This window comes from Streptomyces sp. NPDC001606 (assembly GCF_053596835.1).
Window position 1 is genome coordinate 1 of the sequence record NZ_JBSFHC010000022.1, and the last position, 55,977, is coordinate 55,977.

53 protein-coding genes and 1 pseudogene (1 of these 54 only partly in view) are annotated in these 55,977 nt (G+C 72.0%); 28 read left to right on the forward strand and 26 right to left on the reverse strand.

Translation table 11 applies throughout. The features are described 5' to 3' along the window. A partial coding sequence (locus ACWCV9_RS31240) for an acetyl-CoA carboxylase biotin carboxylase subunit (RefSeq protein WP_450791606.1) occupies positions 1-1,304 on the reverse strand: 1,304 nt, incomplete at its 3' end. A gap of 364 nt (positions 1,305-1,668) precedes the next feature. Here ACWCV9_RS31240 and ACWCV9_RS31245 point away from each other — a divergent pair. After that, positions 1,669-2,064 (forward strand): annotated as a pseudogene (locus ACWCV9_RS31245) (hypothetical protein); the annotation flags it as partial. A gap of 210 nt (positions 2,065-2,274) precedes the next feature. On the opposite strand, the gene ACWCV9_RS31250 reads toward ACWCV9_RS31245, so the two are convergent. The 4 genes from ACWCV9_RS31250 to ACWCV9_RS31265 all read right to left on the reverse strand — a co-directional run bounded on the left by ACWCV9_RS31250 (position 2,275) and on the right by ACWCV9_RS31265 (position 4,972). After that, positions 2,275-2,892, reverse strand: a complete 618-nt coding sequence (locus ACWCV9_RS31250; protein WP_450791608.1) for a Maf family protein — start codon at positions 2,890-2,892, stop codon at positions 2,275-2,277. A gap of 31 nt (positions 2,893-2,923) precedes the next feature. Beyond that, positions 2,924-3,052 (reverse strand): morphogenic membrane protein MmpB, encoded by a 129-nt coding sequence (mmpB, locus tag ACWCV9_RS31255; RefSeq protein ID WP_450791610.1) that lies wholly within the window; start codon positions 3,050-3,052, stop codon positions 2,924-2,926. A gap of 80 nt (positions 3,053-3,132) precedes the next feature. After that, complete coding sequence (locus ACWCV9_RS31260; protein ID WP_385847854.1) at positions 3,133-3,342, reverse strand: acyl-CoA carboxylase epsilon subunit; 210 nt, start codon at positions 3,340-3,342, stop codon at positions 3,133-3,135. 25 nt (positions 3,343-3,367) lie between these two features. After that, positions 3,368-4,972 carry an acyl-CoA carboxylase subunit beta gene (locus ACWCV9_RS31265; RefSeq protein WP_450791613.1) on the reverse strand — a complete coding sequence of 535 codons (1,605 nt, stop codon included), beginning with the start codon at positions 4,970-4,972 and terminating at the stop codon, positions 3,368-3,370. 111 nt (positions 4,973-5,083) lie between these two features. On the opposite strand from ACWCV9_RS31265, the gene ACWCV9_RS31270 reads away from it, so the two are divergent. Both ACWCV9_RS31270 and ACWCV9_RS31275 read left to right on the forward strand, forming a co-directional pair. Next, complete coding sequence (locus ACWCV9_RS31270; protein ID WP_450791615.1) at positions 5,084-5,953, forward strand: biotin--[acetyl-CoA-carboxylase] ligase; 870 nt, start codon at positions 5,084-5,086, stop codon at positions 5,951-5,953. A gap of 217 nt (positions 5,954-6,170) precedes the next feature. Beyond that, positions 6,171-7,283 carry an adenylate/guanylate cyclase domain-containing protein gene (locus ACWCV9_RS31275; protein WP_385847850.1) on the forward strand — a complete coding sequence of 371 codons (1,113 nt, stop codon included), beginning with the start codon at positions 6,171-6,173 and terminating at the stop codon, positions 7,281-7,283. Here the strand turns inward: ACWCV9_RS31275 and ACWCV9_RS31280 are convergent. Further along, positions 7,280-7,942 (reverse strand): hypothetical protein, encoded by a 663-nt coding sequence (locus ACWCV9_RS31280; protein ID WP_450791617.1) that lies wholly within the window; start codon positions 7,940-7,942, stop codon positions 7,280-7,282. The genes ACWCV9_RS31275 and ACWCV9_RS31280 overlap by 4 nt on opposite strands. A gap of 202 nt (positions 7,943-8,144) precedes the next feature. Between ACWCV9_RS31280 and ACWCV9_RS31285 the strand changes: the two genes are divergently transcribed. The 3 genes from ACWCV9_RS31285 (at position 8,145) to hutH (ending at position 11,787) form a co-directional block, all read left to right on the forward strand. Then, on the forward strand, positions 8,145-8,939 hold the full coding sequence (locus tag ACWCV9_RS31285) for an enoyl-CoA hydratase/isomerase family protein (RefSeq protein WP_450791619.1): 795 nt from the start codon (positions 8,145-8,147) through the stop codon (positions 8,937-8,939). A gap of 79 nt (positions 8,940-9,018) precedes the next feature. Next, the gene (locus ACWCV9_RS31290; protein ID WP_450791621.1) at positions 9,019-10,161 is read left to right on the forward strand and encodes a diguanylate cyclase domain-containing protein; all 1,143 of its coding nucleotides are present in this window, start codon (positions 9,019-9,021) and stop codon (positions 10,159-10,161) included. A gap of 87 nt (positions 10,162-10,248) precedes the next feature. Next, positions 10,249-11,787, forward strand: a complete 1,539-nt coding sequence (gene hutH / locus ACWCV9_RS31295; protein WP_450791789.1) for a histidine ammonia-lyase — start codon at positions 10,249-10,251, stop codon at positions 11,785-11,787. 82 nt (positions 11,788-11,869) lie between these two features. Here hutH and ACWCV9_RS31300 read toward each other — a convergent pair whose 3' ends face one another. Beyond that, positions 11,870-12,214, reverse strand: a complete 345-nt coding sequence (locus tag ACWCV9_RS31300) for a hypothetical protein (protein WP_450791623.1) — start codon at positions 12,212-12,214, stop codon at positions 11,870-11,872. A 109-nt stretch (positions 12,215-12,323) separates the two neighbouring features. Here ACWCV9_RS31300 and ACWCV9_RS31305 point away from each other — a divergent pair, with 109 nt between their 5' ends. From ACWCV9_RS31305 to ACWCV9_RS31315, 3 genes are all read left to right on the forward strand, one after another. Continuing rightward, positions 12,324-12,671, forward strand: coding sequence for a hypothetical protein (locus ACWCV9_RS31305; protein ID WP_385847845.1), 348 nt, complete (start codon positions 12,324-12,326; stop codon positions 12,669-12,671). Positions 12,672-12,861: 190 nt separating this feature from the next. Further along, the gene (locus ACWCV9_RS31310; protein ID WP_450791625.1) at positions 12,862-14,115 is read left to right on the forward strand and encodes a L,D-transpeptidase; all 1,254 of its coding nucleotides are present in this window, start codon (positions 12,862-12,864) and stop codon (positions 14,113-14,115) included. Positions 14,116-14,395: 280 nt separating this feature from the next. Further along, positions 14,396-17,704 (forward strand): S8 family peptidase, encoded by a 3,309-nt coding sequence (locus tag ACWCV9_RS31315; RefSeq protein ID WP_450791626.1) that lies wholly within the window; start codon positions 14,396-14,398, stop codon positions 17,702-17,704. Positions 17,705-17,770: 66 nt separating this feature from the next. Here ACWCV9_RS31315 and ACWCV9_RS31320 read toward each other — a convergent pair whose 3' ends face one another. Then, positions 17,771-18,394 (reverse strand): hypothetical protein, encoded by a 624-nt coding sequence (locus ACWCV9_RS31320; RefSeq protein WP_385847842.1) that lies wholly within the window; start codon positions 18,392-18,394, stop codon positions 17,771-17,773. A gap of 262 nt (positions 18,395-18,656) precedes the next feature. Here ACWCV9_RS31320 and ACWCV9_RS31325 point away from each other — a divergent pair, with 262 nt between their 5' ends. After that, positions 18,657-19,169, forward strand: a complete 513-nt coding sequence (locus ACWCV9_RS31325; protein ID WP_450791628.1) for a hypothetical protein — start codon at positions 18,657-18,659, stop codon at positions 19,167-19,169. Between the two features lie 3 nt (positions 19,170-19,172). Here ACWCV9_RS31325 and ACWCV9_RS31330 read toward each other — a convergent pair whose 3' ends face one another. Next, entirely contained in the window at positions 19,173-20,054 is an 882-nt protein-coding gene (locus ACWCV9_RS31330) for a helix-turn-helix domain-containing protein (protein WP_450791630.1), read from the reverse strand. 172 nt (positions 20,055-20,226) lie between these two features. Between ACWCV9_RS31330 and ACWCV9_RS31335 the strand changes: the two genes are divergently transcribed. Continuing rightward, a complete protein-coding gene (locus tag ACWCV9_RS31335; RefSeq protein WP_450791632.1) occupies positions 20,227-21,270 on the forward strand; it encodes an NAD(P)-dependent alcohol dehydrogenase in 1,044 nt (347 codons plus the stop codon). Between the two features lie 49 nt (positions 21,271-21,319). Here the strand turns inward: ACWCV9_RS31335 and ACWCV9_RS31340 are convergent, their stop codons facing one another. The 4 genes from ACWCV9_RS31340 to ACWCV9_RS31355 all read right to left on the reverse strand — a co-directional run bounded on the left by ACWCV9_RS31340 (position 21,320) and on the right by ACWCV9_RS31355 (position 25,124). Then, on the reverse strand, positions 21,320-22,048 hold the full coding sequence (locus ACWCV9_RS31340) for a hypothetical protein (RefSeq protein WP_450791634.1): 729 nt from the start codon (positions 22,046-22,048) through the stop codon (positions 21,320-21,322). A gap of 197 nt (positions 22,049-22,245) precedes the next feature. Next, a complete protein-coding gene (locus ACWCV9_RS31345) occupies positions 22,246-23,112 on the reverse strand; it encodes a hypothetical protein (RefSeq protein WP_450791635.1) in 867 nt (288 codons plus the stop codon). Between the two features lie 110 nt (positions 23,113-23,222). After that, the gene (msrA, locus tag ACWCV9_RS31350; protein ID WP_450791636.1) at positions 23,223-23,888 is read right to left on the reverse strand and encodes a peptide-methionine (S)-S-oxide reductase MsrA; all 666 of its coding nucleotides are present in this window, start codon (positions 23,886-23,888) and stop codon (positions 23,223-23,225) included. 117 nt (positions 23,889-24,005) lie between these two features. After that, on the reverse strand, positions 24,006-25,124 hold the full coding sequence (locus ACWCV9_RS31355; RefSeq protein ID WP_450791638.1) for a hypothetical protein: 1,119 nt from the start codon (positions 25,122-25,124) through the stop codon (positions 24,006-24,008). A gap of 215 nt (positions 25,125-25,339) precedes the next feature. Here ACWCV9_RS31355 and ACWCV9_RS31360 point away from each other — a divergent pair, with 215 nt between their 5' ends. After that, positions 25,340-26,494, forward strand: a complete 1,155-nt coding sequence (locus ACWCV9_RS31360; protein ID WP_385847828.1) for a cystathionine gamma-synthase — start codon at positions 25,340-25,342, stop codon at positions 26,492-26,494. Positions 26,495-26,545: 51 nt separating this feature from the next. Here the strand turns inward: ACWCV9_RS31360 and ACWCV9_RS31365 are convergent, their stop codons facing one another. The 3 genes from ACWCV9_RS31365 to ACWCV9_RS31375 form a co-directional block, all read right to left on the reverse strand. Beyond that, positions 26,546-26,794: a hypothetical protein gene (locus ACWCV9_RS31365; RefSeq protein ID WP_450791640.1), complete on the reverse strand. Its 249-nt coding sequence runs from the start codon at positions 26,792-26,794 to the stop codon at positions 26,546-26,548. 58 nt (positions 26,795-26,852) lie between these two features. Further along, the gene (locus ACWCV9_RS31370; protein ID WP_450791641.1) at positions 26,853-27,356 is read right to left on the reverse strand and encodes a sigma factor-like helix-turn-helix DNA-binding protein; all 504 of its coding nucleotides are present in this window, start codon (positions 27,354-27,356) and stop codon (positions 26,853-26,855) included. A 135-nt stretch (positions 27,357-27,491) separates the two neighbouring features. After that, positions 27,492-27,998 (reverse strand): MarR family winged helix-turn-helix transcriptional regulator, encoded by a 507-nt coding sequence (locus ACWCV9_RS31375; RefSeq protein ID WP_450791791.1) that lies wholly within the window; start codon positions 27,996-27,998, stop codon positions 27,492-27,494. A gap of 162 nt (positions 27,999-28,160) precedes the next feature. On the opposite strand from ACWCV9_RS31375, the gene ilvA reads away from it, so the two are divergent. Beyond that, positions 28,161-29,390 carry a threonine ammonia-lyase gene (gene ilvA, locus ACWCV9_RS31380; protein WP_450791643.1) on the forward strand — a complete coding sequence of 410 codons (1,230 nt, stop codon included), beginning with the start codon at positions 28,161-28,163 and terminating at the stop codon, positions 29,388-29,390. Positions 29,391-29,483: 93 nt separating this feature from the next. Here the strand turns inward: ilvA and greA are convergent, their stop codons facing one another. Further along, positions 29,484-29,984 carry a transcription elongation factor GreA gene (greA, locus tag ACWCV9_RS31385; protein ID WP_385847823.1) on the reverse strand — a complete coding sequence of 167 codons (501 nt, stop codon included), beginning with the start codon at positions 29,982-29,984 and terminating at the stop codon, positions 29,484-29,486. Between the two features lie 201 nt (positions 29,985-30,185). Beyond that, positions 30,186-30,584, reverse strand: a complete 399-nt coding sequence (locus ACWCV9_RS31390) for a DUF4307 domain-containing protein (RefSeq protein WP_450791644.1) — start codon at positions 30,582-30,584, stop codon at positions 30,186-30,188. A gap of 103 nt (positions 30,585-30,687) precedes the next feature. On the opposite strand from ACWCV9_RS31390, the gene mca reads away from it, so the two are divergent. Both mca and ACWCV9_RS31400 read left to right on the forward strand, forming a co-directional pair. Continuing rightward, entirely contained in the window at positions 30,688-31,569 is an 882-nt protein-coding gene (mca, locus tag ACWCV9_RS31395; protein WP_450791645.1) for a mycothiol conjugate amidase Mca, read from the forward strand. Further along, complete coding sequence (locus ACWCV9_RS31400) at positions 31,562-31,810, forward strand: hypothetical protein (RefSeq protein WP_385847819.1); 249 nt, start codon at positions 31,562-31,564, stop codon at positions 31,808-31,810. Before mca ends, ACWCV9_RS31400 begins: the two co-directional genes overlap by 8 nt. 125 nt (positions 31,811-31,935) lie before the next feature. Here the strand turns inward: ACWCV9_RS31400 and ACWCV9_RS31405 are convergent, their stop codons facing one another. Then, positions 31,936-32,325: a hypothetical protein gene (locus ACWCV9_RS31405; RefSeq protein WP_450791646.1), complete on the reverse strand. Its 390-nt coding sequence runs from the start codon at positions 32,323-32,325 to the stop codon at positions 31,936-31,938. A gap of 181 nt (positions 32,326-32,506) precedes the next feature. On the opposite strand from ACWCV9_RS31405, the gene ACWCV9_RS31410 reads away from it, so the two are divergent. The 6 genes from ACWCV9_RS31410 (at position 32,507) to ACWCV9_RS31435 (ending at position 41,845) form a co-directional block, all read left to right on the forward strand. Beyond that, positions 32,507-33,100: an ArsR/SmtB family transcription factor gene (locus tag ACWCV9_RS31410; protein ID WP_450791647.1), complete on the forward strand. Its 594-nt coding sequence runs from the start codon at positions 32,507-32,509 to the stop codon at positions 33,098-33,100. Continuing rightward, the gene (locus ACWCV9_RS31415) at positions 33,078-35,111 is read left to right on the forward strand and encodes a thioredoxin domain-containing protein (protein WP_450791648.1); all 2,034 of its coding nucleotides are present in this window, start codon (positions 33,078-33,080) and stop codon (positions 35,109-35,111) included. The genes ACWCV9_RS31410 and ACWCV9_RS31415 overlap by 23 nt, the downstream gene beginning before the upstream one ends. A 254-nt stretch (positions 35,112-35,365) precedes the next feature. Continuing rightward, positions 35,366-36,634, forward strand: coding sequence for a glycosyltransferase (locus ACWCV9_RS31420; protein ID WP_385847813.1), 1,269 nt, complete (start codon positions 35,366-35,368; stop codon positions 36,632-36,634). Beyond that, a complete protein-coding gene (locus ACWCV9_RS31425) occupies positions 36,631-38,277 on the forward strand; it encodes an ArnT family glycosyltransferase (RefSeq protein WP_450791649.1) in 1,647 nt (548 codons plus the stop codon). Before ACWCV9_RS31420 ends, ACWCV9_RS31425 begins: the two co-directional genes overlap by 4 nt. Beyond that, positions 38,274-39,452 (forward strand): glycosyltransferase, encoded by a 1,179-nt coding sequence (locus ACWCV9_RS31430; RefSeq protein ID WP_450791651.1) that lies wholly within the window; start codon positions 38,274-38,276, stop codon positions 39,450-39,452. Before ACWCV9_RS31425 ends, ACWCV9_RS31430 begins: the two co-directional genes overlap by 4 nt. Further along, positions 39,449-41,845: a galactose oxidase-like domain-containing protein gene (locus ACWCV9_RS31435; RefSeq protein WP_450791653.1), complete on the forward strand. Its 2,397-nt coding sequence runs from the start codon at positions 39,449-39,451 to the stop codon at positions 41,843-41,845. The genes ACWCV9_RS31430 and ACWCV9_RS31435 overlap by 4 nt, the downstream gene beginning before the upstream one ends. On the opposite strand, the gene ACWCV9_RS31440 is transcribed toward ACWCV9_RS31435, so the two are convergent. From ACWCV9_RS31440 to trhA, 3 genes are all read right to left on the reverse strand, one after another. After that, positions 41,842-42,564, reverse strand: a complete 723-nt coding sequence (locus ACWCV9_RS31440) for a Mut7-C RNAse domain-containing protein (RefSeq protein ID WP_450791654.1) — start codon at positions 42,562-42,564, stop codon at positions 41,842-41,844. The two genes, ACWCV9_RS31435 and ACWCV9_RS31440, sit on opposite strands and share 4 nt — an antisense overlap. 33 nt (positions 42,565-42,597) lie before the next feature. Next, entirely contained in the window at positions 42,598-43,233 is a 636-nt protein-coding gene (locus ACWCV9_RS31445; protein WP_450791656.1) for a TetR/AcrR family transcriptional regulator, read from the reverse strand. Positions 43,234-43,352: 119 nt separating this feature from the next. Continuing rightward, positions 43,353-44,066 (reverse strand): PAQR family membrane homeostasis protein TrhA, encoded by a 714-nt coding sequence (gene trhA / locus ACWCV9_RS31450; RefSeq protein ID WP_450791658.1) that lies wholly within the window; start codon positions 44,064-44,066, stop codon positions 43,353-43,355. A gap of 288 nt (positions 44,067-44,354) precedes the next feature. Between trhA and ACWCV9_RS31455 the strand changes: the two genes are divergently transcribed. Then, a complete protein-coding gene (locus ACWCV9_RS31455; protein WP_450791660.1) occupies positions 44,355-46,175 on the forward strand; it encodes a phosphoenolpyruvate carboxykinase (GTP) in 1,821 nt (606 codons plus the stop codon). 246 nt (positions 46,176-46,421) lie between these two features. On the opposite strand, the gene ACWCV9_RS31460 is transcribed toward ACWCV9_RS31455, so the two are convergent. After that, positions 46,422-46,847 carry an SCO4983 family protein gene (locus ACWCV9_RS31460; RefSeq protein WP_450791661.1) on the reverse strand — a complete coding sequence of 142 codons (426 nt, stop codon included), beginning with the start codon at positions 46,845-46,847 and terminating at the stop codon, positions 46,422-46,424. Positions 46,848-46,944: 97 nt separating this feature from the next. Further along, positions 46,945-48,156 carry a pyridoxal phosphate-dependent aminotransferase gene (locus ACWCV9_RS31465; protein WP_450791662.1) on the reverse strand — a complete coding sequence of 404 codons (1,212 nt, stop codon included), beginning with the start codon at positions 48,154-48,156 and terminating at the stop codon, positions 46,945-46,947. 258 nt (positions 48,157-48,414) lie between these two features. Here ACWCV9_RS31465 and ACWCV9_RS31470 point away from each other — a divergent pair, with 258 nt between their 5' ends. Both ACWCV9_RS31470 and ACWCV9_RS31475 read left to right on the forward strand, forming a co-directional pair. Next, complete coding sequence (locus ACWCV9_RS31470; RefSeq protein WP_450791664.1) at positions 48,415-49,221, forward strand: hypothetical protein; 807 nt, start codon at positions 48,415-48,417, stop codon at positions 49,219-49,221. A gap of 144 nt (positions 49,222-49,365) precedes the next feature. Then, positions 49,366-50,199, forward strand: a complete 834-nt coding sequence (locus ACWCV9_RS31475; protein ID WP_450791665.1) for a S1 family peptidase — start codon at positions 49,366-49,368, stop codon at positions 50,197-50,199. A gap of 14 nt (positions 50,200-50,213) precedes the next feature. Here the strand turns inward: ACWCV9_RS31475 and ACWCV9_RS31480 are convergent, their stop codons facing one another. After that, positions 50,214-51,830, reverse strand: a complete 1,617-nt coding sequence (locus ACWCV9_RS31480) for an N-acyl-D-amino-acid deacylase family protein (RefSeq protein ID WP_450791667.1) — start codon at positions 51,828-51,830, stop codon at positions 50,214-50,216. A gap of 40 nt (positions 51,831-51,870) precedes the next feature. Further along, on the reverse strand, positions 51,871-53,142 hold the full coding sequence (locus ACWCV9_RS31485) for an amino acid deaminase (RefSeq protein ID WP_450791669.1): 1,272 nt from the start codon (positions 53,140-53,142) through the stop codon (positions 51,871-51,873). A gap of 129 nt (positions 53,143-53,271) precedes the next feature. Between ACWCV9_RS31485 and ACWCV9_RS31490 the strand changes: the two genes are divergently transcribed. The 4 genes in view from ACWCV9_RS31490 to ACWCV9_RS31505 are tightly spaced (at most 60 nt apart) and all read left to right on the forward strand, a layout consistent with a single transcriptional unit that may run on beyond the window. Beyond that, complete coding sequence (locus tag ACWCV9_RS31490) at positions 53,272-54,339, forward strand: sugar kinase (protein ID WP_450791670.1); 1,068 nt, start codon at positions 53,272-53,274, stop codon at positions 54,337-54,339. Beyond that, positions 54,336-55,097 (forward strand): IclR family transcriptional regulator, encoded by a 762-nt coding sequence (locus ACWCV9_RS31495; RefSeq protein WP_450791671.1) that lies wholly within the window; start codon positions 54,336-54,338, stop codon positions 55,095-55,097. The genes ACWCV9_RS31490 and ACWCV9_RS31495 overlap by 4 nt, the downstream gene beginning before the upstream one ends. Further along, complete coding sequence (locus ACWCV9_RS31500) at positions 55,094-55,504, forward strand: RidA family protein (protein ID WP_450791672.1); 411 nt, start codon at positions 55,094-55,096, stop codon at positions 55,502-55,504. Before ACWCV9_RS31495 ends, ACWCV9_RS31500 begins: the two co-directional genes overlap by 4 nt. A gap of 60 nt (positions 55,505-55,564) precedes the next feature. Continuing rightward, positions 55,565-55,977, forward strand: partial view of a hypothetical protein gene (locus tag ACWCV9_RS31505; protein WP_450791673.1) — the 5' portion only. Its footprint extends 136 nt past the window's final position; only the first 413 of its 549 coding nucleotides appear in the window; its start codon is at positions 55,565-55,567; its stop codon lies beyond the right edge, outside the window.

The window sequence follows — 55,977 nt, forward strand, 5'->3', positions numbered from 1 at the left end:
GAGCCGGTCAGCTCGGGGGCGAAGGCGGGGTCCTTGACGACCGCGCGGTGGAAGGGGATCGCGGTGGCCATGCCCTCGACCTTGAACTCCTCCAGGGCGCGGGCGGCGCGCTGGAGGGCTTCCTTGCGGGTGCGGCCGGTGACGATCAGCTTGGCCAGCAGGGAGTCCCAGGCCGGGCCGATCACGCTGCCGGCCTCCACACCCGCGTCCAGCCGGACACCGGGCCCGGACGGTGCGTCGAAGACGGTCACGGTGCCGGGGGCGGGCAGGAAGTTACGGCCCGGGTCCTCGCCGTTGATGCGGAACTCGAAGGAATGGCCGCGCAGTTCGGGGTCGCCGTAGCCGAGTTCCTCACCGTCGGCGATGCGGAACATCTCCCGCACCAGGTCGATCCCGGCGACCTCCTCGGTGACCGGGTGCTCGACCTGGAGACGGGTGTTGACCTCCAGGAAGGAGATGGTGCCGTCCTGGCCGACGAGGAACTCGCAGGTGCCCGCGCCCTCGTAGCCGGCCTCCTTCAAGATCGCCTTCGACGCCCGGTACAGCTCGGCGACCTGGGCCTCGGACAGGAACGGCGCGGGCGCCTCCTCCACCAGCTTCTGGTGGCGGCGCTGAAGGGAGCAGTCCCGGGTGGAGACCACGACCACGTTGCCGTGCTTGTCGGCCAGGCACTGCGTCTCCACATGCCGCGGCCGGTCCAGGTAACGCTCGACGAAGCACTCGCCGCGGCCGAACGCGGCCACCGCCTCCCGCACCGCCGACTCATACAGCTCCGGCACCTCCTCCAGCGTGCGGGCCACCTTCAGACCACGCCCGCCGCCACCGAACGCGGCCTTGATCGCGATCGGCAGGCCGTGCTCCTTCGCGAAGGCGACGACCTCGTCTGCACCCGAGACCGGGTCCGGGGTACCGGCCACCAGCGGCGCACCCGCCCGCTGCGCGATATGCCGGGCTGCGACCTTGTCACCGAGGTCGCGGATGGCCTGCGGGGGCGGCCCGATCCAGATCAGACCCGCGTCCAGGACCGCCTGGGCGAACTCGGCGTTCTCCGACAAGAACCCGTACCCCGGATGGACCGCGTCCGCCCCCGACTCCCGGGCCGCGTTCAGGATCTTGTCGATGACCAGGTAACTGGTGGCCGGGGTGTCACCGCCCAGGGCGAACGCCTCATCCGCCGCGCGGACATGCACAGCATCCCGGTCCGGGTCCGCGTAGACGGCCACGCTCGCGATCCCGGCGTCCCGGCAGGCCCGGGCCACGCGGACAGCGATTTCGCCACGGTTGGCGATGAGCACCTTGCGCACGATTGAGGCTCCCTCCTTGAAACAAGCCGAGTTTAGGGACTGCCGACACGGCACTTCGACCCGTCCCCAATGGTGAGCTTGCCCACACGGAGCGTGATTCGAGGCGCGCTCGACCCGCGAAAGCCCTTGTCGCACCACGGTACGCAGGACTCCTGCGGAAAACCCTAGCTCCGTCATGTGGTCAAGGTCTCTGTGAGGGCGTGCTGCGGCCCACTCTGTTTCTTTGTCGAGTCCCTACGAATGGCCCAATGATTCTTTGCTGCCGCCCGAACCCTTGTCCCCCGGTTTACCCGTTAGTAGCGTGCGCGATGACTCGAACGTACCTCGGGTAACAGAACGCTGGCTGGAGAGTGGGTGGGGACCGGTGGTGCGCAGACCGGTGGCGTGGGTCGTGGCCGTCGTACTCCTCGCCGAGGCCTTCGGCGTGGCGGCGCTGAACTGGTTCCTCGGCATGGTCGTGGACCGGCAGAAGATGTCCCTGGCCGGGCTCGACCCCGATGTGATGGCCACGTCGTCGAAGATCGGCGGGGTGGTCTTCGGGCTCTACTTCGCGCTGTGCGCCCTGGTGGCCGTCCTGGTGGCGATACGCGACCGGGCGCCCGCGGGGTTCGGCCGCATCCTGCTGATCAGCGTGGCGGTGGTGCACGGCCTGCTGGGCGCCTTCGCCTGGGGCATGGTCGGCTGGACGGCGTTCCTGTTCATGGTGGTGGTGCTGGGGCTCGTCGTCCTGCTGCTGATGACGTACGACCGTGAGGGCGGCCCCGAGCGGGGCGCCGCCCGGCCGGCCGCCCCGGGCGCCGCTCCATCGGGTGAAGCGGTGGTCCGTACGGAGCAGCCGCAGGACGGCGACGGCCGGACGAGCGGTCCGCAGGACGGGGACAGCCGGACGAGCGGCCCCCAGGACGGGGACACCCGCAGGGAGCAGCCGCAGGACGGGGAGAGCGGGCCCCGGGGGTCCGTCTCCGCCGGGTCACTCGGCCGCTGACCACAACTCCGTGATGCCGACGCCCAGTTCCGCGAGCAGCTTGCGGACCAGGGGCAGGCTGATGCCGATCACATTGCCGTGGTCGCCGTCGATGCCCTCGATGAACGGCGCCGACCTGCCGTCCAGGGTGAACGCCCCGGCGACGTAGAGGGGTTCCCCGGAGGCCACGTACGCGGCGATCTCCTCGTCGGTGGGCTCGCCGAACCGGACGACGGTGGAGGCGGTGCCGGACACATACCGCTTGGCCTGCGTGTCCCAGATGCAGTGGCCGGTCTGGAGCACCCCGGCCCGCCCGCGCATGGCCTTCCAGCGGGCGGTGGCCTCCTCGGCGTCGGCGGGCTTGCCGAGGGCCTGCCCGTCCAGCTCCAGCACCGAGTCGCAGCCGATCACCAGGGCGCCCTGCACCTCCGGCCTGGCCGCCACCACCGACGCCTTGGCCTCGGCCAGGGCGAGGGCCAGCTCGGCCGGGGTGGGCGCGGTGACGGCGTCCTCGTCGACCCCGCTCACGATCACCTCGGGGGTGAGCCCGGCCTGCCGGAGCAGACCCAGGCGGGCGGGGGACTGGGAGGCGAGGATCAGGCGGCGGCGCGGCGTGGCAGTCATGCCGTCAGGTTAGTCAGCCGGTGCGGCCGACTCACCTCAGACCGATCACGATCATCGCCAGAACCATGGCCAGGGCCATGAGAAAGCCGAGCCGCCGGAGCATCTCATGCGCTTCGCGCATGTCCTCGGGCGGCTCGTCCTCGGGGTCTGACCACAGCATGTCACCAGCGTGCGGCCTGGGGCCGGGAGGATGCCTGAGTACCGGTACTCAATTGGCACCCCCCGGCCGCGGCCGGGCGCTCAGCTCGGCCAGTAGGTGCGGGTCCAGGACGCCGGGCCCGGCTTCGGCAGGCGGGCGGCCGCGATCCGGGACGGGTCGGACCACGCGTCGCGCAGACCGTCCGCGCCGGGCGGCGTCGTCGCTGCCGCCGCGGCGCGGGCGCGGACCACCGCCAGAGCGGCGGCCAGCTCCTCCGGGGTCGGGTTGCCCCGTACGACTTTGATCGTCACAGCGGCTCCTTGGGGGCTCGGGGGCTTAGAGCGGGATGTTGCCGTGCTTCTTCGGAGGCAGGGATTCCCGCTTCGTGCGCAGCTGACGCAGGCCGCGGACGATGTGGGCCCGGGTGTCGGACGGCATGATCACGGCGTCGATGTAGCCGCGCTCGGCCGCGACGTAGGGGTTGAGGAGGGTGTCCTCGTACTCCTGGATCAGACGGGCGCGCACGGCTTCCACGTCCTCCCCGCTCGCCTCGGCCTCGGCGAGGGTGCGGCGGTGCAGGATGTTCACCGCGCCCTGGGCGCCCATGACGGCGATCTGGGCGGTGGGCCAGGCCAGGTTGAGGTCGGCGCCCAGGTGCTTGGAGCCCATGACGTCGTAGGCGCCGCCGAAGGCCTTGCGGGTGATCACGGTGATCAGCGGGACGGTGGCCTCGGCGTAGGCGTAGATCAGCTTGGCGCCGCGCCGGATGATGCCCTCGTGCTCCTGGCCCACGCCGGGCAGGAAGCCGGGCACGTCCACGAAGGTCAGCACCGGGATGTTGAAGGCGTCGCAGGTGCGCACGAAGCGGGCGGCCTTCTCGGAGGCGGCGATGTCCAGGCAGCCGGCGAACTGCATCGGCTGGTTGGCGACGACCCCGACCGGGTGGCCCTCGACCCGGCCGAAGCCGGTGAGGATGTTCGGCGCGAACAGGGCCTGGGTCTCGAAGAACTCGCCGTCGTCCACGATGTGTTCGATCACCGTGTGCATGTCGTACGGCTGGTTCGCGCTGTCCGGGACCAGGGTGTCCAGCTCCAGGTCCTCGTCGTTGACGGCGAGGTCGGCCTCCTCGGCGAAGACCGGGGGCTCGGAGAGGTTGTTGGACGGCAGGTACGACAGCAGCTGCTTGACGTACTCGATGGCGTCCTTCTCGTCGCCGGCCATGTGGTGGGCCACGCCGGAGGCGGAGTTGTGGGTCCTGGCCCCGCCCAGCTCCTCGAAGCCGACGTCCTCGCCGGTGACGGTCTTGATGACGTCCGGGCCGGTGATGAACATGTGCGAGGTCTGGTCGACCATGACCGTGAAGTCGGTGATGGCCGGGGAGTAGACCGCGCCGCCCGCGCACGGGCCGACGACCAGGCTGATCTGCGGGATGACACCGCTCGCGTGGGTGTTGCGGCGGAAGATCTCGCCGTACGCGCCGAGGGAGGCGACGCCTTCCTGGATCCGGGCGCCGCCGGAGTCGTTGATGCCGATGACCGGGCAGCCGGTCTTCAGCGCGAAGTCCATGACCTTGACGATCTTCTGCCCGTAGACCTCGCCGAGGGCGCCGCCGAAGACGGTGAAGTCCTGGGAGAACACGGCGACCGGGCGGCCGTCGACGGTGCCGTAGCCGGTGACGACACCGTCCCCGTACGGCCTGTTCTTCTCCAGTCCGAAGTTGGTGGAGCGGTGCCGGGCGAACTCGTCCAGCTCGACGAACGAGCCGTCGTCGAGGAGCAGCTCGATCCGCTCACGGGCCGTCAACTTGCCCTTGGCGTGCTGCTTCTCCACGGCGCGTGCCGAGCCGGCGTGCGTCGCCTCGTGGACACGACGCTGGAGATCCGCGAGCTTCCCCGCGGTCGTGTGAATGTCGATCTCTTGACGCTCTTCCGGCTCCGACATCGGGATCGCGGCTCCCTGCCTGCTCAAAGGGGGGGACGGTTACTCATCCGTAGAGTAGTGGTGGGCCCCGGCGTCGGCAGTGCGGCGTTTCCCACACCTAGGGTGGCTTGCATGACGCCGCACCATGCATCAGACGCATCCGACGACAGCCGTTGGTCCGATCTGGACCGTCCGCCTTTGAACGCCGCGGCCCTGCGACGTGCGCTGGTCCGCGAGGGCAGCCTGTGGACGGAGATCGAACTGGTCCCGCGGACCGGTTCCACCAACTCCGACCTGGCGGCCCGGGCCGCGGCCGGGAAGGCGGCCGAGGGCGCGGTCCTCGTCGCCGAGGAGCAGACAGCCGGGCGGGGGCGGCTGGACCGGCGGTGGACGGCGCCGCCGCGCTCCGGGCTCTTCTTCTCCGTGCTGCTGGCGCCCACCGAGGTGCCGGTGGCCCGGTGGGGCTGGCTGCCGCTGCTCACCGGTGTCGCGGTGGCGACCGGACTGGCCCGGGCGGCGGGCGTGGACACGGCGCTGAAGTGGCCGAACGACCTGCTGGTCACCGTGGGCGGGGAGGAGCGCAAGGCCGGCGGCATCCTCGCGGAACGGGCCGGCGACGCCGGGGTGGTCATCGGCGTGGGCATCAACGTCACCCTGCGGGCGGAGGAGCTGCCGGTGCCGCAGGCGGGCTCGCTCGCGCTGGCCGGGGCGGCCGGCACGGACCGGGACCCGCTGCTGCGGGCGGTGCTGCGGTCGCTGGAGGACTGGTACGGGCGGTGGCGCGCGGCCGGCGGCGATCCGGGGCCCAGCGGGCTCCAGGAGGCCTACGCGGCGGGCTGCGCCACGCTGGGCCGTACGGTCCGGGCCGAGCTGCCCGGGGACCGGGCCGTGGTGGGCGAGGCCGTGGCCGTGGACGGGGACGGGCGGCTGGTCATCGCCACCGAGGAGGGCGTGCGCGAGCCGGTGGGCGCGGGCGACATCGTCCATCTGCGGCCGGCGTAGGGCGCGAGTCGGGCCGTCGGGGGCGCGCGGAAGCGTCCGAGGGCGCACCGTGGAGGGGTACCCGGTGACGCCGGGGTGTCCCCGGACGCACCCCGGTCCGCGCGCCCGGCAGCGGGCACACTCCTCGGCCGAGCCCGACGGAGTGAGCTGGCGCACACCTGCCGTAGAGTTGAGGCCGGTCGATACCTGACCGTGGCAGATCGGAAGGGCAGCACGCGTGACCGTCGACGACACGGGTTCCGGCGCGGACTCGAACGGCGCCGACCCCGGAAAAGCCCCGCACCCGCTGGCCGTGCGTCTCGAAGCGCTGATCCTCGGTGCCGAGCGGCGCTACACGCCCTTTCAGGCGGCCCGTACCGCCGGTGTCTCCATGGAGCTGGCCACCCGCTTCTGGCGGGCCATGGGCTTCGCCGACGTCGGGCAGGCCAAGGCATTCACCGAGGCGGACGTCCTCGCCCTGCGGCGCCTCGCCGGTCTGGTCGAGGCGGGGCTGCTCAGCGAGGCCATGGCGGTCCAGGTGGCCCGGTCCACCGGGCAGACCACCGCCCGGTTGGCCGAGTGGCAGATGGATTCCTTCCTGGAGGGCCTGACCGAGCCGCCCGAGCCAGGGATGACCCGCACCGAGGTGACGTACCCGATCGTCGAGCTGCTCCTGCCCGAGCTGGAGGAGTTCCTGGTCTACGTCTGGCGCCGCCAGCTCGCCGCCTCGGCCGGCCGGGTCGTGCAGTCGGCGGACGACGAGGAGATGGTCGACCGGCGGCTCGCCGTCGGCTTCGCCGACCTGGTCGGGTTCACCCGGCTGACGCGCCGGATGGAGGAGGAGGAACTCGGCGAACTGGTCGAGGCCTTCGAGACCACCGCCGCCGACCTGGTGGCCGCGCGCGGCGGCCGGCTCATCAAGACCCTCGGCGACGAGGTGCTGTACGCGGCCGACGACGCCGGTACGGCCGCCGACATCGCGATGCTGCTGGTCGAGACGCTGGCGAACGACGAGACGATGCCGGAGCTGCGGGTCGGCATGGCGTTCGGCACGGTCACCACCCGCATGGGTGATGTCTTCGGTACGACGGTGAACCTCGCCTCCCGGCTGACCTCGATAGCGCCGCGTGACGCCGTGCTGGTGGACAGCGCCTTCGCGGAGGAGCTGATCCGCACCGGTGAGGCGCCCGTCTCGGAGGCGGAGGCGGCCGAGGCCGCGGCGGCCGCCGAGAAGAAGGGCGAGGACCCGCCGACGTACCGCTTCGCCCTCCAGCCGATGTGGCAGCGCCCGGTCCGCGGCCTCGGCGTGGTCGAACCCTGGCTGCTGACCCGCCGCGACGGCCGGGACTAGTTCCCGCCGAGTCCGTCCACGCACAGGCCGAGCACCGGCAGGCACACTCCGCCCGGGCCGGGCTCCGGTGTGCTCTGCGGGGGGCTCGGGGCCGGGGTGTGGCTGGTGGACGGGGTGGGTGCGGTGGTCGCCGGTGCGGAGGGTGCGGGGGCCGGTGCGGTAGGTGTGCCGGGCGCGGGAGTCGCCGGGGCCGGGGCGCCGGGTGTGGGTACGGCGGTGGCCTCCGGCTTCGTCGGGTGCGCGCCGTCGTCCGGGGTGGTCCGGGCCGTGCTGGACGGGGCCGGGGTGGGCGCGAGGCTGTGGCCGCCCATGACGGAGGCCGCCGTGGGCAGGGCGGTGGGTGTGGCCGTCGACGGGGTGCCGGAGTGCGGGGCGCGTGCGGTGGTGCCGGAATCCAGCCGGGGTTCGGCCTCCGCCGTGCCCGGGGCGCCGACACCGGACTGCGGGGTCACCCGGATCAGGCTCAGCACCCCGGCGACCAGGGCCAGCCCCCCTGCGGCGAGCAGCACCTTGCGGGGCCGGGGCTTGCGATGCCGCCCTCGCCGGATCCAGCCGTCCGTGAGGGCAGCGGGCTCCTCCGGTTCCCGGTCGGTCGGAGGCTCCCGGTCGGCCGCTGTCGCTGTCTCCGTACCGGACGACTCGCCGCGTATCGGTGTCATGTGTTCTCCCCGGCTTCTCCCCGCGCCCCGGTCGCGCCGGGCGGTGCGCACGTTATGCGCTGAGGTGGGCGGAGTGGGGTGAGACGGCCGGGATGTCACTCGAACGGGTGTAGCCCCCCGGGGTTTCCGGGAGCGGGGCCGGGCTGCGATGATCGGGCCGACAGGGAGTTAACCCGCGTTAACGTTGTGCCCGGAGGGTGTCATGAGCGAGGAGCGGTTCGGGGAGTTCGTGCTGGTGCGGCGGCACGGGTATGTCGCGGAACTGGTGCTGGACCGGCCCAAGGCGATGAACGCCGTCTCGACGGAGATGGCCCGCTCGCTCGGCGGGGCGTGCGCGGCGCTGGCGGCGGACCGGGAGGCGCGGGTGGTCGTCCTGACCTCCTCGCACGAGCGGGCCTTCTGTGTGGGTGCCGACCTCAAGGAGCGGAACTCCTTCACCGACGCCGACCTCGTCCGGCAGCGGCCGGTGGCCCGGGCGGCGTACACCGGCGTGTTGGAGCTGCCGATGCCGACGATCGCGGCGGTGCACGGGTTCGCGCTGGGCGGCGGCTTCGAGCTGGCGCTGTCCTGCGATCTGATCGTGGCCGACCGTACGGCCCTGGTGGGGCTGCCGGAGGTGTCCGTGGGGGTGATCCCGGGCGGCGGCGGTACGCAGCTGCTGCCGCGGCGGGTCGGGGCGGCGCGCGCGGCCGAGCTGATCTTCTCGGCGCGGCGGGTGGAGGCCGCGGAGGCGGCCGAGTTGGGGCTGGTGGACCGGCTGGTCGAGGAGGGCCGGGACCGGGAGGAGGCGCTGGCGCTGGCCACCGCGATCGCCGGGAACTCGCCGGTGGGGCTGCGGGCGGCGAAGCGGGCGCTGCGGCTGGGGCAGGGGCTGGATCTGCGGGCCGGGCTCGAGGTGGAGGACGCGGCGTGGCGGTCGGTGGCGTTCTCCGGTGACCGGGCGGAGGGGGTCGCCGCCTTCAACGAGAAGCGCACGCCGGAGTGGCCGGGCGAGTAAGGTCCCGCAGCCGCGTCGGGCATAGCCTGTTCGCCGCAAGAATGTCCCTCTTGCCCCTTTTCCTTCCTACGCTGGGGTAATGGGTGAGGACAAGCGGCTCCGTGCCGTCGTGGCGTTGGCGCAGGGGATGGCGGCGGCGCACACCCCACGGGAGTCGTGGCATGCCGCCGCGCTCGGCGCCTGCCGTGCGCTGGACGGCACGTTCGCCGCGCTGTCGGTGTGGGAGCGGGAGCTGGGGCGGCTGCGCGTCCTCGTGAACGTGGGGGAGTGCGCCCCGGACGAGGAGGAGTTCCCGGAGTCCGAGGCGTACCCGGTGCACCAGTTCCCGGAGATCACCGAGTTCCTGCACGAGAGATGGGCGGGCGGCGGCGGGCCCAACGCGTGGGTGGAGACCGCGCAGGGGCCGGCCGCCGGCACCCCGGGCTACTTCCACCAGCGGGTCGCCGCCCTGCGCCGGCGCGGCCGCGGCTGCTGCGTCGTCGCGCCGGTCGTGCTGCACGGCCGTGCCTGGGGCGAGCTGTATGTGGCCCGGGCGGTCGGTGCGCCTCTGTTCGCACGGGATGACGCCGACTTCGCCACCGTGCTCGCCGCGGTCGTCGCCGCCGGTATCGCGCAGACCGAGCGGCTGGAGGAGGCCCGCCGGCTCGCGTACACCGACGCCCTGACCGGACTCGCCAACCGCCGGGCCGTCGACGTACGCCTGGAGGAGGCGGTGGACCGGCACCGTACGCAGGGCGTGGTGGTCAGTCTCGTGGTCTGCGATCTGAACGGGCTCAAGCGGGTCAACGACACGCTCGGGCATGCCGTCGGTGACCGTCTGCTGGAGCGGTTCGGCTCGGTGCTGTCGCTGTGCGGCGCGATGGTGCCGGGGGCGCTGGCGGCGCGGCTCGGCGGGGACGAGTTCTGTCTGCTGGCGGTCGGGCCGGCCGCGGACGAGGTCGTGAAGGCCGCCGACGAACTGTGCCGCAGGGCCGGGGAGTTGGAGCTGGGGGAGGGGGTGGCCTGCGGGGTGGCCTCGACCGAGGACCCGATCGGGGAGGTGCGGGACGCCCGGCGGCTGTTCCGGCTGGCGGACGCGGCGCAGTACCGGGCCAAGGCCATGCGCGCGGACCGGCCGGTGGTGGCCGGGCGGGAGGGGCCGGACGATCCCGTCGTACGGCTCGCCGACGAGCCCCCGCCGTCCCGGGCCGAGCGGCGCCGGTTCCGCGGCCGGCTGCCGTGAGGCGAAGGCCACAGCGCAGGTAAGGGGTGCCCCCGGCCGCCACTAGTGACATCGACGCATTCAATGCGTACGCTCCTGAATATGGATATGCACACTGTGGTGGTGGGGACGTCCGGGGTCACGGCGTCCGACGTTCTCGCCGTGGCGCGCGGCGGTGCCCGCATCGAGCTGTCGGCGGAGGCGGTGGCGGCCCTCGCGGCGGCCCGCGAGATCGTGGACGCACTGGCGGCCAAGCCGGACCCGGTCTACGGCGTCTCCACCGGCTTCGGCGCCCTGGCGACCCGGCACATCAGCCAGGAACTGCGCGCCCAGTTGCAGCGCAACATCGTCCGCTCGCACGCCGCCGGCATGGGCCCGCGGGTCGAGCGGGAGGTCGTACGGGCGCTGATGTTCCTGCGGCTGAAGACCGTCTGCTCCGGGCACACCGGCGTCCGGCCCGAGGTCGCGCAGACCATGGCCGACGTGCTGAACGCCGGGATCACCCCGGTCGTGCACGAGTACGGCTCCCTCGGCTGCTCCGGCGACCTGGCCCCGCTGTCCCACTGCGCCCTCGCGCTCATGGGAGAGGGCGACGCGGAGGGTCCCGACGGGGTCGTACGGCCCGCAGGCGAGCTGCTCGCCGAGCACGGCATCGAGCCGGTCGAGCTGCGCGAGAAGGAGGGCCTGGCCCTGCTCAACGGCACCGACGGCATGCTCGGCATGCTGATCATGGCCCTCGCCGACCTCGACACCCTCTACAAGTCCGCCGACATCACCGCCGCCCTCAGCCTGGAGGCGCTGCTCGGCACGGAGAAGGTGCTCGCCCCCGAGCTGCACGCCATCCGGCCGCACCCGGGCCAGGGCGCCTCCGCCGCCAACATGCTCGCCGTGCTCAAGGGTTCCGGCCTCACCGGGCACCACCAGGACGGCGCCCCCCGGGTCCAGGACGCCTACTCGGTGCGCTGCGCCCCGCAGGTCGCCGGCGCCGGACGCGACACCCTCGCGCACGCCCGGCTGGTCGCCGAGCGGGAGCTGGCCTCCGCCGTGGACAACCCGGTCGTGCTGCCCGACGGCCGGGTGGAGTCCAACGGCAACTTCCACGGCGCCCCGGTCGCCTATGTGCTGGACTTCCTCGCCGTCGCCGCCGCCGACCTCGGCTCCATCGCCGAGCGGCGCACCGACCGGCTGCTGGACAAGAACCGCAGCCACGGCCTGCCGCCGTTCCTCGCCGACGACGCCGGTGTCGACTCCGGGCTGATGATCGCCCAGTACACGCAGGCCGCGCTGGTGAGCGAGATGAAGCGGCTCGCCGTACCCGCCTCCGCGGACTCCATCCCGTCCTCCGCGATGCAGGAGGACCATGTGTCCATGGGCTGGTCGGCCGCGCGCAAGCTGCGCACCGCCGTCGGCAACCTCACCCGGATCATCGCCATCGAGCTGTACGCCGCCACCCGCGCCATCGAGCTGCGCGAGGGCCTGACCCCGGCGCCCGCCTCCAGGGCGGTCATCGACGCCGTGCGCAAGGCCGGAGTCCAGGGCCCCGGCCCGGACCGGTTCCTGGCGCCCGACCTGGCCGCCGCCGACGCCTTCGTGGCCGGCGGTCACCTGGTCGCGGCCGCCGAGACGGTCACCGGCCCGCTCCAGTAGGACCCGCAAGGGGAAGGTGACAGGGGGCTCCGCCGCGCGGGGCCCCCTGTCGGTGCGTCAGGAGGGCTTCCACTCCGCGGAGTCAGAAGCCCAAACGTTCGCGGCGCACCGAATACACCACGAACCCGGCGCCCACGGCGAGGAACAGCGTGCCGCCGACCACGTACGGAGTGGTGTCGATGCTGCCGGTGTCGGCGAGTCCGGCGCCCTCCGCGGTCTCGTGGGCGGTCTGCGCGGTCGCCGCCGACACCGCCCGGCCCTCCTGCGTGACCTGTTGCGTGACCTGCGTCGCCGTGGTCGTACTCGACGCTTCCGTCGCTCTGGCCGGCGAGTCCTGCGACGCGTTCGCGGACGGCACGAACCACAGGGCGCACAGCAGGGTTCCCGCGGCGGTGGCGGTCAGCAGCGGACGGCGAGCGGATGACACGGAATATCGATCCCCTTGTGACGCTGGCGAATTGGCCGTGTGGGGTGATGTTAGTGAAAATCGTGGGTCACAGGAAAGTCACGGCAGGTTTCGGCCGTACGCTCGCGCCATGAGCGATGAGGAGACATCACGTTTTGTACGGCTCCGGGTGGATCTGGTGCTGGAGGTGCAGGACGAGGACGCACTGACCCGGGCCGCGCTGCGCCGGCTCGCGGAGGACCCGGAGCTGCCCGAGGCGGAGCGCGGCCAGGCCGAGGGTGCTGTGACGGAAGACACCGCGGAGGCCCTCGCCTATCTCGTCGACCCGTTCGACCTGGTCGGCGCGGTGCCCGGGGTGGAGCTCCAGCAGGCGTCCTGGTCCAGCGAGCGGATCGACTACGACCCGGATTCGCCCGACTGGGAGCTGGGCGAGGATGATGAGGAGGACGACGAGCGGGAAGAGGGCGGCATCGGCTGAGCGTTCGGGGGCACTCATGACCCCGGGCGGCAACCGCCGTCCGGGGTCTCGTCGTACCACCCGCCCACGACGGCGGACGTGGCGTGTCCCACAGATCCCCGGGATCCGGAACGGGACGAACCGGCCGTAGCGTTGAAGGTTCGGGGGACACGCAGTTCTTGGCGGCTCGGCAGCGATGGAGAAGCTTGTGATGACGGACAGTAAGCGGCGCAGGGGCCTGATGGCCGCGTCCGCTCTGCTCGGCGGTGTGCTGGTGCTCACGGCGTGTTCCGGCGGTGACGACAAGTCCTCCGGCGGTGGCAACGGCAACGACTCCTCACAGGCGCAGGCGGACGCCGCGGCGGCGAAGAAGTCCTCGCAGGCGCAGATCACGATCACGCCCAAGGACGGCTCCGACAACGCGTCGATCAACAACTCGGGCACCGTCACGGTCAGCAAGGGCACGCTCACCGGCGTCACCATGACCACCCAGGACGGCAAGCCCGTCGCCGGGCAGCTGTCCGCCGACAAGCTGAGCTGGAAGCCCACCACCCAGCTGGCGCGCTCCACCACCTACAGGATCGCGGCGGAGGCCAAGGACTCCGAGGGCCGCATAGCCCACGAGAACGCCCAGTTCACCACGGTGTCCCCGGCCAACAGCTTCATCGGCACCTTCACCCCGGAGAACGGCGCCACGGTCGGCGTCGGCATGCCGGTCTCGATCAACTTCGACAAGGCGATCACCAACAAGGCGGCCGTGCAGAAGGGCATCACGGTCACCTCCAGCAGCGGCCAGGAGGTCGCCTGCCACTGGTTCAACGCCAACCGCATGGACTGCCGCCCGGAGCAGTACTGGAAGGAGGGCGCCACCGTCACGCTGAAGCTGGCGCTCGACGGTGTCGAGGGCGCCCCCGGCCTGCACGGCGTCCAGCAGAAGACGGTCACCTTCCACATCGGCCGCAACCAGGTCTCCTACGTCGACGCGAAGACCCACCAGATGAAGGTCACGCAGGACGGCAAGGTCGTCAAGACCATCCCGATCTCCGCGGGCGCCCCCGAGCACACCACCTACGAGGGGCAGATGGTGATCTCCGAGAAGTTCACCCAGACCCGGATGAACGGCGCGACGGTCGGCTTCAAGGACTCCGACGGCAAGGGCGAGTACGACATCAAGGACGTGCCGCACGCCATGCGCCTGACCACCTCCGGCACCTTCATCCACGGCAACTACTGGGGCGCGCCCTCGGTGTTCGGCAGCGTCAACACCAGCCATGGCTGCGTCGGCCTCCGGGACGTCAAGGGCGCCGGCGACCCGAGCACCCCGGCCGCCTGGTTCTACAACCACACGCTGATCGGTGACGTCGTGGTCATCCAGAACACCGGCGACAAGACGGTCTCGCCGGACAACGGCCTCAATGGCTGGAACATGGACTGGGCCCAGTGGAAGGCCGGTTCCGCCGTCTGACGGTCCGTTCACACCCTCGCGATGCCGCCCTCAGGGGCGGCATCGGCGTTTTGGGGCCACGGCGCCGGCGCCCGACGGCTTCTGTAACGGTCGCCCGGCTACGACGTAACAGTTTCCCGGCACTTCTTTCTTACCGTCCTCTCATCCGTTGAGCCTTCCGATCACCCCCCGGCATACTCCGTGATCCGGAGGGTCCGACGCGTATGACGCCCCCCTCCGGCCGGGTGAACGGGGAATTCGCCCGGTACACCATCTCCAGGGGGAGATCTTGCGCAGACAAGTGAAGAGAGCGGCTGCGGCCACCGTCGCGACCGCCGCAGCCGTCGCCCTCGCAGCGGGTATGACCAGCCCGGCGTCGGCGAGAACCGCGGCCGACGGACCCGCCTCGACCAGCGCGTCCGCCCGCACCGCCCGGCACCACGTCACCCTCATCACCGGTGACCGCGTCGTCCTCGACGCCGGGGGCCGGGTCGTCGGCTTCCAGCGGGCCAAGGGCCGGGAGCACATACCCGTCCAGATCCGCAAGGCCGGCGGACACACACTGGTGATCCCGGCCGACGCCGCCCGGCTGCTCGCCGCCGGCACGTTGGACCAGCGCCTGTTCGACGTCACCGAGCTGAACAAGGCCGCCACCCGCAAGGACCAGAAGAACGGCCTGAAGGTCATCGTCGGCTACCGCGGCACCGCCGGCGCCGCCCGGGCCGGCGTCCGCGAGGCCGGCCGGCTCCGGCACAGCCTGTCCGCGCTGAACGCGGACGCCGTGCAGACGCCCGTCAAGGACACCGCCCAGCTGTGGGCCGCGGTCACCGAGGGAGACCGGACCGCCTCCGGGATCGCGCACGTCTGGCTCGACGGCGTCCGCAAGGCCGCCCTCGACAAGTCCGTGCCGCAGATCGGCGCCCCGGTCGCCTGGAAGGCCGGATACACCGGCAAGGGCGTGAAGGTCGCCGTCCTGGACACCGGTGTGGACACCCGCCACCCGGACCTGAAGGACCAGGTGGTCGCCTCCAGGAACTTCTCCGGCGCCACCGACGCCATGGACCACTTCGGCCACGGCACGCACGTCGCCTCCATCGTGGCGGGCACCGGCGCCAAGTCCGGCGGGAAGTACCGGGGTGTGGCACCGGACGCCAAGCTCCTCAACGGCAAGGTGCTGGACGACAGCGGCTCCGGTGACGACTCCGGGATCCTGGCCGGCATGGAGTGGGCGGCCGCGCAGGGCGCCGACGTCGTCAACCTGAGCCTCGGCGGCCAGGACTCGCCCGGCATCGACCCGCTCGAGGCCGAGGTGAACAAGCTGTCCGCCGAGAAGGGCATCCTGTTCGCGATCGCCGCGGGCAACGACGGCCCCCAGTCGATCGGTTCACCGGGCAGCGCGGACGCCGCGCTCACCGTCGGCGCCGTCGACAAGAAGGACAAGCTCGCCGACTTCTCCTCCACCGGCCCACGCGTCGGCGACGGCGCCATCAAGCCGGACGTCACCGCGCCCGGCGTGGACATCACCGCCGCCGCGGCCAAGGGCAGCGTCATCGACAAGGAGGTCGGCGAGAAGCCCGACGGGTACCTGACCATCTCCGGTACCTCGATGGCCACCCCGCATGTCGCGGGCGCCGCCGCGATCCTCAAGCAGGAGCACCCCGACTGGGGTTACGCCGAGCTGAAGGGCGCGCTCACCGGCTCCGCCAAGGGCGGCCCCTACTCGGCGTTCCAGCAGGGCGCGGGCCGGATCGCCGTCGACAAGGCGATCAAGCAGTCGGTGGTCGCCGACCCGGTGTCGGTGAGCTTCGGCACCCAGCTGTGGCCGCACACCGACGACAAGCCGGTCACCAAGAAGGTCGTCTACCGCAACCTCGGCGACAAGGACGTCACCCTCAGCCTGTCCGTCACGGGCACCGACCCGAAGGGCAAGGCGGCACCGGCGGGCTTCTTCACGCCCGGCGCGACCAAGGTGACGGTCCCCGCGCACGGCAAGGCGTCGGTGAACCTGACCGTCAACACCCGGCTGGGCACCCTCGACGGCGGCTACTCCGCGTATGTGACGGCGACCGGCGGCGGACAGACCGTCCGTACGGCCGCCGCGGTCCAGCGCGAGAAGGAGTCGTACGACCTCACGCTGAAGTTCATCGGCCGCAACGGCAAGCCGGCCCCGTACTACAGCGCCGACCTGACCGGCGTGTCCGGGCTCGCGACCAACAGCTGGCTGACCCCGTACGACAAGTCCGGCACGGTGAAGGTGCGCGCGCTCAAGGGCACGTACATCCTCAACACCATGGTCTACGCCGACCCGAAGAACGCCGCCAAGGGCATCGACTGGATCGCCCAGCCGAAGCTGACGGTCGCTGGGAAGCAGACGATCACGATCGACGCCCGCAAGGCCAGGCCGGTGGACATCACCGTCCCCGCCAAGGGGCTGAAGTCCGAGTTCGCCGCGCCGGAGTACGACGTCACGGCCGGCAACGGCCAGTACGGCTACGGCATGTGGCTGGACTCGTACCGCAACGTCCGCACCGCCCACCTCGGCCCGCGGATGCCCGCCCGGTCGTTGTACCAGCAGTGGGACGGCCACTGGACCAAGGGCGCGCACGAGGAGTACGACGTCACCGTCGGCGGCTGGGTGAACCGGGTCGCCACCGGCTACACCCGGCACTTCAAGGCATCCGACCTGGCCACGGTGAAGGCCCGGCTCGGCGCCCCCGCCGGCGGCAAGACCGGCGCGATCAGCGCCTCCGGCTGGCTGCCCGACGGCTCCGGCTCCTCCGCCATCGGCATCCCGCAGCAGGTGCCCGCCACCCGCACCCTGCACCTGTCCGCCAAGGGCGGGGCGACCTGGCAGCTGGAGTACGACCAGTTCGGCGGCAAGGACAAGGACGGCTTCCCGGTGACGGACGCCTCCTACCAGCTCAAGCCGGAGTCCTTCGCGGCCGGCAAGACCTACACCCGGACCGTCGACACCGCGGTCTTCTCCCCGCACATCACCTCGGAGATGGGCCTGTTCCGCGACGGCAACCGGATCTACGGCGCGCTGCCGCTGTTCGCCGACTCCGCCAGGAACGCCGGCTACTCGGCCTACACCTCGGCCCGTACGACCCTGTACCGCGACGGCACCGAGGTCGGCTCCAACGACGACCCGCTGCTCGGTGACGGCACCTTCAAGGTCCCGGCCGGTTCCGCCGCGTACCGGCTGACCACCTCGGTCACCCGCTCGGCGAAGGTCGCGCAGGCCGCCTCGCGGATCGACGCGACCTGGACCTTCCGCTCCCAGAAGCCGGCCCACGGCACCACCGAGCTGCCCGCCTCCAGCGTGGCCTTCGGCGCCCCGACCGGGCTGGACAGCCGTGCCGAGGCCGGCAAGCGGATCACCGTCCCGGTCAAGGTCGAGGGCGCGGCCGCGGGCGGCAACCTCAAGTCGCTCACGGTGTGGCTGTCGTACGACTCCGGGAAGACCTGGAAGGAGTTCGTCGTGGTGAACGGAAAGATCGCCATGGAGAACCCGGACCAGGGACGGTCCGTCTCCTTCCGCGCCAAGGTCACCGACAAGAAGGGCAACACGTCGCAGATCACGGTCTACGACGCCTACTTCGGCAAGTAGGACGCCTTTGGCACGTAAACGGTGAACAGGGGCACTCCGGCAGGTCCGGGGTGCCCCTTCCGGCGCTCACTGCCGGGCGAAGATCTCCCGGATCCCGGCCAGCGCCTCCTGCTTCTCCCGCTCGTCCTCGTACCAGCCCTCCTCGGCCAGATGGTCCACCAGGCTCTCCGGGGTGAAGTCACGGCCGAAGAGATAGGTGTCCAGGCAGTAGTCGAAGCCGGAGTCGTTGAACAGATCCAGGTGTTCGCGCTCGCAGTACCCGGTCAGTCCCTCGGGCAGCTGCCACCGGGAGCCGTCGTACCAGAACACCCCGCCGGCGTAGAGAAGCGTGTCGCCCGACTTCGGGTCCCTGATGTTGAGCGACTCGTAGTTCTCGGGCTGGTTGCGCACCAGGCGGAGCAGCTCCTCCGGGACACCGTCGTAGAACGACCGCTGGAGCGGGTAGGCGGTGTCCTCGTCCTCGGCGTAGAGGTTCAGCGGGGACTCGTGGTCGAAGGTGAGCAGCAGGGCGCGGTCGTCGGGGGTGAAGTACCAGACGGCCGACTGGCCCCCGCCGTCGTTCCAGGCGTACCGCTGCGCACCGGCCACCTCCACCGGCGCGACCTCCGCCACCCGGTCGACGATCGCGGCCCGCCGCCGCACCTCACCCAGCGGAGTCGCCCTGAGAGCATCCCATGTCTCGTCACTCATACCGGCAGGCTATCCAGCGCGCCTAGGGCCTCTCTTTCGGATCTTGCCGGCGTCGCGGGCCCTGGCACGCACATCTGCTGCGTTGTCGTCACTCGCCGACGCTCCGCGTCGACTCCCTCCTCCGCCTTGCATCTGCACGCTCCCCCAAGCTCTCGACTGCGCTCGAGCAGGGGGCACCCCCATGACCCCGCTCGGGTCGGCCGAGAAGGCACCGCCACCGCAGCCGACCTGATCCGAAAGAAAGGCCCTAGGCTGTCCGTCCGTGACCGAAGCCATCAGCACCATGATCACCGCTGTCGTCGGTGTGCTCGGCACGCTCCTCGCGCCCGTCATCAGCGAGCGGCGGGCCGGCCGGCAGCGGGCCGAGGAAGCCGAACGGGACGGGCAACGGCGGACGTTCGAGGAGCGCAGGCGGGCGTACACCGCGATGAACCGGTCCTCGCGGCAGTTCCACACCCTGCTCAAGGACGCCCTGCACCGGCTCCGGGACGGCGTCTACACCGACCGGGACCGGGAGCAGCTGGAGGACGCCCGGCGGGAGTACCGGGACCACTACGCCGAGGCCCAGATGATCGTCCCGGAGCGGATCCTGGAGGCCTCGCGCGCGGTGAACCGGGTGCTCGCCGGGATCGACGCCGTCCTCAAGCGGCTCGACCGGGGCATCGCCCGGGGCGGCGAGTCCGCCGAGCAGGCACTGCTGGACCTGAAGCGGGCCGAGCCGCTGCTGACCGCCATGCGGCGGCTGATGCGGGCCGACCTCAAGGTGGCGGAGTGAGGGTCAGGCGGAGGGCACCGCGCGGGTCGCGTCCGTGCCCCAACTGGCCAGCAGCCGGAGGGAGTCGGCGGACGGCGAGCCCGGTTCCGCGTGGTAGGTGACCAGGGACTGGTCCGCGTCGTCCGACAGCCGGAAGGACTCGAAGTTCAGGGAGAGGTCGCCGACCAGCGGATGGTGCAGCCGTTTCAGCCCGTGGCTCTTCTCCTTCACGTCATGCGTCGCCCACAGCCGGCGGAACTCCTCGCTCTTCACCGACAGCTCGCCCACCAGAGCCGCCAGCCGGGGATCGTCCGGATAGCAGCCCGCGTGCATGCGCAGCGCGCACACGATGTCGATCGCCTTCTGCTCCCAGTCCACGAACAGCTCGCGGTACTCGGGCCGCAGGAAGACCAGCCGGGCCCAGTTCCGCTCGGCCGGCGGGAGTTCCCCCCAGTCGCCGAAGACCGCCGCCGCCATCCGGTTCCAGGCGAGGATCTCCGAGCGGCGCCCGACGATGTACGCCGGCACGCCGTCCAGCGAGTCCAGCAGCTGCCGCAGCGAGGTCCGCACCTGCTGCTGGCGCGCCGCCGGCTTCTTCTTGTGCGCCTTCGGCTTCGCCAGATGCGTCAGATGCGCGTGCTCGGCGTCCGTCAGCCGCAGGGCGCGGGCGATCGAGTCCAGCACCTCCGCCGAGACGTTCCGGCCGTTGCCCTGCTCCAGCCGGGTGTAGTACGCCACCGACACCCCGGCCAGCTGCGCCAGCTCCTCGCGGCGCAGCCCCGGCACCCGCCGGTGCCTGCCGAAGTCGGGCAGACCGACGTCCTCCGGCTTCAGCCGGGCCCGCCGGCTGCGCAGGAACTCGCTCAGCTCGGCCCGCCGGTCCAGCGGCAGCGCAGTGTGCTCCATACGTCCAGTATTCCTGGTCGTACGCACGGCAGCCTGACCCCGCCAGTGGTACGCACAGCGGTCGTACGCAAGAGCGGGGACTGGGTGACCCGCGCGGGCATGAGGCAGGCTTGGAACCGTGCCCGGCGGAAGAGAGCCGGGCGCGCTGAACCCTGCGAGGAGAACCCCCCGGATGACCACTGTTGCTGCGTACGCCGCGCCTGCCGCGAAGGCTCCGCTGGAGCGGACCACCATCGAGCGGCGCGCGGTAGGCGAGTCCGACGTTCTGATCGACATCAAGTTCGCCGGCATCTGCCACTCCGACATCCACCAGGTGCGGGACGGCTGGCGTCCCGGCACCTTCCCGATGGTGCCGGGCCACGAGATCGCCGGCGTCGTCACCGAGGTCGGCCCCGGTGTGACGAAGTTCGCCGTCGGCGACCGGGTGGGCGTCGGCTGCATGGTCGACTCCTGCCGCACCTGTGACAACTGCCGGGCGGGCCTGGAGCAGCACTGCTCCAACGGCGGCCCGACCTGGACGTACAACGACACCGACAAGGACGGGCAGCCCACCCTCGGCGGCTACGCCCAGAAGATCGTCGTCGACCAGGACTTCGTCGTCCGCATCCCCGACGGCCTCGCCCTGGACGTGGCGGCCCCGCTGCTCTGCGCCGGCATCACCACCTACTCGCCGCTCCGGCACTGGAACGCGGGCCCCGGCAAGAAGGTCGCCGTGGTCGGCCTCGGTGGTCTCGGCCACATGGGCGTGAAGATCGCGCACGCGCTCGGCGCCGAGGTCACCGTCCTCTCCCAGTCGCTGCGCAAGAAGGACGACGGTCTGAAGCTGGGCGCCGACCACTACTACGCCACCAGCGACCCGAAGACCTTCGAGGAGCTGGCGGGCACCTTCGACCTGATCCTGAACACCGTCTCGGCCCCGCTGGACTTCGCCGCCTACTTCTCCCTGCTGCGCACCGACGGCGCGATGGTCAACGTGGGCCTGCCGGAGGAGCCGGTGCAGATCGTGCTCCAGAGCCTCATGGGCAACCGCCGCAGCATGAGCAGCTCCAGCATCGGCGGCATCGCCGAGACCCAGGAGATGCTCGACTTCTGCGCGGAGCACGGGCTGGGCGCGGAGATCGAGGTGATCCGTGCCGAGGAGATCAACGAGGCGTACGAGCGGGTGCTGGCCAGCGACGTCCGCTACCGCTTCGTGATCGACACGGCGACCATCTGACGCCGGGGAGCACCGCGATCCGGCCGGGCCGGGGAGGGCTTCTCCACCGCTAGGACACGGAGAAGCCCTCCCCGGCTCCGTACGCGTGCACGGCCACGCCGTCCCCGTCCGCCCCGGGCCGCACCACATGCACCCGCCCGAGCCCGGACACCCGCGCCTCCCCGTCCTCCACGGTGACCAGCGTGTTCCCGTCCACGGCCACCCCGTACGGCAGCTGCCCCCGCCCGACCGCCGTCACCAGCCGGGCCAGCGTCCCCCACTGGGCCGCGTGCACGTCCACGGCGAACGGCACCAGCCCGAGCCCCGCCCGCACCTCGATCTCCTCGAGATCCTCCCCGGTCTCCGGCGGGCAGACCGGCACCCCGCCCGCCAGCCACCCGCCGACCACGGCCCGCCGCGCCGCGACCACCGCACCGGCGGAGAAGCCCGCGTACGGTATCCCGCGCGCCGCCAGCAGCCCGGGCAGCCGGTCCAGGCACCCGGCGAGCACCTCCTGGTACGCGGGCGTCAGCCCGCCGCAGACCAACAGCCCGTCGATCCCGTCCAGCGCGGTCTCCGGCACGAACCGCCCGCCGAGCGGCACCAGCAGCGGCACCGGCGTGCACGGCCCCGCGGCGCGCAGCGCCCCCGCGTACCGGTCGAACTCGGCCGGTCCGTCCCCCTCGTCCAGGACCAGGCATCCGACCCGCGGCGGCCGGTCCGCACCGCCCGCCGCCCGCAGGAACGGCACATACACCTCGGCCGTGTCCCAGCCCCCGCCGATCAGAAACGTCCGCACCCTCGTCACTCCCGTCCCGTGCTTGCTACGCGAGGGGCGAATGTACGGGGCCGCGGCCGGTTCCGTCGCCGGAATTACCCGAGGCTCGCACCGAGGCCCAGGAGTCTCGCCGCGGTGCCGCCGAGGACGCGGGCCCGGACCTCGCCGGACGCCGTCGCCCGCTCCACCATCACGCGGGCCACCACCGGATCGCCGTCTCAGCCCGTCCCGGCCGACTGCCCCGGGTCCGCCGCCGGAGGCAGCAGGGCGGTGTCGGAAGGCCGGGGGACCGAGAGGTCGACGGCGACGCCGTAGTCGGAGTAGCGGACGACCGTGGTGCGTTCGCCGGCAGCCGTCCGCATCCGCACCTGCCGCTTCACCACCAGGTCGTCACCGTCGACCCAGATGTCGACACGGGCGCTGCGGACGCCTTGCGCCACCAGGTCCTCCTTGAGGTACGTGGCGTCCTCGGGGCTCAGGCCCCGGCCGCGCAGGGCCGCCATCCGGCCCACGTCCAGCGTGCCCGCGTAGTGGGTGGTGGCCGCCCCACCGACCCGCTCCGTCCCCACTCGGTGCACATCGCCGCTCTCGATCAGCAGCCGCACGGACAGCGTGGGATCGGCCTGCCGCATCGCGTCCACCTGGGCCTTGTGCACCGGACTCTGCGCGGCGATCGCGCTCATCGGTGTCTTCAGCCAGTGCTTTCCGCCCGCCAGGGCGGAGAAGTCCGCCGGTACGCGCATGTATATGGCGTCGCGGCGGAACTCGAACCGCGCGGTGCGTATCGCCGTCGATGCGGGCCGGGTGAGCGTGAAGTTGCCCTGTACCCCGCGCGACCAGTCCATGACACCGGACATCCGCGACGGCTGTGCCCCGCCGACCGCCCGGGTCTCCACCACGCGGGCCGTGTGCGCCCTGGCGCTGGCGTCCTCGACCTTGACGAGAGCGGCCGTCAACGCCATGGCCCCCGACGGCCGCCCCACATCCGCGTGCCGCTCCGCCGAGCCACCGCCCCCGGCACACCCGGAGACCATCCCGGCGGCCACCAGGACAGCCCCGACGGCCCGCACCGACCCACCCCGCATGAAGCCCCCTCGCCGCTTCGGCCGCTCGCCCCGTGGCCGAGCGGCCGAAGACTAGCGCAGGACCGCCCGCCGCCGGATGACGCCGAGGAATCCGCCCCGAGCCCCCGGGGTCACTCCCCGGCCGGGGCGACTCCGATCGGGCAGGACACTCCGGTGCCGCCCAGGCCGCAGTAGCCCGCCGGGTTCTTGTCCAGGTACTGCTGGTGGTAGGCCTCCGCCGGGTAGAAGGGGCGGTCGGCGGCCGGGAGGATCTCCGTGGTGATCGTGCCGTGGCCGGAGGAGGTCAGGACCTTCTGGTAGGCATCGCGGGAGGCTTCCGCGGCGGTCGCCTGTTCGCGGGTGTGGGTGTAGATCGCCGAGCGGTACTGCGTGCCGACGTCGTTGCCCTGGCGGAAGCCCTGGGTGGGGTCGTGGGACTCCCAGAAGGTCTTCAGCAGGCGGTCGTAGGAGATCACCTTCGGGTCGTAGACCACGCGGACCGCCTCCGTGTGGCCGGTCAGGCCCGAGCAGACCTCCTCGTAGGTGGGGTTCTCCGTGTAACCGCCCTGGTAGCCCACCAGGGTCGTGTACACGCCCGCCGGGAGCTGCCAGAACCTGCGCTCGGCGCCCCAGAAGCAGCCCAGCCCGAAGTCGGCGGTCTCCAGTCCCTCCGGGTAGGGGCCGAGGAGGGGGGTGCCGAGGACGGTGTGGCGGTCGGGGACCTTGTAGGCGGGCGCCGGGCGGCCCGTGAGCGCCTGCTCGGGCGTGGGCAGCTGAGGGGTGCGGCCGAAGAGCATGGGGTCTCCCTGTCGGTCTCGGTGCGGGACGGGCCGGTATGGCACCCGGTACGTCGTACAGCCGTACAACGGATGGGCCGGCCGGTGCATTCCGGCCGGCGGGCGGTGCCGGCCCGGTCAGCCGGGCAGGGTCGCCGGGCTGCCGCCGTTGGCCTCGTAGCCCGCCACGGCCAGCGCGCGGTAGACCGCGAACGCGGCGGCGGGGTCGGCGGAGAGGGACCACGGCAGTGCGCCGACATGGCCGTCGATGTGTATCAGCTGGTGCATCGCCTCGGCCCAGCGCTCGGCTTGGACCAGGAAGAAGACCAGCAGATGCCGGACATGGGCGAGCACCGGGTCGTCGGGGCGGGCCGCGTGCACCGCGTGCAGCGCGCCGTGCACCGCTCTGGTGACGACCTCGCTCTGGTAGAAGCTCCGGACCAGGTCCACCTCGGGCAGGTGCTCGAACACCGCGAACAGCGGCAGCGCGGCGAGCAGCGAGCCCTCCGGGGCGCGGGCGGCGGCCGCCTCGGCGAAGGAGTACGCCTGCTCGCGCGAGCCGTGCCACTTCTCGCACCAGTAGTGCAGCGCGGCCAGATGCGCGCCCATGTGGTGCGGGGCGCGGTCGAGGATCTTCAGCCACAGCTGCTCGAACTCGGCCTGCGCGTAGCCCAGTCCGCGGGCGATCGACAGCTCGACGATGTACGGCACCGGGTCGCCGGGCGACAGCAGCGCCGCCTGACCGCAGGCCTCCCGGGCCTCCTCCATGATGATCCGGAAGTCGTCCGTGCCCGGCGTCGACGTCCGCCAGGCCTGCTGCACCAGGAACTCCGCGTGGACGGCGGCGGCGCCCGCGTCCTTGGACTGCTCGGCCCGCCACACTCGCAGCCACTGGCCGCCCGGCGTCTCGTGCACCCCGCCGGGCCGCTGCTGGAGCTCCAGCGCGGCCGCGCCCGCGAAGGCCTGCACCCGCTGCCAGCGCAGCTCGCCCGCGGTCTCGGTGCCGGCCAGCAGCTGGGCCGCCGCGCGGTAGTCCTGGGTGCGCTGCACCAGGTCCAGGACGTCCAGCAGGTCCTCGTCCGCCCCCGGCATGCGGATGTCCAGCTCCTCCTGGCGCACGAAGCCGTAGGCCGCCGGGTCGGCGGCGTCCGGGTGACCCGGGGGAACCTGCTCGATCAGCCCGCGCCTGCGCCGCACGAGCGGGAGCAGCGCGCAGCCCAGCATGAGCAGCGCCAAGATCAGCCAGAGAATCGCCATGCGTCAAGCGAACCAGACGCCGCCGACACTTGGCCAACCCCGCCGCGCGGCTGTGGAAAACTCCCGGCCGGAGCATGACAGACCGGAGCATGACAGACCGGAGCATGGCAGACCCGGCCGGGCCGGGTGGCCGCGCGCAGGGAAAACCCTTCTTCCGGGGCTCCGCGTGCCCGGCGGGCGCCAGCATCCGGCCAAGCGCACTACGCTCGGTGCACATGAGCGACAGGCACATCAGTCAGCACTTCGAGACTCTCGCGATCCACGCGGGCAACACCGCGGATCCCCTCACCGGCGCGGTCGTCCCGCCGATCTACCAGGTCTCGACCTACAAGCAGGACGGCGTCGGCGGGCTGCGCGGCGGCTACGAGTACAGCCGCAGCGCCAACCCGACCCGCACCGCCCTCGAGGAGAACCTCGCCGCGCTCGAGGGCGGCCGCCGCGGCCTCGCCTTCGCGTCGGGCCTGGCGGCCGAGGACACCCTGCTGCGTACGCTGCTGACCCCCGGCGACCACGTGGTGATCCCGAACGACGCGTACGGCGGCACTTTCCGGCTCTTCGCCAAGGTGGCCACCCGCTGGGGCGTGGAGTGGTCCGTCGCCGACACCAGCGACCCGTCCGCGGTCCGGGCCGCGATCACCCCGAAGACCAAGGCGGTCTGGGTGGAGACCCCCTCCAACCCGCTGCTCGGCATCACCGACATCGCCGCCGTCGCTCAGGTCGCGCACGACGCGGGCGCGAAGCTCGTCGTCGACAACACCTTCGCCACGCCCTACCTCCAGCAGCCGCTGTCGCTCGGTGCGGACGTCGTCGTGCACTCGCTGACCAAGTACATGGGCGGCCACTCGGACGTGGTCGGCGGTGCGCTGATCGTCTCCGACCAGGCGCTCGGCGAGGAACTGACGTACCACCAGAACGCGATGGGCGCCGTCGCCGGCCCCTTCGACTCCTGGCTGGTGCTGCGCGGCACCAAGACCCTCGCGGTGCGCATGGACCGGCACAGCGAGAACGCCACGAAGATCGCCGACATGCTGACCCGGCACCCGCGTGTGACGAAGGTGCTCTACCCGGGCCTGCCCGAGCACCCCGGTCACGAGGTCGCCGCCAAGCAGATGCGGGCCTTCGGCGGCATGGTGTCCTTCCGCGTCGAGGGCGGCGAGGCGGCCGCGGTCGAGGTGTGCAACCGCGCCCAGGTGTTCACCCTCGGCGAGTCCCTGGGCGGTGTCGAGTCGCTGATCGAGCACCCCGGCCGGATGACGCACGCCTCCGCGGCCGGCTCGGCCCTGGAGGTCCCGGGCGATCTGGTCCGCCTGTCCGTCGGCATCGAGAACGTCGACGACCTGCTGGAAGACCTTCAGCAGGCCCTCAGCTAGGGCCGTCCCGGGTCTCGTACCGGCGCGGTCGTACGGCCGGCCGGACGAGGCTCACCAGCCGCCCACCGGTGGGGTCGTCCGCGACGGCGGCTCCACCCACGGGTGCACCTGTACCGCCCACACGGTGAACGCGACCGCTGCGGCGAACGCCAGCGTCCACAGCACCCGGCGGACGAGCCGGCCGCGGCGCAGCAGGCGTTCACCGCGGCGCACCGCTTCGGCGTGCAGGTCCGGCGGCACCGGCACCGGTGTCCGCTCCATGATCCGCCGCACGGCGGCCTCGCGCTCGGCCCGGTTCACCGCGGACCGCCGAAGCGCCGGTCGCAACGGGCGGTGCGGTCGGAGTCCTTGGCCCGGTTCACGACGGGGCCACCTTCGTGCCTGTCGCGCGCGGTCCGGCCGGCCGGACCGGATGCAGCACGGTGGCCGTCGCCCGGTCGCAGACGGTGCGCACCCGTTCGAGGGGCAGGCCGAGCAGCGCCGCCGCCTGCTCCTCGGCGACCCCCTCGTACAGCCGCAGCACCAGGATCAGCCGTTCCTGCGGCCCCAGCGCGGCCAGCGGACCGCTCGGGTCCGGGCGGGTCCGGCCGAGTGCGCCGTACCGGTGCCAGGTCGCGCGGGCGAAGCGGGTGGCGAGGTACTGGCGGGCACAGTCGTACGGGTCCTCGCCGCGCAACCGGTCCCAGCGGGCGTAGGTGTGGCCGAGGGCCAGGGTCAGCAGGCGCCGCGCGCGCGGGTTGGCGTCCGGCGGCTCCGCGGTGACCAGCGTGGCGGCGTGCAGCAGCCGCCCGGCCGCGCCCGCGACGAACGCCTCGAACTCCTGGGCCCGGCGGGCACCGTGGGACACCTGCCGATCGCGCACCACGCCTCCCCCTGACGCTGACGGGGCCCTGTCCGGTACGGACGGGTGAACCGCGTACGACTCAGGGCCCGGTCTCATATGAGGCCAGCGGGGCCCGGGGGTCAAGAGGCCGGAACCGATCGGCGCGGCCGGGGCTCAGGAAGCGGGCGGCTGCTCCGCGGCCTGGCCGGCCGGGACCGACATCCGCGCGGAGAGCGCGTGGTTGAAGCGCGTCAGCAGGGAGCAGAACTGCTCGCGCTCCTCGGGCGCCCAGTCCTGGGTCAGCTCGGCCATCAGCTGACGCCTGGAGGAGCGCACCTCCTCCAGCCGGGTGGACCCGCGCGGGGACAGCTGGAGCACCACCGCGCGGCCGTCCTCGGGGTGCGAGGTGCGCTTGACGAGCCCGGTGTCGACCAGCGGTGCCACCTGCCGGGTGACCGTCGAGGAGTCGATGCCCATGCTCGCGGCGAGCGCCTTGACGCCCATCGGGCCTTCCTTGTCGAGCCGGTTGAGCAGCAGATACGCGGCGCGGTCCATGGAGTTGCGCACCTGCCCGACACCGCCGAGCCGCGTCTGTTCCGCACGGCGGGCGAACAACGCCACCTCGTGCTGGAGGACGTCGAGAAGACCGGGGTCACCGACGGTCCTCATGTCCATCGACATGTCAGGTGTTGTGGGCATGGCCGGAGGCTCACTTCATGAAGGGCTGCTGGTGTGGGGGACAGGTTACGCGGCCCGGGGGCGGACCGTACCGGCGCTGCGCAAACCGGTCTCGCAGCTTGGTCACGTCCGCCGTGTGCGGCTGTGAACTGCGATGCTGGAGTCATGAGCTACGGCACCGCTGACTCCTTGCGTTCCGTCACCCTCGACGATGTGCGCGGAGCCCAGAAGATGCTCTCGGGCGTGGCACGGGTGACCGCGATGGAGGGCAGCCGGCATCTGTCCCAGCTGGTCGGCGCGCCGGTCCATCTGAAGTGCGAGAACCTCCAGCGGACCGGCTCGTTCAAGCTGCGCGGTGCCTACGTGCGGATCGCCGGGCTGCTGCCGGAGGAGCGGGCGGCCGGTGTGGTCGCGGCGAGCGCCGGGAACCACGCGCAGGGCGTGGCGCTGGCCTCCGCGCTCCTGGGCGTGCACGCCACGGTGTTCATGCCGAAGGGCGCGCCCCTGCCGAAGATCAGTGCGACCCGGGAGTACGGCGCGGAGGTGCGCCTGCACGGCCAGGTCGTCGACGAGACGCTGGCCGCCGCCCAGGACTACGCGGACCGGACCGGCGCGGTGTTCATCCACCCCTTCGACCACCCGGACGTCATCGCGGGCCAGGGCACGGTGGGCCTGGAGATCCTGGAGCAGTGCCCGGAGGTGCGCACGATCGTCGTGGGTGTCGGCGGCGGCGGGCTGGCGGCCGGTATCGCGGTCGCGGTGAAGGCGCTGCGGCCGGACGTCAGGATCGTCGGGGTGCAGGCGGAGGGCGCGGCGGCCTACCCGCCCTCGCTGGCCGTCGGCCACCCGGTGTCCGTGCGCGACCCGGCGACGATGGCGGACGGCATCAAGGTGGGGCGGCCGGGCGTGGTGCCGTTCGGGATCGTCAGCGAGCTGGTCGACGAGGTGCGCACCGTCGGCGAGGACCAGCTGTCGGCCGCGCTGCTGCTGTGTCTGGAGCGGGCCAAGCTGGTCGTGGAACCGGCCGGGGCGAGCCCGGTCGCGGCGCTGCTGGCGGCGCCGGACGCCTTCGAGGGCCCGGTGGTCGCGGTCCTCTCCGGCGGGAACGTCGACCCGGTGCTGATGCAACGCGTCCTGCGGCACGGCATGGCGGCGCAGGGCCGGTATCTGGCCGTACGGCTGCGGCTCGTGGACCGGCCGGGCGCGCTCGCCACCCTGCTCGGCGTGCTGTCCGCGGCCGACGCGAACGTGCTCGACGTCAGCCATGTCCGCACCGACCCCCGGCTCGGACTGACCGAGGCCGAGGTGGAGCTGCACCTGGAGACCATGGGCCCGGTGCACTGCACCGAGGTCGAGCAGGCGCTGCGGGACGCGGGCTACACGGTCATGCGCTGAGAGCGCGGCCGCAGGCCGGTACCCCCGGGCATGACAGAGCCCCCGGTGCCGAGGGGCGCCGGGGGCGGATGTCTGGGGTGGGGGGAAGGCCCGTCAGCCCGTGTAGGGCTCGGCCTTCAGGATCCGGACCGAGGCCTTCTTGCCGTTCGGCAGCTCGTACTCGGCGTCCTCGCCGACCTTGTGGCCGATGACGCCGGAGCCGAGCGGCGACTGCGGCGAGTACGTCTCGATGTCGGTGCTCGCGTACTCACGGGAGGCGAGCAGGAACGTCAGCGTGTCGTCCTCGTCACCGTCGAAGGCGATCGTGACGACCATGCCCGGCGCGACGGTACCGTCGGCGGAGGCCGGAGCCTCGCCCACCTGGGCGTTCTCAAGGAGCTGGGTGAGCTGGCGCACGCGCAGCTCCTGCTTGCCCTGCTCCTCCTTGGCCGCGTGGTACCCGCCGTTCTCACGCAGGTCGCCCTCCTCGCGCGCGGCCGCGATCTTTGCGGCGATCTCCGTGCGCGCAGGACCAGTAAGGTACGCAAGCTCGTCCTTGAGCTTGTTGTACGCCTCCTGGGTCAGCCAGGTGACGTTCTCGCTGGTCTGGGTCACAGGGTGCTCCTCGTCGGTACTGGGAATACAAAGCATCGCCCTACCCAGAAGAATGTTCCCTCTCGGATGGGCGAAACCACGAGCCTAACAATTCAAGGCCGGAAGGGGGAGGACATAAGCCATCAGAATCTCATCAACGCAGGTCAGCGCCTACGTATTCCGGGTGAAGTCGGGCGATGTCCGCGAGGGAACCGGCGCCGGTCAGCCGGTGTGGCAGCCCAGCAGCTCCGCCGTCGTGCCCTTGGCGGTCGTACGCAGCGTGACGACCTTGTCGATCCGGGTGTCCGGACCGCTGAACCGGAAGTCGGCCCGGCCCACCTCGGCGCCGTCCGCCGCCTGGGACCGCAGGGTGCAGTAGCCGTCGGTGCCGGAGTCCTTGTGGACCTCCAGATGGATCTTCACCGCGGTGTCCGTGGCCTGGAAGGTGATCACCTGGGCGCTGATCTTGCTCTCGGCGACATAGTGGTAGGCGAAGTAGCCGACCAGCGCGAGCAGGGCCGCGCCGAACACCGCCGCGGCGACCTTGAGCCTGCGGTCGGCGCGCTCGTCCGAGGAGCGGCCGTAGCGGCCCTCGGGCAGCCGGGTGGTCGCCGTACCCATGATCGTCCTCTCCGCGGAATTAATCGCCCCCCGATTCGGTCACTATAGAAGCCGGCGATTGCGCCCTGAGCCACGGGGGCGCCGACTATCCGAGGATTGAGTCTTGACTGACCAGCTGCGACTGATGGCCGTTCACGCGCACCCCGACGACGAGTCGAGCAAGGGCGCGGCGACCATGGCGAAGTACGTGTCCGAGGGGGTGGACGTGCTGGTGGTGACCTGCACCGGCGGAGAGCGCGGGTCCATCCTCAATCCCAAGCTGCAAGGCGACGCGTACATCGAGGAGCACATCCACGAGGTGCGCAAGAAGGAGATGGACGAGGCCCGCGAGATCCTCGGGGTGAAGCAGGAGTGGCTGGGCTTCGTCGACTCCGGTCTCCCGGAGGGCGACCCGCTGCCGCCGCTGCCCGAGGGCTGCTTCGCCCTGGAGGACGTCGACAAGGCGGCCGGCGAGCTGGTGCGGAAGATCCGCACCTTCCGCCCCCAGGTGATCACCACCTATGACGAGAACGGCGGCTACCCGCACCCCGACCACATCATGACCCACAAGATCTCCATGGTGGCGTTCGAGGGCGCGGCGGACACCGAGAAGTACCCCGAGAGCGAGTACGGGCCCGCCTACCAGCCGCTGAAGCTCTACTACAACCAGGGCTTCAACCGCCCCCGCACCCTGGCCCTGCACCAGGCGATGCTCGACCGCGGCCTGGAGTCGCCGTACGGGGAGTGGCTCAAGCGGTGGGACGAGATCCAGCGCACCGAGCGCACCCTGACCACGCACATCCCCTGCGCGGACTTCTACGAGATCCGTGACAAGGCGCTGATCGCGCACGCCACGCAGATCGACCCGGACGGCGGCTGGTTCAAGGTGCCGCTGGACGTCCAGAAGGAGGTCTGGCCGACGGAGGAGTACGAGCTGGCGAAGTCGCTCGTCGATACCTCCCTCCCCGAGGACGACCTCTTCGCGGGCATCCGGGACAATGCCTGACATGAGCGCAAGCGTGAGCCTGGCAGTGACGCACCTCGTCCCCCTCGCCAAGGACCTGGACCAGAACAAGGTCACCCCCGGCGTCCTGGGCTTCATCGTCTTCGCGGTGATGGCCCTGGCGGTGTGGGGCCTGATGAAGTCGATGAGCAAGCACATGAACAAGGTCGACTTCAAGGAGGCGGAGCCCTCCGGCGAGGAGGCCGGCGCGAAGAGCGAGGCTTCCGGGCGCGTCAAGCAGTAGCAGTCCCGGTAACAGGGGCGGGAGCGGGCAGCGGTCCGCCGACGGGTCCGGCGGTGCGGTACCGCCGGGCTCGCGTGTCGCGACGCCCGCCGTCCCCGCACGCCCTTCTCCTGTGAGCCGTCGGGCTAACGGGCGCTGCCCCGCGTCCCGCGGTCCGCGCCGCCCCGGCCCCCGCTCCGGCTCCGGGATATCGCCAGGTGGACGCAGACCGCCGCCAGTGCCGCCTCCGCCAGCGCGGACAGGGCCGCCTGGAGCAGGGCGCCGCCGGTGCCGGCCGTGGTGAGGTCGAACCAGGCGTCCAGGACCGCCACCGAGGCCGTCGCGGACGCGGTGAGGCGGCCGCGCGGGTCGGCGCGCAGGCCCAGCAGGGCCGTGGCCGCGCAGCCGGCCGCCATCAGCACGTCGAGGCCGATCCAGGCCAGCGGCCAGTTCTCCACCCGGGTGCTGCCCGGGAGCGTCACCGCCAGCACCGCCATCCACGGCACGAGCAGCACCGCTGCCCCGCCCAGCGCCACCAAGGGCCACCTCCGCCTGAATCCCATGAACGCCCGGCTTCCCTCGTTTCGCACAGCGATCCCCCCTCGCAGCCCGTGCTTCCTCCGACTGCCTCCACTCTAGACCGCAGAGAAATCTCTGCAAAGAAAATTCGGCAGATCTCCGGGGCTTCTCAGGGTTCTCAGGGATACGGTGGGCGGCATGACCGACGGCATGCCCGAGATGACCAGCCTGGAGCGCACCGCCCTCTACAAGTCCCTCGGCAATCCGCTGCGCCGCCGCATCCTCGACTATCTCGGCCGGCACGGCGAGGCCAACTCGACCGTCCTCGCCCGCGAACTCGGGGAAAGCTCCGGCACCACCAGCTACCACCTGCGCAAACTCGCCGAGCAGCGGCTCATCGAGGAGATCCCGGAGAAGTCGGGCGGGCGGGAGCGCTGGTGGCGGACCCTGCCGTTCAGCCACACCACCCCCGACCCGGCCGCCATGACCCGCGAGGAGTACGCGGCCGCCGCCGAACTCGCGCACCTGAAGATCGAGTTCGACACGGCCCTCTACCGCCGCGCCCACGAGGAGTACCGCGGCCCCGAGGGCTGGGCCCAGGTCCAGCGCCACAACACCTGGATGACCAGGGAGGAACTCCTCGCCTTCCTGCGGGAGTACCACGAACTGCTCGGCCGGTACAGCCACCCGCGCGAGGAGGCGCCGGCCGAGGCGCGCCCGGTCCTGGTGCGTTTCTACGCGGTGCCGGAGCCCGTGGGAGAGTGGGAGCGTGGTGAACCGACTGGCGCATGAGACCTCCCCGTACCTCCTCCAGCACGCCGACAACCCGGTCGACTGGTGGCCCTGGTCGACCGAGGCCTTCGAGGAGGCCCGCAGGAGCGACCGGCCCGTGCTGCTGAGCGTCGGGTACAGCAGCTGTCACTGGTGCCATGTCATGGCCCACGAGTCCTTCGAGGACCAGGCCACCGCCGAGTACCTCAACGCCCACTTCGTCAGCGTCAAGGTCGACCGCGAGGAGCGGCCCGACGTCGACGCCGTCTACATGGAGGCCGTACAGGCCGCCACCGGGCAGGGCGGCTGGCCCATGACCGTGTTCCTCACCCCGGACGCCGAGCCGTTCTACTTCGGCACCTACTTCCCGCCCGCCCCGCGGCACGGGATGCCCTCCTTCCGGCAGGTCCTGGAGGGGGTCCAGCAGGCCTGGTCGGGCCGCCGCGAGGAGGTCACCGAGGTCGCCGGGAAGATCGTCCGCGACCTGTCCCAGCGGGAGATCGTCCGGCATGCCGCACAGGCGCCCGGCGAGCAGGAGCAGGCGCAGGCGCTGCTCGGGCTCACCCGGGAGTACGACCCCCAGCGCGGCGGATTCGGCGGGGCGCCCAAGTTCCCGCCGTCCATGGTGATCGAGTTCCTGCTGCGCCACCACGCCCGCACCGGCGCCGAGGGCGCCCTCCAGATGGCGCAGGACACCTGCGAGCGGATGGCCCGCGGCGGCATCTACGACCAGCTCGGCGGCGGCTTCGCCCGCTACTCCGTGGACCGCGACTGGGTCGTGCCGCACTTCGAGAAGATGCTGTACGACAACGCCCTGCTCTGCCGGGTGTACGCGCATCTGTGGCGGGCCACCGGCTCGGATCTCGCCCGGCGGGTCGCGCTGGAGACCGCCGACTTCATGGTGCGCGAACTGCGCACTCCCGAGGGCGGGTTCGCCTCGGCGCTCGACGCCGACAGCGACGACGGCACCGGCCGGCACGTCGAGGGCGCCTACTACGTCTGGACGCCGGAGCAGCTGCGCGAGGTGCTGGGCGAGGACGACGCCGCCCTCGCCGCCCAGTACTTCGGGGTGACCGTGGAGGGCACCTTCGAGCACGGGCAGTCGGTGCTCCAGCTGCCGCAGAGCGAAGGCGTCGTCGAGGCCGGGCGGATCGACTCCGTGCGGCGGCGCCTGCTCGCCGCCCGCGCGGAGCGTCCCGCGCCCGGCCGGGACGACAAGGTCGTCGCCGCCTGGAACGGGCTCGCCGTCGCCGCGCTCGCCGAGACCGGCGCCTACTTCGACCGGCCCGACCTGGTCGAGGCCGCCCTCGGCGCCGCCGACCTGCTCGTCCGGGTGCACCTGGACGAGCACGCCCGGCTCTCCCGCACCAGCAAGGACGGCCGCGTCGGCGGCAACGCCGGCGTCCTGGAGGACTACGCCGACGTCGCCGAGGGCTTCCTCGCCCTCGCCTCGGTGACCGGCGAGGGCGTCTGGCTGGACTTCGCCGGCCTCCTCCTCGACCAGGTGCTCGCCCGCTTCACCGACCAGGAGACCGGCGCCCTCTACGACACCGCGGCCGATGCCGAGCGGCTCATCCGCCGCCCCCAGGACCCGACCGACAACGCCACCCCGTCCGGCTGGACCGCCGCGGCCGGCGCCCTCCTCGGGTACGCCGCCCACACCGGGTCGGAGGTCCACCGCACCGGCGCCGAACGGGCGCTGGGCGTGGTGAAGGCCCTCGGGCCGCGGGTGCCCCGGTTCATCGGCTGGGGGCTCGCCGTCGCCGAGGCACTGCTCGACGGGCCCAAGGAGGTCGCCGTGGTCGGGCCGGAGGACGACGACCGGACGGCCGTACTGCACCGCACGGCGCTGCTCGGCACCGCGCCGGGCGCCGTCGTCGCCGTCGGCGCGCCGGGGAGTGACGAGTTCCCGCTGCTCGCCGACCGGCCGCTGCCGGGCGGCGAGCCGGCCGCCTATGTCTGCCGCAACTTCACCTGCGACGCCCCCACGGCCGATCCGGAGCGGCTGCGGGCCGTGCTGAACGGGCACTGAGCGGCGCGGACGGCACGCCGACGGAACGCGTCAACTGTCCGAATGTGAACCACGTGTTCGGATAGATACCGCTTGCCCCCGCTTAGCACCGCCGTTCCGAAACACGCCATTTATCGGAACGGTCCCCGCGCTTCACAGATCCCCCCTAGTCTCTGCACAGCGACACGACGGGTGACGCAACGCTGACCCAGCGTCGATCCGTCGTCGTACGCCCAGGGGGTTACAGGGGATTATCAGGGGATCTGGGGGGATCTTTGCTGACGTCCGTCTTCATCGCTGCCGTCTCGCTTGCGCTGTTCTGGATGGCGGCTTTCACTCTGTGGTGGCAGATGCACGCGTGGCGCACGCCCGAGGTGCTCGCCTCCACCCGGTTCGGCCGCCCCGACGGCGCCGAACACCTCTCCTTCTCACTGCTGGTACCGGCCCGGCACGAACAGGCCGTGCTCGACCACACCATCCAGCGGCTGCTCCGCTCCCGCCACGCCGACTTCGAGATCATCGTCATCGTCGGACACGACGACCCGGAGACGACCGAGGTGGCCGAGGCGGCCGCCCGGCGCGATCCGCGGGTCCGGGTGGTCGTGGACACCCACGACAAGAAGAACAAGCCGAAGGCCATGAACACGGCGCTGCCGCACTGCCGCGGCGATGTCGTCGGGGTCTTCGACGCCGAGGACCAGGTCCATCCCGAACTGCTCGCCCATGTCGACCACGCCTTCCGCAGCACCGGCGCGGACGTCGTCCAGGGCGGGGTCCAGCTCATCAACTTCCACTCCAGCTGGTACAGCCTGCGCAACTGCCTGGAGTACTTCTTCTGGTTCCGCTCGCGGCTCCATCTGCACGCGCAGAAGGGGTTCATCCCGCTCGGCGGCAACACCGTCTTCGTCCGCACCGACGTGCTGCGGGACGCGGAGGGCTGGGACCCCGACTGCCTGGCCGAGGACTGCGACCTCGGGGTGCGGCTGTCCAGCATCGGCAAGAAGGTCGTCGTCGCCTACGACTCCGCCATGGTCACCCGCGAGGAGACCCCGGGCAGTCTGATGGCGCTGCTCAAACAGCGCACCCGCTGGGACCAGGGCTTCCTCCAGGTCTACCGGAAGAAGGACTGGAAGCAGCTGCCCGGACACGGCCAGCGGCTGCTCGCCCGCTACACCCTGATGACACCGTTCATGCAGGCCTTCTGCGGACTGGTCATCCCGCTGAACGCGGCCGTCGCGCTCTTCCTCGACGTGCCCGTCGGCGTCGCCTTCCTCACCTTCCTGCCGCTGGTCACCGCGGCCGTCACCGTCGTCTTCGAGGTGGTCGGACTGCACGACTTCGGCAGGCAGTACGGCCTGCGGGTGCGCCTCGTCCACTATCTGAAACTCCTCGTGGGCGGCCCCTTCTACCAGGTGCTCCTGGCCGGCGCCGCGATCCGTGCCGTATGGCGCGAGCAGCGCGGCCGCACCGACTGGGAGCTGACCCGGCACGTGGGCGCGCACCTCGACGCGGCCGAGCCGATCCGAGAGGACGTTCCCGCGTGACCTCCATCCTCCCCGCGGTGACCGACGACCAGGTCCCCGCGCAGCACCCGCCTGCGCCCGCGGCGGGCTCCACCGAGCGGCCCACGCCACCGCAGCGGCTCCGCGCGTCCCGGCCCGACCTGCTGCTCTGCGGGGCCCTGCTGACGGCGATCCTCGTCGTCCAGGGCTGGAACATCGCCGACTACCCGGCCCTCAGCGACGACGAGGGCACCTACCTCGCCCAGGCCTGGGCCGTCCAGCAGGGCCGGGGCCTGGCCCACTACACCTACTGGTACGACCACCCGCCGCTCGGCTGGATCCAGATAGCCCTGCTCGGCTGGATACCCTCGGCCGTCAGCCCGGGCTCCATGACCGTCGCCACCATGCGGCTGCTCATGCTCGGCATCGGCGGAGTCAGCGCGGTCCTCGTCTACGTCCTCGGCCGCCGCCTGTGCCTGCCCCGCTGGGCCGCCGGACTCGGCATGGCCCTGTTCGGACTCTCGCCGCTCGCGGTCGTCCTCAGCCGCGAGATCTTCCTCGACAACATCGCCGTGATGTGGCTGCTGCTGGCGTTCTGCCTCGCCGCCTCGCCCAGCCGCCACCTCTGGCACCACTTCGGCGCAGGGCTCGCCGCCGCCGCGGCCGTGCTCACCAAGGAGACGATGCTCGTCGTCCTGCCCGCCCTGTTCATCACCATGTGGCGGCACAGCCACCGCGACACCCGCAAGTTCGCCCTCACCGGAGCCATCACCGGCTGCGCCCTGATCGGGCTGTCGTACCCGCTGTTCGCGCTGCTCAAGGGCGAGTTGCTGCCCGGCGCCGGACATGTCTCGCTGTGGGGCGGGATCACCTACCAGATGTCCCGGCCCGGCTCCGGCTTCCTCCTCGACCCGGGCTCCGGCGCCTACGGGGTGCTGCACTCCTGGCTCTACTACGACCGGGTGCTGCCCCTCGGCGGCCTCGCCGGGGCGCTGCTCCTGCTGCTCATCCGGCGCTGGTCGGTCACCGCCCGGGCCCTCGCCGGACCCGCCCTCGCGGTCGCGGTCCTCACCGCGGTCGCCCTGCGCCCGGGCGGCTATCTGCCCGCCATGTACATCATCGGCGCGCTGCCCTTCCTCGCCCTGGTGCTGGCCGGCGCCACCGCCTCCGTGGCACACGCCGTACTGCACCGCCGGCGGCGCCCCGACGAGCGCCGCCGGGTCACCGGCGGCCGGTACGCGCTCGCCGCGGTCCTCGCCGTCGCGGCCGGCGCCTACGTCGTACCGCGCTGGTACGACGGCGACCGCACCGCCGTCACCGCCGACGCCAACCGGCCCTACCGGCAGGCGTCGCACTGGCTCGGCACCCGGGTCGCCCACCCGGCGGACGCCCGGATCCTCGTCGACGACGCCCTCTGGCTGGACCTCGTGCACGCCGGATACCGGCCCGGGCTCGGCGCGATCTGGTTCTACAAGGCCGACCTCGACCCGGCCGTCGGCACGACCCTGCCGCACGGCTGGGAGGACCTCGACTACGTCGTCGCCTCGCCGACCGTCCGCCGCGATGCCAAGGACCTGCCCACCGTCCGGGCCGCCCTGAAGCACTCCACACCGGTCGCCGCCTTCGGCAGCGGACCCGACCGCATCGAGATCCGGCGGATCCAGCCCACAGGAGGCGCCCGATGAGCGAGTACACCGCGCCCGTACCCGGTCTCGACGCCGTCGAGGTGCCCGAGCCGGGGGCCGTCACCGTCGTCGTACCGACCTTCAACGAGTCCGCGAACGTCCGGCAGCTGCTGCACCGGATCACCGAGGCGGTGCCCGCCCGGCTGCCCTGCGAGGTGGTCTTCGTGGACGACTCCACCGACGACACCCCCGAGGTGATCCGGCAGGCCGCCCAGGACTGCCCGTTCCCGGTGTCCGTCCTGCACCGGGCGGAACCGGTCGGCGGGCTCGGCGGGGCGGTGGTGGAGGGGCTGCGGGCCGCGACCTCGGAGTGGGTCGTCGTCATGGACGGCGACTGCCAGCACCCGCCCGCCCTGATCCCCGAGCTGGTGGCCACCGGCGAACGGACGCACGCCGGGCTCGTCGTCGCCTCCCGCTACACCGCGGGCGGCAGCCGGGCCGGACTCGCCGGCGGCTACCGGGTGGCCGTGTCGCGCGCCGCCACCTGGCTCGCCAAGGCCCTCTTCCCCCGCCGGCTGCACGGCATCAGCGACCCCATGAGCGGCTTCTTCGCCGTCCGGCGCAGCGCCGTCACCGCGGACCTGCTCCGGCCGCTCGGCTACAAGATCCTCCTCGAACTGGCCGTCCGCAGCCGGCCGCGCCGGGTCGCCGAGGTGCCGTTCGTGTTCCAGGAGCGGTTCGCGGGGGAGTCCAAGTCCACCGCCCGGGAGGGCTTCCGCTTCCTGCGCCACCTGGCCGGGCTGCGCAGCGCCTCCCCGGCCGCCCGGATGATCGGCTTCGGACTGATCGGCGCGAGCGGGTTCGCCCCCAACCTGATCGGCCTGTGGGCGCTGACCGCCCTGGGCCTGCACTACGTCCCCGCCGAGATCCTCGCCAACCAGCTCGGCGTCGGCTGGAACTTCCTGCTCATCGAGCAGCTGCTGTTCCGCGACCGCCGCGCGCACCGCCGCTGGTGGGACCGGCTCGGCCGGTTCGCGCTGCTCGCCAACGCCGACCTCGTTCTGCGCATCCCGCTGATCGCGCTGCTCGTCGGCCGGTTCGGTATGGGCGTCCTGCCCGCGACCGCGCTGGCGCTGGTGCTGACCTTCGTCCTGCGCTTCGTCGGCACCGAAGCGCTGGTCTATCTCCCGCGACGCCGCCGCGGGGATCGTACGACCGCAAGGAGAGCCGTGTGAGCACGTACCGCAGACGGACGGCACTGGTCGGGGTGGGCGCCCTGACCGCCGGTCTGCTCCTGACCTCGCCGCAGAGCGCCGAGGCCGCCAACCTGATCAAGAACCCCGGCTTCGAGACCACCGGCACCGGTGACATGCCGTACTGCTGGGAGAAGGCGGGCTGGGGCGACAACGACTTCAGCTACGAGACCACCTCCGACGCGCACTCCGGTGCGAAGGCCATGAAAGTCAGCCTGACCCGCCGGGTCGACGGCGACCGCAAGGCGATGTTCCTGGAGTCCACCGACTGCGCGCCCGCCGTGAGCGTCGGAAAGCAGTACGACCTGGGGCTCTGGTACAAGACCACGACCCCGGACGCGAACGTCACCCTCTTCCGGCACGACAGCACGACCGGCTGGCAGTACTGGACCGACGTCAAGACCCTGGAGACGGCTGCCGCCTGGACCCGGGCCACGGTCCGCACCCCGGAGATCCCGGCCGGCACCGACCGCATCACCTGGGGCGTGTCGGTGTACGGCACCGGGTCGGCGACCACCGACGACTACACCATGGAGCAGGTGCCGGACACCGTTCCACCCGCGCAGTGCACCGGCACGGCCGACCAGTGCGCGAACGGCGGCTGGTCCGTGCTGCCGACGCAGAACCCGGTCCGCTCCATGCACTCCGTCGTGCTGAACAACGGCAAGGTGCTGCTGATCGCGGGATCCGGCAACAGCGAGGAGAGCTTCGCCGCCGGGACCTTCACCTCGGCGGTCTACGACCCCGCCAACGGCACCTACCAGCTCGTCCCGACCCCGAAGGACATGTTCTGCGCGGGCCATGTGCAGCTCCAGGACGGGCGGGTGCTCGTCCTCAGCGGCAACAAGGCGTACCCGGTCCCCGGCGGCCACGGCTACGAGGGTTACCGGGACTCCTACGTCTTCGACCCGAGGACCGAGACCTACACCAAGGTCAACGATCTCAACGACGGCCACTGGTACCCGTCGGCGACCGAGCTGGGCAACGGTGACGTCATCACCTTCGGCGGGCTCCGCGAGGACTCCACCGGCTCGGTGACGGCGGAGCGGTTCAGCGCGGCGCAGAACCAGTGGCTGCCGCTGTCCCAGGTCCACCAGACCTGGTCCTACTGGGGCCTGTACCCGGCGATGGTCCTGATGCAGGACGGCCGCCTCTTCTACACGGGCAGCCATGTCTTCGGCAACAACATCCCCGGCACGGGCGCGGCGGTCTACGACTACGACGCCAACACCATCACCCAGATCCCGGGGCTCCAGAACAAGGACCAGCGCGACCAGTCGGCGTCGGTGCTGCTGCCCCCCGCCCAGGACCAGCGGGTCCTCACCATCGGCGGCGGCAACATCGACAGCAACCCCGACGCGGGCCGCCTCACCGACCTGATCGACCTCAAGCAGCCGAACCCGTCCTACGTCGCCGGGCCGCCGCTGCCGCAGGGCACGGTCGACCTCGGCGCCGGACCCCGGCCGGAGACCGGCGGCCAGGGCAAGATGTACGTCTCCGCGGTGCTGCTGCCCGACGGCAAGGTGCTGGAGACCGGCGGCGCCCTGCACAACCGGGCCGACCCGGTGCACGAGTCCTCGCTCTTCGATCCCGGCAGCAACACCTTCGCCCCGGTCGCCGCCGACCCCGAGGACCGCGGTTACCACTCCTCCGCGTTCCTGCTGCCCGACGGCCGGGTCATGGCCACCGGCGACAACCCGGGCAACGGCAGCTGGAACCACAACGTGTCCCTCTACACCCCGCCCTACCTCTACAAGGGCACCCGCCCGACGATCACCTCGGTGATCAGCCAGGAGTGGAAGTACGGCGACACCCAGCGGATCACCGTGGACCGGCCCGTCGCACGGGCGGAGCTGATCCGGCCGGCCGCGGTGACGCACTCCTCCGACCCGAACCAGCGGTTCGTGGATCTGCCGCTGTCGGTGGACGGGAACAACGTCGACCTCAACGTCACGAACAACCCCGACATCGCCCCGCCCGGCTGGTACATGCTGTTCGCCGTCGACGCGAACGGGGTGCCGTCCGTGGCCCGGTGGGTCCATCTGACCGGCCCGGCGGCCATGACCGCCGCCGCCCCGCACGTCCACGCCTTCGCCGACGACCTGTCCGGCAAGGTCACCGGCCCCGGCAAGAGGCGCGCCGCCCAGCCGGTCAGCCCCACCCTCTCCGGCTGCGACCGCCACTACGGCTCGGCCAACGTCTGCGTGCCCACGGTCTTCCCGCCCGAGGTGCGCAGGACGGCGGCGGCCCGGTGCGCCTGGCTGCGGCACAACCACTACGGCCGGCTGCGGGTCAACGGCGGTGACGACCCGCTGGGCCTGGACCACAACCGCAACGGCATCGCCTGCCGGGGAGGAGACCTGACTGCGCGTTAGCCGTGCTCGGCCAGGGCGCGCTCCACGATGGCCTCCAGCTGGTCGTGGTGCGCGCCCTTCCAGTAGGCGCGGCCGCACGCGGTGCACTGGGCGAAGACGTCGTACGAGCGTTGCGTGCCGCCCTTGAGCTGGTCGGCGACCTCGTCCTTGGTGGCCTCGCGCAGCAGCCCGTTGCAGGCGGTGCAGCGGGTCCAGGGGCGCAGCTCGGGGGCGAAGCGGTCCAGGATGTCGTGGAGTTGGTCGTCGGGCCGGGTGCTGTAGACGAACGCCCCGGCCCACAGCTCGCGGCGGCGCAGCAGCCCCCGGTCGCGGCTGAGCATGACCCGTTTCTCGGCGGCCGAGCGGGCGGCGAGTGCCGGGTCGCCGATGTCGGTCGACTCGTACGCCGCGTCGACGCCGAGCAGCCGCAGCCGGCGGGCGAGGGTGCCGAGATGCACGTCGAGGAGGAAGCGGAGCGGGGCGCCGGGGACCCGCTGGGGGCGTTCCACGGCGCGGACGCTGACCGTCTCGCCCGCCTTCGGGATGTGTGACACCGGCACCTCGTGGCCGTCCACGACCAGGGCGCCGACCTCGGTCAGCGGCACGCCGAGGGACTCGACGACATGGCCGAGCGTCGAGACTCCGTCGGTGCCGAGCGGGGTGGCTCCGGCCCGCCGGGCGTGCGGCACGAACAGATGGAGCGCGGGGGCGACTTCGACGCGGATCTCGGCTCGGTTCACGTCGTCAGCATCGCACGGGGTACGGCCCGTGCCTCAGCGGTTTTCGACGGGCAGCCCGTGCTCCAGGACGTCCAGGGCGCGTTCCATCAGCGCCCCCAGGTCGTCCTGCTGGCCGGTCTCGCCCCAGTAGCGGTTGACCTCCATGAGCCCGCCGATCAGCGACATGGCGTGGACCCGCACCTCCAGCGCCTCCGGGTCGAGTCCGGTGCGGTCCGCGATGACCTGGCGGAGCAGGGCGCCGGTGCTCGCCATGCTCTCCAGCATCCGGCCGCGGACGGCCGGGATCTCCACCCCGAGGCGCACCCGCAGCCGGGCCACCTCGGGGTCCTCGGCCAGCGCGCGGTCGACCGCCCGGTGGATGACGTAGCGCAGGGACTGGATGAGCGGCTCGCCGGCCGGGCGGGCGCGCAGTTCGTCCGCCATCAGCAGGTCGTACTCGTCGGTGAGGACGATGTCCTCCTTGGTCGGGAAGTACCGGAAGACGGTCGACGGCGACACCTCGGCCCGCTCGGCGATCTGGTCGATCGTGGTGGCGTCGTACCCCTGCTCGGCGACGAGTGCGTAGGTCGCCGCGCGGATCGCCTCGCGGGTCTTGATCTTCTTGCGTTCCCGCAGGCCGAGGCGGGGGCGGTCGGCGGGGGAGGTGCTGGGGGTGCGTGCGGCCGTCATGCCGGTCATTGTCGGGCATCGCCGTGGGCGGCCGCGCGCGGCGGCGACCGGTGTCGGCCGCACGAAAAAACGGCCACGACTCGGGGTGAGCCGTGGCCGGAGGGCAGGGGGCGCAGGGGTCAGGCGTGCTGGTAGGCCACCAGGGAGATGCCGACGTAGTGGACGACGAAGGCGGCGAGGGTGAAGGTGTGGAAGACCTCGTGGAAGCCGAACCAGCGCGGGGAGGGGTTCGGCCGCTTGATGCCGTAGATCACGCCGCCGGCGCTGTAGAGCAGTCCGCCGACGATGACCAGCACCAGGACGGCGATGCCGCCGGCGCGCATGAAGTCCGGCAGGAAGAAGACGGCGGCCCAGCCCATCGCCAGATAGCAGGGGGTGTAGAGCCAGCGCGGGGCGCCCACCCAGAAGACCCGGAAGACGATCCCGGCCGCCGCCGCGGCCCAGATGCCCCACAGCAGCCACTGGCCCTTCGCGCCGGGCAGGAGCAGCAGGGTCAGCGGGGTGTAGGTGCCCGCGATGATCAGGAAGATGTTGGCGTGGTCCAGCCGGCGCAGCACGCCGTCCATCCGGGGGCTCCAGTTGCCCCGGTGGTACAACGCACTGACCCCGAAGAGCAGGCAGGCTGTCAGGGCGTAGATGCCGCACGCGATGCGGCCTCTGGGGGAGTCGGCGAGAGCGGTGAGCACCAGGCCCGCGATGAGTACGGCCGGGAACATGCCGAGGTGCAGCCAGCCGCGCAGCCTGGGCTTGACCGGATGCGGCAAGGAGAGCGCGCCGAGACCGCGGCCGCTGGCCGGCGTCTCGGTGGGCGCGTCGGGGACGGACGCAGTCATGGGGGGCATGGTACCGACGCCGCCGTAAATCGGCTGTGAACGAGAGCTTTGGTCGTTCGAACGCAAAAAGACCTTCAGGTGAAGCAAAGCCGTACGCAAAGGGAATGTAAACACCCCTGGAAAGCGTGGTCTTCCTCACCTCGCTCACCTGTGAGGCCCCCTGGACATATGGGCATGTACGTCGGATGATCAAATGAGTGCGGTCGGCACCGGATGAGCATCGCGAAGCATCCGGGTCGCAGCCCCCACGGGGCAACAAAGGACAAAATCCCTCACTTAGGAGCAACCGTGGCGCGCGACAACTCGGCTTCAGGCGTTCCCACCAACCATCAGGAACTGATCTCGTGGGTCGACGAGATCGCCGAACTGACGCAGCCGGACAGGGTGGTCTGGTGTGACGGCTCCGAGGCCGAGTACGACCGGCTCTGTGCGGAGCTGGTGGCCAAGGGGACCTTCCGGAAACTCGATCCGATCAAGCGCCCCAACTCCTACTACGCCGCCTCCGACCCGACCGACGTCGCGCGCGTCGAGGACCGCACCTTCATCTGCTCCGAGAAGGAGGAGGACGCGGGCCCGACCAACCACTGGAAGGCCCCCGCCGAGATGCGGGAGATCTTCGCAGGCGAGAAGGGGCTGTTCCGCGGCTCGATGCGCGGCCGCACCATGTACGTCGTCCCGTTCTGCATGGGACCGCTCGGCTCGCCGCTGTCCGCGCTGGGCGTGGAGATCACGGACTCGGCGTACGTCGCCGTCTCCATGCGCACCATGACCCGCATGGGCCAGGACGTCCTGGACGAACTGGGTGACGAGGGCTTCTTCGTGAAGGCCGTGCACACCCTCGGTGCCCCGCTGGAGGAGGGCCAGGACGACGTTCCGTGGCCGTGCAACTCCACCAAGTACATCTCGCACTTCCCCGAGTCGCGCGAGATCTGGTCCTACGGCTCCGGCTACGGCGGCAACGCCCTGCTCGGCAAGAAGTGCTACGCGCTGCGCATCGCCTCCGTCATGGCCCGCGACGAGGGCTGGCTGGCCGAGCACATGCTCATCCTCAAGCTCACCCCGCCGCAGGGCGAGGCCAAGTACGTCGCCGCCGCCTTCCCCTCCGCCTGCGGCAAGACCAACCTCGCCATGCTGGAGCCCACGGTCTCCGGCTGGACCGTGGAGACCATCGGCGACGACATCGCCTGGATGCGCTTCGGCGAGGACGGCCGGCTGTACGCGATCAACCCCGAGGCCGGCTTCTTCGGCGTCGCGCCCGGCACCGGTGAGCACACCAACGCCAACGCGATGAAGACCCTCTGGGGCAACGCGGTCTTCACCAACGTCGCCCTGACCGACGACGGCGACGTGTGGTGGGAGGGCATGACCGAGGAGGCCCCGGCCCACCTGACCGACTGGAAGGGCAACGACTGGACGCCGGCCTCCGAGACCCCGGCCGCCCACCCCAACGCCCGCTTCACGGTGCCCGCGTCGCAGTGCCCGATCATCGCGCCCGAGTGGGAGGACCCCAAGGGCGTGCCGATCTCCGCGATCCTCTTCGGCGGCCGGCGCGCCAGCGCGGTGCCGCTGGTGACCGAGTCCTTCGACTGGAACCACGGTGTCTTCCTGGGCGCCAACGTCGCCTCCGAGAAGACCGCCGCCGCCGAGGGCAAGGTCGGCGAGCTGCGCCGCGACCCGTTCGCGATGCTGCCGTTCTGCGGTTACAACATGGGCGACTACATGGCCCACTGGATCAAGGTCGGCGCGTCCGCGGACGCGGCCAAGCTGCCGAAGATCTACTACGTCAACTGGTTCCGCAAGAACGACGAGGGGAAGTTCGTCTGGCCGGGCTTCGGCGAGAACTCCCGCGTCCTGAAGTGGATCGTGGAGCGGCTCGACGGCAAGGCCGAGGGCGTCGAGACCCCGATCGGCATCCTGCCGACCAAGGAGGCGCTGGACACGGACGGCCTCGAACTGTCCGAGTCCGACCTGGACTTCCTGCTCAAGGTCGACACGGATGTCTGGCGCGAGGAGGCCGCGCTGATCCCCGAGCACCTCAACACCTTCGGCGACCACACGCCGAAGGAGCTGTGGGAGCAGTACCAGGCGCTGGTCGAGCGCCTGGGCTGAGCCCGTACGGACTCCGCGGCCGGTTGGGATGCGCCCTGACCAGTGATCGTCACGGCCGGCCGCGGTGCGGATGGCGAGGCCGCGCACAACGGCGTGTGCGGCCTGGGCCCGCTGCGACAGGCGTTCGTCTGCCCCGACGGACGCGAATCGCGGCGGGCCTTCGCCCATTTCAGGTGTGGGGCGCCCGGTCCGCGCGTCTCGGTGGGTGCACGCGGACCGGGGCCGTCGAGGGGACCCCGGGTGGGGTCAGTGGGCCGCGCTGAGTTCCTTCGGGTCGGCCAGGGCGGCGGTGTGCGCGTCCATCCGCTCGGCGGCGAGGATCGCCGCGGCCGTGTCCGCGCGGGACGCGGCGACCACGAGGGCGCGTCCGGCGAGCGCGTGGGCGCGCCGGTGCAGGGCCGCCGGGTCACCGGCCGGGGCGGGGTCCGGTGTCGCGCGCAGCGGCGTACGGCCTCCGCGCAGCCGGCTCACCTGGGCGGCGAGGCGCTCCGCGGCGGTGTCCAGGTCGGTGGAGGGCGTCAGGGCGCACAGCTCGTCGGTGACCGCGAGGAGCGCGGCGAGATGTCCGGCGAGCTGGATGTCCAGCTCCTCCTCGCGCGACCGGTGGGGAAAGTCGGAGGTGGGGCCGGCCATCGTGGTGTGGACCGACTTGGTCCGGATCGGTTCGTACATGGGATGGCCTCCTGTGCGCTGACAGGAAACCATCCTAGCTTGGATTTCGTCTAAAGTTGAGTCGAGTCACGGAATGAAGTCCGGGGGACTCGCTCCGCTACGGCTGGCCGTACCCATCGAGGAAGTTGCCGATCCGGCCGATCGCGTCCCGCAGGTCGCCCACCGACGGCAGGGTCACCACCCGGAAGTGGTCCGGCTCCGGCCAGTTGAAGCCCGTGCCCTGGACGACCATGATCTTCTCCTGTCGCAGCAGGTCCAGGACCATCTGCCGGTCGTCCTTGATCTTGAAGACCTTCGGGTCCAGGCGCGGGAAGAGATACAGCGCGCCCTTCGGCCGGACACAGCTGACGCCCGGGATCTGCGTCAGCAGCTCGTACGCCGTGTCCACCTGCTCCTTCAGCCGGCCGCCCGGCAGTACCAGGTCGTTGATGGTCTGGCGGCCGCTGAGGGCCGCGACCACGCCGTGCTGGCCCGGCATGTTGGCGCACAGCCGCATGTTCGCGAGGATCGTCAGGCCCTCGATGTAGGAGTCGGCGTGCGCGCGCGGCCCGGAGATCGCCATCCAGCCGACGCGGTACCCGGCCACCCGGTACGCCTTCGACATGCCGTTGAAGGTGAGGGTGAGGAGGTCCGGGGCGACCTTCGCGGTCGGGGTGTGGGTGGCGCCGTCGTAGAGGATCTTGTCGTAGATCTCGTCGGAGCAGACCAGCAGGTTGTGCCGTCGGGCGATGTCCGTCAGCCCCTTGAGCACGGCCTCGTCGTAGACCGCGCCGGTGGGGTTGTTCGGGTTGATGACGACGATGGCCTTGGTCCGGTCGGTGACCTTGCGCTCGATGTCGGCGAGGTCGGGCATCCAGTCGGACTGCTCGTCACAGCGGTAGTGCACCGCCGTACCGCCGGAGAGGGAGACGGCCGCCGTCCACAGGGGGTAGTCCGGGGACGGTACGAGGACCTCGTCGCCGTCGTCGAGCAGGCCCTGCATCGCCATCACGATCAGCTCGGAGACGCCGTTGCCGATGAAGACGTGCTCGACGTCCGTCTCGATGCCGAGGGTCTGGTTGTGCATGACGACCGCGCGGCGGGCGGCGAGCAGGCCCTTCGCGTCGCCGTAGCCGTGTGCCGTGGAGACGTTGCGGAGGATGTCCTCCAGGATCTCGGGCGGACACTCGAAGCCGAACGCCGCCGGGTTGCCGGTGTTCAGCTTGAGGATCCGATGCCCTGCCGCCTCAAGCCGCATCGCCTCCTCGAGCACCGGGCCCCGGATCTCGTAACAGACGTTGGCGAGCTTGGTCGACTGGATCACCTGCATGCACGTGAGCTTACGGCTCGGTAACGCCTCATGGGTCGTGTTTTCCGACACGTGAGACAGATCGGTTTGCCCCGATATCCGAGCTGGGTGTCTCGGTGGTCACTCGCGTCCCTAGAATGCGGTGCGCCGCGTCGGGGCGCGGGGGTCCCGGGCGGGGCGGGGAGGCACAGAGGGATGGGGATGAACGGCGGACAGATACCGGACGGCGGGGACAGGCCGGGCGGCATGCCCCCGGGTCACACCCATCCCCTGCCGGGCGTGTCCCACGCCGACCTCACCCAGCCGCTTCCGCCGGTCGTGTCGCATGCCGACCTCACGCAGCCGCTTCCGCCGGTCGTGTCGCAAGCGGACCTCACCCAGCCGCTCCCCACAGCCGCCGCAGCGCCCTACCCCGCCCCCGTGTCGCACGCGGATCCGGCCGTGCCGAACGTGTACCTGCCCCAGTCGGACAGCGCGCCGGCGTACGACGAGTACGCCGACCCCGCCGCCGCCCACGGCTGGCAGGACGCCTACAGCGAGACCTTGCAGACGGCCCCGCAGACGGCCCCGCAGGCGGCGCCCGTCGAGCCGGGTGCGGGGCGGGCCGGGCGGCGGCGGGAGGAGCGGCGGCGGGCGAGCGGGCGCCGCCGGATCGCGGTCGTCGCCGGGGTCGCCGGTGTGGTCGGCGCCGTCGCGGTGATCGCCGCCGTGGCGGGCTCCGGCTCGGGCTCGCCGGACGGCGGTTCCCGGCCCGCCGGCAGGGGCAGCGGCCGCGGCGGTACGGCCGTGGAGACGCCGACGGCCGGCACGGGGGCTCCGTCCGCCACCGGTTCGGCCGGCTCCCGAAGTGCCTCCGTGGCCGTCCCGCCGCCCAGCTCCACCGGCCCGTCCTCCGCGCCCGCGTCCGGTGCGGCGGCCGCGGACGCGCCGAGCGAGAGTGCCGCGCCCTCGGCCTCCGCCGTGACCGGTACGACGACCGGTGCGCCCGCGCCGACGGTGACGAGCGCGGCCCCGACCGTGAGCACCACCGCGCCGACGTTCCCCACGCACAGCCACGGCCGCGGCGCGACCAAGCGGCCCCACTGATCGCGCCCCGCCGCACCAACTCCCGCCCGCTCACGCCGGATTGGCCGACAGAGGGAAACCCCTACCATCCGGCCCGAGTCCTTGTTCCCGCCCCTCCGCCGCGCTGAAGATGTGCATGACAATCACGCACGAGGGGACCCCCACATGAACAAGCCTCTCCTTGCCGCTCTCTCCTCCCTGGCCCTGGTGGGCCTGGGCGCGGCTCCCGCTCTCGCCGTACCGCACGCCCCGCGCACCGCCGCCGTCACCGTCGACTTCGCCGGGACCGTCTCGCTCAGCGACTGCTCCGGTGCCCTCGTCCGCTTCGCGAACTCCGCGGACACCGACCCGGCGCTCGTCCTGACCAACGGCCACTGCCTGGAGACGGGCTTCACGGCGCCCGGCGAGGTCGTCACCGGCCAGTCCTCCAGCCGTTCCTTCGGCCTGCTGAACTCCGCCGGCAGCAAGGTCGCCACCCTGCGCGCCAACCAGGTCGTCTACTCGACCATGACCGACACGGACGTCACGATCTACCGGCTGACCAGCACCTACGCGCAGATCAAGAGCGCGTACGGGATCAGCGCGCTGACCGTCCAGGACACCCACCCCACGGCCGGCACCACCATCAAGATCCCCTCCGGCTACTGGAAGCGGACCTACAGCTGCTCCATCGACGGGTTCGTCTACCGCCTCCAGGAGAGCGACTGGACCTGGAAGGACTCGGTCCGCTACACCTCCGCCTGCAACACCATCCCCGGCACCTCCGGCTCCCCGGTCGTCGACACCGCCACCGGCAAGGTGGTCGCCGTGAACAACACGGGCAACGAGGACGGTGAGCGCTGCACCGAGAACAACCCGTGCGAGGTCGACCAGAACGGCAACGTCACGGTCCGCCAGGGCACCAACTACGCCGAGGAGACCTACCAGATCCCGGCCTGCTTCACGACCGGCAACAAGCTGAACCTCGGCGCGTCCGGCTGCACCCTGCCCAAGCCGTAACGAGGGTCGAGGGGTCAGCAGGGCGTACGGCGGACGGAGCGGCCCGCGAGGACGTCCGTCCGCCTGCCGTCCTCGATCACGAACCGGCCGTCGACCAGGACGTACGGGATCCCCGTCGGCAGCCGGCGCGGCTGTTCGAAGGTGGCGCCCGGCGCGACCGTGGCCGGGTCGAACAGGACCAGGTCGGCCCGGTACCCCTCGCGCACCAGCCCGCGGTCCGGCAGCCGCAGCCGGGCCGCCGGCCGGGAGGTCAGCCGGGCGACGCACTCCTCCAGGGACAGCAGCCCCAACTCGCGCACATAGTGGCCGAGATAGCGCGGGAAGGTGCCGTAGGCGCGCGGATGCGGCTTGGTGCCCCGGAGGATGCCGTCGGAGCCGCCGGTGTGCACGCGGTGCCGCATGATCGCGCGGACGTTCTCCTCGTGGCCGACGTGCTGGAGGACCGTCGTACCGAGCCGGTCCTCGGCCAGCAGCCGGCGGACCGTCGTCCACGGCGTCTCGCCGCGCCGGTCCGCCGCCTCCCGCACGGTGCACCCGACGAGGTCTCCGAGGGCGGGGTCGGCGACGCCGGAGATCTCGATCGTCCCCCAGTCCACGGGCACCCCGTGGCAGCCGTCCGAGCCGGTCACCTCCAGTGCGTACCGGATGCGCTCGGCCGTCGCCGGGTCGGCGAGCCGGACGGCCAGTGCCTCGGGGCCGCCCTCGCCCGCCCAGCTCGGCAGCAGTGCCGCAAGGGTGGTGCTGCCGGAGGTGTAGGGGTAGGTGTCCAGCGTGATGTCCGCGCCCGCGGCCAGGGCCCGGTCGAGCAGGTCCAGCAGCTCCGGTGCCCGGCCCTTGTTCACGTCGAAGTTCAGGGTGGCGTGGGCGAGATGGAGCGGGCAGCCCGCCTCCCGTGCCAGCTCGATCGTCTCGGCGTAGGCGGCCAGGGCGCCGGCGCCGTAGGAGCGGTGGTGCGGGCAGTAGTAGCCGCCGTACGACGCCACCACCCGGCACAGCTCGGTGAGTTCGGCGTCCGGCGCGTACATGCCCGGGGTGTAGGTCAGCCCCGAGGACAGGCCGACCGCGCCCTGCTCCAGCCCCTCGGCCACCAGCCGCCGCATCCGGTCCAGCTCGCCCGGGGTCGCCGGGCGGTCCTCCCAGCCCACGGCGAGGGCGCGGACGGTGCCCTGCGGGACCAGGTACGCGGCGTTCACCGCGATGCCCCGGTCCAGCCGGTCCAGGTACGCGCCGACCGTCCGCCAGTCGAAGCCGCCGTCGAGGTCGTCGCCGTAGCCGTTCCAGCCGGTGATCGCCCGGCGCACCTCCTCCAGCGTGCGGTCGTCCACCGGCGCGTACGACAGCCCGTCCTGGCCGATGACCTCCAGGGTGACCCCCTGCGCGGCCTTGGCGCTGTGGTCGGGGTCGCGTAGCAGGGCGAGGTCGGAGTGGGCGTGCATGTCGATGAAGCCGGGGGAGAGGACCAGGCCCTCGGCGTCCAGCTCCCGCATCGCCCGCGGCCGCTGACAGCCCGCGGCGGCGGCCTCCTTGACGATGGAGACGATCCGGCCGCGGTCGACCACGACATCGGCGCGGTAGGAGTCGGCGCCGCTGCCGTCCACGACGTCGGCGTCCCGGATGACGAGCTGCTCCACGGCCGGTGCCTCCTCCGCAAGAGTGGTCTGGAAGGGCGGTCTAGAAGAAGGTCCTGATGTAGTCGACCACCGTTCCGTCCGCCTCGGCCACCGGGATCAGCTGCCACTTGTCGAAGACGGTGCACGGGTGGGACAGCCCGAACCCGACCCAGTCGCCGACCTCGATATCCGCCTCGGGACCGGTGCGCAGCCAGAGGTGCTGGTCGGACAGGGCGGTCACCTCGATCCCGGCCGCCGGGTGCTCGGCGCCCGCCCGGCGGACCACGTGCGCGACCGGCAGGCCGAGGTCGTAGGCGGCGTCCCGCTTGCCCGCGTTGACGAAGGCCTCCGTGGGGGACGGCCGGGACACCACCTGGGCCCACAGCCGGAACGCGGGCTCCAGCGCGCCCTCCTCGGGCACCCGGTTGAACGGGGTCAGCCGGCGGTAGTGCACATCGTCGTGCGAGACGTACGCCCCGGAGCGCAGCAGCTTCAGCACGGGCGCGGACAGCCCGGGCACGCCCGCGAACACCTCGGCGACCGCGTCGAACCACTCGCTGCCCCCGGCGCTGAGCACGATCTCGTCCGCGGCCTCGAACAGCCCGGCCCGGTCGAACTCCACGGCGAGCGCGACCAGCCGGGTGAGCCACTCCCGCACCCGCTCCGGGTCGGCGTCGGGCACCTGGGCCTCGTACCCCGCCACGCCCACCAGCCGCAGCGTCCCGGTGCGCGACACCGCCTCGGCGACGTCCCGGGCCGCCGCGTCCGTCCGCGCCCCGGTCCGTGCGCCCGGGCCGGCGCCCAGCTCCACCACCACGTCCACCGGCCGGGCGGTGCCGCGCAGGGCCGCGTCCATCAGCTCGACCCCGCGCACGGAGTCGACGTAGGCGAGGAACCGGAACTCCGGGTCGGCGGCGAGCTCGGCGGCGATCCAGCGCAGGGCGGCGGCGTCCACCAGCTCATGGGCGAGGAAGATCCGCCGGATCCCGAACGCCCGGGCCACCCGCACCTGGTGGGGCAGGGCGAGGGTGATGCCCCAGGCGCCGTGCTCGATCTGGCGGTGGAAGAGCTGCGGGGCCATGGACGTCTTGCCGTGCGGGGCGAAGGCGAGGCCGTGCCGGGCGGTGTACGACTCCATGAGCGCGAGGTTGTGCGCCAGGCGCTCGGCGGACAGCGCGAGGACCGGGGTGGTGAAGCCGTCGTCCGCGCGGAAGAGGTTCCGGCGCTGGGCGGCCAGCTCGGCGACGGTCAGGCCGTCGGCGTCCGGCGGGAGCCCCTTGAAGCGGTGGTCGATCCGTTCCTCGCCCAGCCGGGCGAGCGCTTCGCCGCTCATCGAGCCGCCTCTCTCCTCGTTGCACTCTCTGCAACGGTCATTGCGCACACTGCTACCGGTGTCTAGCATCTCGCCGACCCAGGGTCAACGGAAACGGCCCCCGGACCCGCGAGTCCAACAGGAGCCATCATGAATGACGCTGCTGACGCCCCGGCCGTTGCAGACCCACCGCGGGGGGTGGACGTGGTGACGCTCGGCGAGTCCATGGTGACCTTCCTGCCCGACCGGCCCGGCCGCCTCGCGGACGTGCCCGCCTTCCACCGCGCCATCGGCGGCGCCGAGTCCAACGTGGCCTGCGCGCTGGCCGCCTTCGGGCACTCGGCGCGCTGGGTCGGCCGGGTCGGCGCGGACGGCTTCGGCGACCATCTGGTCGGGGCGATCGCGGCCCACGGCGTCGACGTGACGTACGTGCGCCGCGATCCGGTGCGGCCGACGGGCGTGTACTTCCGTACGGCGCAGGACCGGGCGACGGCCGGGCACGAGGTGGCCTACTACCGGGCGGGCTCCGCGGCCTCCGCGATGACGGTGGCCGACCTGGACCTGGACGCGGTCCTCGCGGCCCGGGTGCTGCATCTGTCCGGGATCACCGCGGCCCTCTCGGAGGACTGCCGGCGCCTGCTGTACGAGCTGACCGCGCCCCGCCCCGGCCGCCCGCTGATCTCCTTCGACGTCAACCACCGGCCCGCGCTGTGGCGGGACGCGGACGGCCCGCGCGTGCTGCGGGAACTGGCGCGCCGGGCCGACATCGTGTTCGTCGGCGCCGACGAGGCGGGGCAGCTCTGGGGACTGCACGGCGCACGCGCCGTGCGGGCGGCGCTGCCGGAGCCGGGAGAGGTGGTGGTCAAGCAGGGCAGCGCCGGGGCGACGGCGTTCGTCAGGCGGCCGGACACCCAGGACGTGGCCACCTCTGTGCCCGCCCCCCGCGTCGATGTCGTCGCCGCGACCGGCGCGGGCGACGCCTTCGCCGCCGGTTTCCTCTCCGCGACCCTGCGCGGGCTGCCGGCCGAGACCCGGCTGCGGCACGGCCACCTCTTCGCCGCCGCGGCCCTCACCGCCCCCGGCGACCTCGCCGAACCGCCCTCCCGCGAGCACGCCGACCGGCTCGCCGCCCGTTGCCCGGCCGCATGGGGCAGACTGCGACTCGGCCCCGGCTGGACCCGGGCCGGGGCGGCCGAGGAGGAGGCGAGCACCCCATGAGCCAGTCCGTCGACCGCGCCCTGAGCATCCTGCCGCTGCTCGCCGAGGGCCCCGCCGACCTGGGCCGGGTCGCCGACGCCCTCGGGGTGCACAAGTCCACGGCCCTGCGCCTGCTGCGCACCCTGCACGAACACGGGCTGGTCTACCGCCAGTCCGACCAGCGCTACCGCCTCGGCGCCCGGCTCTTCGCCCTCGCCCAGGAGGCGATGGAGAACCTGGACGTCCGCGAGATCGCCCACCCCCACCTGGTCCGGCTGAACGAGGAGTGCGGTCACACCGTCCATCTCGCCGTGTACCAGGAGGGCGAGGTCCTCTACATCGACAAGGTGGACAGCCGCTACCCGGTCCGGATGTACTCCCGGATCGGCAGACCGGTCGCCATCACGGTGGCCGCGGTCGCCAAGCTCCTCCTCGCCGACCTTCCCGAGGCCGAGCGCCGCGCGGTCGCGGAGAAGCTCGACTACCCGCGCTACACGGCCCGTTCCACGCCGGACGCCGCCGCGTTCCTCGGGGAGCTGGAGCAGGTGCGCGCGCAGGGCTGGGCCGCCGACTTCGGCGGGCACGAGGAGTCCATCAACTGCGTCGCTGCGCCGGTGCGCGGCGCGGACGGCCGCGTGGTCGCCGCGATGTCCCTCTCCGCGCCGAACGTGGTCGTCACCGCCGAGGAACTCCTCGCCCTGCTCCCGCTGGTGCGCCGTACGGCCGACGCCATCAGCGGCGAGTACTCCGGCAGAACCACAGCAAAGGACCCCGCATGACGGACAAGACCGCCCTCACCCCCAAGACCCACACCACTGCGCCCGCGCGGTTCTCCCACGGTGTGAAGAAGGGCAACATCCTCCAGGTCGCCGGGCAGGTCGGTTTCCTGCCGGCCGAGGAGGGCAAGCCGCCGACGCCCGCCGGCCCGACGCTGCGCGAGCAGACCCTCCAGACCCTCGCCAACGTCAAGGCCGTCCTGGAGGAGGGCGGCGCGACCTGGGACGACGTGATGATGATCCGGGTCTACCTCACCGACGTCGACCACTTCGCCGAGATGAACGACCTCTACAACGCCTACTTCGCGGAGCAGTCCCTCACCCAGCCGCCCGCCGCCCGCACGACGGTGTACGTCGGCCTGCCGCCCGGCCTCCTCATCGAGATCGACGCGCTCGCGGTCCTCGGCTGATGCTTGCGGGACAGGCGGGCTGACTGGTTCCGGCACAGGGAAGTCGTCCATACTGCCGCCGTGGAGCAGCGCATAGGAGCGAGCAGCAAGCCGTCCGAGGCCGAGCCGTTGACGACCGAGCCGGTGACCGGCGCCGGTTTCGACCCGGCCTACATCCCGGGCATCACGGTCCCGGCCCCGGCCAAGCCCGCCGAGCGGGCGGACACCGAACAGGCCGACACCGGACCGGAGGACGCCCGGCCGGAGCCGGAGGCGGAGGCGGAACGGGAGGAGGACACCGAAGCCGCCGAAGCCACCGACCAGGCCGACGACGAGGCGGGAGCCGACGGCCCGGTCTTCGAGGCGTCCGACCGCCGCGCGCGGATCGTGGCCGACCGCAAGGGCGTCCGGCTCAGCCTGGACGAGGAGGCCTGCGAGTTCCGCTGGGACGAGATCGCGGCCGTCGAGACGGAGTCCGCCCGCTTCGGCAAGCG

Bases quoted from the DNA above. Each gene is read 5' to 3' on its own strand.
- ACWCV9_RS31250 (WP_450791608.1), bottom strand. From the start codon at position 2,892: ATGACTGCCACGCCGCGCCGCCGCCTGATCCTCGCCTCCCAGTCCCCC.
- mmpB (WP_450791610.1), bottom strand. From the start codon at position 3,052: ATGCTGTGGTCAGACCCCGAGGACGAGCCGCCCGAGGACATGCGCGAA.
- ACWCV9_RS31265 (WP_450791613.1), bottom strand. From the start codon at position 4,972: ATGTCGGAGCCGGAAGAGCGTCAAGAGATCGACATTCACACGACCGCG.
- ACWCV9_RS31270 (WP_450791615.1), top strand. From the start codon at position 5,084: ATGACGCCGCACCATGCATCAGACGCATCCGACGACAGCCGTTGGTCC.
- ACWCV9_RS31280 (WP_450791617.1), bottom strand. From the start codon at position 7,942: ATGACACCGATACGCGGCGAGTCGTCCGGTACGGAGACAGCGACAGCG.
- ACWCV9_RS31285 (WP_450791619.1), top strand. From the start codon at position 8,145: ATGAGCGAGGAGCGGTTCGGGGAGTTCGTGCTGGTGCGGCGGCACGGG.
- ACWCV9_RS31290 (WP_450791621.1), top strand. From the start codon at position 9,019: ATGGGTGAGGACAAGCGGCTCCGTGCCGTCGTGGCGTTGGCGCAGGGG.
- hutH (WP_450791789.1), top strand. From the start codon at position 10,249: ATGCACACTGTGGTGGTGGGGACGTCCGGGGTCACGGCGTCCGACGTT.
- ACWCV9_RS31305 (WP_385847845.1), top strand. From the start codon at position 12,324: ATGAGCGATGAGGAGACATCACGTTTTGTACGGCTCCGGGTGGATCTG.
- ACWCV9_RS31310 (WP_450791625.1), top strand. From the start codon at position 12,862: ATGACGGACAGTAAGCGGCGCAGGGGCCTGATGGCCGCGTCCGCTCTG.
- ACWCV9_RS31320 (WP_385847842.1), bottom strand. From the start codon at position 18,394: ATGAGTGACGAGACATGGGATGCTCTCAGGGCGACTCCGCTGGGTGAG.
- ACWCV9_RS31330 (WP_450791630.1), bottom strand. From the start codon at position 20,054: ATGGAGCACACTGCGCTGCCGCTGGACCGGCGGGCCGAGCTGAGCGAG.
- ACWCV9_RS31335 (WP_450791632.1), top strand. From the start codon at position 20,227: ATGACCACTGTTGCTGCGTACGCCGCGCCTGCCGCGAAGGCTCCGCTG.
- ACWCV9_RS31345 (WP_450791635.1), bottom strand. From the start codon at position 23,112: ATGCGGGGTGGGTCGGTGCGGGCCGTCGGGGCTGTCCTGGTGGCCGCC.
- msrA (WP_450791636.1), bottom strand. From the start codon at position 23,888: ATGCTCTTCGGCCGCACCCCTCAGCTGCCCACGCCCGAGCAGGCGCTC.
- ACWCV9_RS31355 (WP_450791638.1), bottom strand. From the start codon at position 25,124: ATGGCGATTCTCTGGCTGATCTTGGCGCTGCTCATGCTGGGCTGCGCG.
- ACWCV9_RS31360 (WP_385847828.1), top strand. From the start codon at position 25,340: ATGAGCGACAGGCACATCAGTCAGCACTTCGAGACTCTCGCGATCCAC.
- ACWCV9_RS31375 (WP_450791791.1), bottom strand. From the start codon at position 27,998: ATGTCGATGGACATGAGGACCGTCGGTGACCCCGGTCTTCTCGACGTC.
- ilvA (WP_450791643.1), top strand. From the start codon at position 28,161: ATGAGCTACGGCACCGCTGACTCCTTGCGTTCCGTCACCCTCGACGAT.
- ACWCV9_RS31390 (WP_450791644.1), bottom strand. From the start codon at position 30,584: ATGGGTACGGCGACCACCCGGCTGCCCGAGGGCCGCTACGGCCGCTCC.
- ACWCV9_RS31400 (WP_385847819.1), top strand. From the start codon at position 31,562: ATGCCTGACATGAGCGCAAGCGTGAGCCTGGCAGTGACGCACCTCGTC.
- ACWCV9_RS31410 (WP_450791647.1), top strand. From the start codon at position 32,507: ATGACCGACGGCATGCCCGAGATGACCAGCCTGGAGCGCACCGCCCTC.
- ACWCV9_RS31430 (WP_450791651.1), top strand. From the start codon at position 38,274: ATGAGCGAGTACACCGCGCCCGTACCCGGTCTCGACGCCGTCGAGGTG.
- ACWCV9_RS31445 (WP_450791656.1), bottom strand. From the start codon at position 43,233: ATGACGGCCGCACGCACCCCCAGCACCTCCCCCGCCGACCGCCCCCGC.
- trhA (WP_450791658.1), bottom strand. From the start codon at position 44,066: ATGACTGCGTCCGTCCCCGACGCGCCCACCGAGACGCCGGCCAGCGGC.
- ACWCV9_RS31460 (WP_450791661.1), bottom strand. From the start codon at position 46,847: ATGTACGAACCGATCCGGACCAAGTCGGTCCACACCACGATGGCCGGC.
- ACWCV9_RS31465 (WP_450791662.1), bottom strand. From the start codon at position 48,156: ATGCAGGTGATCCAGTCGACCAAGCTCGCCAACGTCTGTTACGAGATC.
- ACWCV9_RS31475 (WP_450791665.1), top strand. From the start codon at position 49,366: ATGAACAAGCCTCTCCTTGCCGCTCTCTCCTCCCTGGCCCTGGTGGGC.
- ACWCV9_RS31485 (WP_450791669.1), bottom strand. From the start codon at position 53,142: ATGAGCGGCGAAGCGCTCGCCCGGCTGGGCGAGGAACGGATCGACCAC.
- ACWCV9_RS31490 (WP_450791670.1), top strand. From the start codon at position 53,272: ATGAATGACGCTGCTGACGCCCCGGCCGTTGCAGACCCACCGCGGGGG.
- ACWCV9_RS31495 (WP_450791671.1), top strand. From the start codon at position 54,336: ATGAGCCAGTCCGTCGACCGCGCCCTGAGCATCCTGCCGCTGCTCGCC.
- ACWCV9_RS31500 (WP_450791672.1), top strand. From the start codon at position 55,094: ATGACGGACAAGACCGCCCTCACCCCCAAGACCCACACCACTGCGCCC.